Source organism: Vibrio sp. Vb2880 (genome assembly GCF_033337975.1).
GTDB classification, from domain to species: Bacteria; Pseudomonadota; Gammaproteobacteria; order Enterobacterales; family Vibrionaceae; genus Vibrio; species Vibrio alginolyticus.
Map to the genome: position 1 here is coordinate 1 of NZ_JAWORT010000024.1, position 57,671 is coordinate 57,671.

General features: G+C 45.9%; 53 protein-coding genes (1 of these 53 running past the window's edge). 15 read left to right on the forward strand and 38 right to left on the reverse strand.

Annotated features, from left to right (window positions below; translation table 11 throughout):
- Positions 1-706 precede the first annotated feature (706 nt).
- On the reverse strand, positions 707-1,324 hold the full coding sequence (locus tag R7M92_RS20320; protein ID WP_005379248.1) for a c-type cytochrome: 618 nt from the start codon (positions 1,322-1,324) through the stop codon (positions 707-709).
- 159 nt (positions 1,325-1,483) lie between these two features.
- Between R7M92_RS20320 and yihA the strand changes: the two genes are divergently transcribed.
- Positions 1,484-2,143 (forward strand): ribosome biogenesis GTP-binding protein YihA/YsxC, encoded by a 660-nt coding sequence (gene yihA, locus R7M92_RS20325; protein WP_064353516.1) that lies wholly within the window; start codon positions 1,484-1,486, stop codon positions 2,141-2,143.
- 748 nt (positions 2,144-2,891) lie between these two features.
- On the opposite strand, the gene polA is transcribed toward yihA, so the two are convergent.
- From polA to hemB, 3 genes are all read right to left on the reverse strand, one after another.
- Positions 2,892-5,678, reverse strand: a complete 2,787-nt coding sequence (gene polA, locus R7M92_RS20330; RefSeq protein WP_005379246.1) for a DNA polymerase I — start codon at positions 5,676-5,678, stop codon at positions 2,892-2,894.
- A gap of 619 nt (positions 5,679-6,297) precedes the next feature.
- A complete protein-coding gene (locus tag R7M92_RS20335; protein WP_005379245.1) occupies positions 6,298-6,732 on the reverse strand; it encodes a GNAT family N-acetyltransferase in 435 nt (144 codons plus the stop codon).
- A 127-nt stretch (positions 6,733-6,859) separates the two neighbouring features.
- Positions 6,860-7,921, reverse strand: coding sequence for a porphobilinogen synthase (gene hemB / locus R7M92_RS20340; RefSeq protein ID WP_031777176.1), 1,062 nt, complete (start codon positions 7,919-7,921; stop codon positions 6,860-6,862).
- A 184-nt stretch (positions 7,922-8,105) separates the two neighbouring features.
- On the opposite strand from hemB, the gene R7M92_RS20345 reads away from it, so the two are divergent.
- Positions 8,106-8,867, forward strand: a complete 762-nt coding sequence (locus tag R7M92_RS20345; RefSeq protein WP_137281629.1) for a TatD family hydrolase — start codon at positions 8,106-8,108, stop codon at positions 8,865-8,867.
- A gap of 461 nt (positions 8,868-9,328) precedes the next feature.
- On the opposite strand, the gene tatC is transcribed toward R7M92_RS20345, so the two are convergent.
- The 7 genes from tatC to rmuC form a co-directional block, all read right to left on the reverse strand.
- Complete coding sequence (gene tatC, locus R7M92_RS20350) at positions 9,329-10,081, reverse strand: twin-arginine translocase subunit TatC (protein ID WP_005379234.1); 753 nt, start codon at positions 10,079-10,081, stop codon at positions 9,329-9,331.
- Positions 10,082-10,149: 68 nt separating this feature from the next.
- The gene (tatB, locus tag R7M92_RS20355) at positions 10,150-10,548 is read right to left on the reverse strand and encodes a Sec-independent protein translocase protein TatB (RefSeq protein ID WP_017635021.1); all 399 of its coding nucleotides are present in this window, start codon (positions 10,546-10,548) and stop codon (positions 10,150-10,152) included.
- Positions 10,549-10,551: 3 nt separating this feature from the next.
- Positions 10,552-10,797: a Sec-independent protein translocase subunit TatA gene (gene tatA / locus R7M92_RS20360; protein WP_005382958.1), complete on the reverse strand. Its 246-nt coding sequence runs from the start codon at positions 10,795-10,797 to the stop codon at positions 10,552-10,554.
- 52 nt (positions 10,798-10,849) lie between these two features.
- Entirely contained in the window at positions 10,850-12,484 is a 1,635-nt protein-coding gene (gene ubiB / locus R7M92_RS20365; protein ID WP_005379226.1) for a ubiquinone biosynthesis regulatory protein kinase UbiB, read from the reverse strand.
- Complete coding sequence (locus tag R7M92_RS20370) at positions 12,481-13,116, reverse strand: SCP2 domain-containing protein (protein ID WP_005379213.1); 636 nt, start codon at positions 13,114-13,116, stop codon at positions 12,481-12,483. The genes ubiB and R7M92_RS20370 overlap by 4 nt, the downstream gene beginning before the upstream one ends.
- An 11-nt stretch (positions 13,117-13,127) precedes the next feature.
- Complete coding sequence (ubiE, locus tag R7M92_RS20375) at positions 13,128-13,907, reverse strand: bifunctional demethylmenaquinone methyltransferase/2-methoxy-6-polyprenyl-1,4-benzoquinol methylase UbiE (RefSeq protein ID WP_005379210.1); 780 nt, start codon at positions 13,905-13,907, stop codon at positions 13,128-13,130.
- 77 nt (positions 13,908-13,984) lie between these two features.
- Complete coding sequence (gene rmuC / locus R7M92_RS20380) at positions 13,985-15,517, reverse strand: DNA recombination protein RmuC (protein ID WP_033905890.1); 1,533 nt, start codon at positions 15,515-15,517, stop codon at positions 13,985-13,987.
- 168 nt (positions 15,518-15,685) lie between these two features.
- Between rmuC and R7M92_RS20385 the strand changes: the two genes are divergently transcribed.
- Positions 15,686-16,591 carry a DMT family transporter gene (locus R7M92_RS20385; RefSeq protein WP_017635023.1) on the forward strand — a complete coding sequence of 302 codons (906 nt, stop codon included), beginning with the start codon at positions 15,686-15,688 and terminating at the stop codon, positions 16,589-16,591.
- A 194-nt stretch (positions 16,592-16,785) separates the two neighbouring features.
- The gene (locus R7M92_RS20390; protein ID WP_318134106.1) at positions 16,786-19,233 is read left to right on the forward strand and encodes an EAL domain-containing protein; all 2,448 of its coding nucleotides are present in this window, start codon (positions 16,786-16,788) and stop codon (positions 19,231-19,233) included.
- Between the two features lie 18 nt (positions 19,234-19,251).
- On the opposite strand, the gene R7M92_RS20395 is transcribed toward R7M92_RS20390, so the two are convergent.
- The 4 genes from R7M92_RS20395 to R7M92_RS20410 are packed head-to-tail and all read right to left on the reverse strand — an operon-like array spanning position 19,252 to position 21,487.
- On the reverse strand, positions 19,252-20,316 hold the full coding sequence (locus R7M92_RS20395; RefSeq protein WP_318134107.1) for an AI-2E family transporter: 1,065 nt from the start codon (positions 20,314-20,316) through the stop codon (positions 19,252-19,254).
- A 45-nt stretch (positions 20,317-20,361) separates the two neighbouring features.
- Positions 20,362-20,688, reverse strand: coding sequence for a hypothetical protein (locus tag R7M92_RS20400; RefSeq protein ID WP_005379200.1), 327 nt, complete (start codon positions 20,686-20,688; stop codon positions 20,362-20,364).
- On the reverse strand, positions 20,678-21,190 hold the full coding sequence (locus tag R7M92_RS20405) for a phage holin family protein (protein WP_318134109.1): 513 nt from the start codon (positions 21,188-21,190) through the stop codon (positions 20,678-20,680). The genes R7M92_RS20400 and R7M92_RS20405 overlap by 11 nt, the downstream gene beginning before the upstream one ends.
- Before the next feature lie 48 nt (positions 21,191-21,238).
- Complete coding sequence (locus R7M92_RS20410; protein WP_005379196.1) at positions 21,239-21,487, reverse strand: hypothetical protein; 249 nt, start codon at positions 21,485-21,487, stop codon at positions 21,239-21,241.
- Between the two features lie 362 nt (positions 21,488-21,849).
- Here R7M92_RS20410 and R7M92_RS20415 point away from each other — a divergent pair, with 362 nt between their 5' ends.
- Positions 21,850-22,287, forward strand: a complete 438-nt coding sequence (locus R7M92_RS20415; protein WP_005379194.1) for a DUF2383 domain-containing protein — start codon at positions 21,850-21,852, stop codon at positions 22,285-22,287.
- Between the two features lie 148 nt (positions 22,288-22,435).
- Complete coding sequence (locus tag R7M92_RS20420) at positions 22,436-22,834, forward strand: hypothetical protein (RefSeq protein ID WP_005379193.1); 399 nt, start codon at positions 22,436-22,438, stop codon at positions 22,832-22,834.
- Between the two features lie 201 nt (positions 22,835-23,035).
- On the opposite strand, the gene R7M92_RS20425 is transcribed toward R7M92_RS20420, so the two are convergent.
- The 5 genes from R7M92_RS20425 to R7M92_RS20445 all read right to left on the reverse strand — a co-directional run bounded on the left by R7M92_RS20425 (position 23,036) and on the right by R7M92_RS20445 (position 26,389).
- Positions 23,036-24,700, reverse strand: coding sequence for a diacylglycerol kinase family protein (locus R7M92_RS20425; protein WP_033905882.1), 1,665 nt, complete (start codon positions 24,698-24,700; stop codon positions 23,036-23,038).
- A 144-nt stretch (positions 24,701-24,844) separates the two neighbouring features.
- Positions 24,845-25,276, reverse strand: a complete 432-nt coding sequence (locus R7M92_RS20430; protein ID WP_213968524.1) for a hemerythrin domain-containing protein — start codon at positions 25,274-25,276, stop codon at positions 24,845-24,847.
- 103 nt (positions 25,277-25,379) lie between these two features.
- The gene (locus R7M92_RS20435) at positions 25,380-25,577 is read right to left on the reverse strand and encodes a hypothetical protein (RefSeq protein WP_005379178.1); all 198 of its coding nucleotides are present in this window, start codon (positions 25,575-25,577) and stop codon (positions 25,380-25,382) included.
- Positions 25,578-25,585: 8 nt separating this feature from the next.
- Entirely contained in the window at positions 25,586-25,762 is a 177-nt protein-coding gene (locus R7M92_RS20440; protein WP_005379177.1) for a DUF1328 family protein, read from the reverse strand.
- 75 nt (positions 25,763-25,837) lie between these two features.
- Complete coding sequence (locus R7M92_RS20445; protein ID WP_005379174.1) at positions 25,838-26,389, reverse strand: BON domain-containing protein; 552 nt, start codon at positions 26,387-26,389, stop codon at positions 25,838-25,840.
- A 436-nt stretch (positions 26,390-26,825) separates the two neighbouring features.
- On the opposite strand from R7M92_RS20445, the gene R7M92_RS20450 reads away from it, so the two are divergent.
- Positions 26,826-28,169: a sigma-54 dependent transcriptional regulator gene (locus R7M92_RS20450; RefSeq protein WP_318134111.1), complete on the forward strand. Its 1,344-nt coding sequence runs from the start codon at positions 26,826-26,828 to the stop codon at positions 28,167-28,169.
- 93 nt (positions 28,170-28,262) lie between these two features.
- Here R7M92_RS20450 and R7M92_RS20455 read toward each other — a convergent pair whose 3' ends face one another.
- The 3 genes from R7M92_RS20455 to ftnA form a co-directional block, all read right to left on the reverse strand.
- Positions 28,263-29,456 (reverse strand): NAD(P)/FAD-dependent oxidoreductase, encoded by a 1,194-nt coding sequence (locus tag R7M92_RS20455; RefSeq protein WP_005382944.1) that lies wholly within the window; start codon positions 29,454-29,456, stop codon positions 28,263-28,265.
- A 180-nt stretch (positions 29,457-29,636) separates the two neighbouring features.
- Positions 29,637-29,960 carry a universal stress protein UspB gene (uspB, locus tag R7M92_RS20460; protein WP_005379169.1) on the reverse strand — a complete coding sequence of 108 codons (324 nt, stop codon included), beginning with the start codon at positions 29,958-29,960 and terminating at the stop codon, positions 29,637-29,639.
- Between the two features lie 91 nt (positions 29,961-30,051).
- Positions 30,052-30,579, reverse strand: coding sequence for a non-heme ferritin (ftnA, locus tag R7M92_RS20465; protein WP_005379167.1), 528 nt, complete (start codon positions 30,577-30,579; stop codon positions 30,052-30,054).
- Between the two features lie 282 nt (positions 30,580-30,861).
- On the opposite strand from ftnA, the gene uspA reads away from it, so the two are divergent.
- Together uspA and R7M92_RS20475 are read left to right on the forward strand one after the other, a co-directional pair.
- Positions 30,862-31,287 (forward strand): universal stress protein UspA, encoded by a 426-nt coding sequence (uspA, locus tag R7M92_RS20470; RefSeq protein ID WP_005379165.1) that lies wholly within the window; start codon positions 30,862-30,864, stop codon positions 31,285-31,287.
- A 64-nt stretch (positions 31,288-31,351) separates the two neighbouring features.
- On the forward strand, positions 31,352-32,230 hold the full coding sequence (locus R7M92_RS20475) for a carboxylate/amino acid/amine transporter (protein ID WP_017635030.1): 879 nt from the start codon (positions 31,352-31,354) through the stop codon (positions 32,228-32,230).
- A gap of 68 nt (positions 32,231-32,298) precedes the next feature.
- On the opposite strand, the gene R7M92_RS20480 is transcribed toward R7M92_RS20475, so the two are convergent.
- The 3 genes from R7M92_RS20480 to R7M92_RS20490 all read right to left on the reverse strand — a co-directional run bounded on the left by R7M92_RS20480 (position 32,299) and on the right by R7M92_RS20490 (position 37,052).
- Positions 32,299-32,871, reverse strand: coding sequence for a hypothetical protein (locus R7M92_RS20480; RefSeq protein ID WP_104975734.1), 573 nt, complete (start codon positions 32,869-32,871; stop codon positions 32,299-32,301).
- Between the two features lie 186 nt (positions 32,872-33,057).
- A complete protein-coding gene (locus R7M92_RS20485; RefSeq protein WP_053349765.1) occupies positions 33,058-33,837 on the reverse strand; it encodes a class I SAM-dependent methyltransferase in 780 nt (259 codons plus the stop codon).
- Between the two features lie 89 nt (positions 33,838-33,926).
- Positions 33,927-37,052: an EAL domain-containing protein gene (locus R7M92_RS20490; RefSeq protein ID WP_213872484.1), complete on the reverse strand. Its 3,126-nt coding sequence runs from the start codon at positions 37,050-37,052 to the stop codon at positions 33,927-33,929.
- A gap of 113 nt (positions 37,053-37,165) precedes the next feature.
- Between R7M92_RS20490 and asnC the strand changes: the two genes are divergently transcribed.
- Entirely contained in the window at positions 37,166-37,630 is a 465-nt protein-coding gene (gene asnC, locus R7M92_RS20495; RefSeq protein ID WP_005389595.1) for a transcriptional regulator AsnC, read from the forward strand.
- Positions 37,631-37,696: 66 nt separating this feature from the next.
- Here asnC and prlC read toward each other — a convergent pair whose 3' ends face one another.
- Complete coding sequence (gene prlC, locus R7M92_RS20500; RefSeq protein ID WP_262638796.1) at positions 37,697-39,739, reverse strand: oligopeptidase A; 2,043 nt, start codon at positions 39,737-39,739, stop codon at positions 37,697-37,699.
- Between the two features lie 399 nt (positions 39,740-40,138).
- On the opposite strand from prlC, the gene R7M92_RS20505 reads away from it, so the two are divergent.
- Positions 40,139-40,978, forward strand: coding sequence for a 23S rRNA (adenine(2030)-N(6))-methyltransferase RlmJ (locus tag R7M92_RS20505; protein ID WP_318134114.1), 840 nt, complete (start codon positions 40,139-40,141; stop codon positions 40,976-40,978).
- 259 nt (positions 40,979-41,237) lie between these two features.
- Positions 41,238-42,593: a glutathione-disulfide reductase gene (gorA, locus tag R7M92_RS20510; RefSeq protein WP_005379157.1), complete on the forward strand. Its 1,356-nt coding sequence runs from the start codon at positions 41,238-41,240 to the stop codon at positions 42,591-42,593.
- An 81-nt stretch (positions 42,594-42,674) separates the two neighbouring features.
- Here gorA and R7M92_RS20515 read toward each other — a convergent pair whose 3' ends face one another.
- Positions 42,675-43,580, reverse strand: a complete 906-nt coding sequence (locus R7M92_RS20515; RefSeq protein WP_258645023.1) for a LysR family transcriptional regulator — start codon at positions 43,578-43,580, stop codon at positions 42,675-42,677.
- Between the two features lie 121 nt (positions 43,581-43,701).
- On the opposite strand from R7M92_RS20515, the gene xapA reads away from it, so the two are divergent.
- Entirely contained in the window at positions 43,702-44,526 is an 825-nt protein-coding gene (xapA, locus tag R7M92_RS20520) for a xanthosine phosphorylase (protein ID WP_005379149.1), read from the forward strand.
- Positions 44,527-44,631: 105 nt separating this feature from the next.
- Here xapA and R7M92_RS20525 read toward each other — a convergent pair whose 3' ends face one another.
- A complete protein-coding gene (locus tag R7M92_RS20525) occupies positions 44,632-45,243 on the reverse strand; it encodes a bifunctional 4-hydroxy-2-oxoglutarate aldolase/2-dehydro-3-deoxy-phosphogluconate aldolase (RefSeq protein ID WP_005379148.1) in 612 nt (203 codons plus the stop codon).
- A gap of 9 nt (positions 45,244-45,252) precedes the next feature.
- Entirely contained in the window at positions 45,253-46,629 is a 1,377-nt protein-coding gene (locus tag R7M92_RS20530; protein ID WP_318134117.1) for a GntP family permease, read from the reverse strand.
- A 153-nt stretch (positions 46,630-46,782) separates the two neighbouring features.
- Between R7M92_RS20530 and R7M92_RS20535 the strand changes: the two genes are divergently transcribed.
- On the forward strand, positions 46,783-47,307 hold the full coding sequence (locus R7M92_RS20535; protein WP_213904112.1) for a gluconokinase: 525 nt from the start codon (positions 46,783-46,785) through the stop codon (positions 47,305-47,307).
- Positions 47,307-49,103, forward strand: a complete 1,797-nt coding sequence (gene edd, locus R7M92_RS20540; protein WP_065274992.1) for a phosphogluconate dehydratase — start codon at positions 47,307-47,309, stop codon at positions 49,101-49,103. The genes R7M92_RS20535 and edd overlap by 1 nt, the downstream gene beginning before the upstream one ends.
- A gap of 1,421 nt (positions 49,104-50,524) precedes the next feature.
- Here the strand turns inward: edd and R7M92_RS20545 are convergent.
- The 8 genes from R7M92_RS20545 to R7M92_RS20580 all read right to left on the reverse strand — a co-directional run.
- Positions 50,525-50,854 (reverse strand): SMR family transporter, encoded by a 330-nt coding sequence (locus R7M92_RS20545; RefSeq protein WP_005478614.1) that lies wholly within the window; start codon positions 50,852-50,854, stop codon positions 50,525-50,527.
- Positions 50,851-51,255, reverse strand: coding sequence for an SMR family transporter (locus R7M92_RS20550; RefSeq protein WP_005384225.1), 405 nt, complete (start codon positions 51,253-51,255; stop codon positions 50,851-50,853). Before R7M92_RS20550 ends, R7M92_RS20545 begins: the two co-directional genes overlap by 4 nt.
- Before the next feature lie 267 nt (positions 51,256-51,522).
- A complete protein-coding gene (locus tag R7M92_RS20555; RefSeq protein ID WP_318134119.1) occupies positions 51,523-52,458 on the reverse strand; it encodes a LysR family transcriptional regulator in 936 nt (311 codons plus the stop codon).
- Positions 52,459-52,513: 55 nt separating this feature from the next.
- A complete protein-coding gene (locus tag R7M92_RS20560) occupies positions 52,514-53,521 on the reverse strand; it encodes a substrate-binding domain-containing protein (protein ID WP_017636149.1) in 1,008 nt (335 codons plus the stop codon).
- Between the two features lie 226 nt (positions 53,522-53,747).
- A complete protein-coding gene (locus R7M92_RS20565) occupies positions 53,748-54,767 on the reverse strand; it encodes an SPOR domain-containing protein (RefSeq protein ID WP_318134121.1) in 1,020 nt (339 codons plus the stop codon).
- A 157-nt stretch (positions 54,768-54,924) separates the two neighbouring features.
- Positions 54,925-55,875 (reverse strand): ABC transporter permease, encoded by a 951-nt coding sequence (locus R7M92_RS20570; protein WP_005384239.1) that lies wholly within the window; start codon positions 55,873-55,875, stop codon positions 54,925-54,927.
- Positions 55,876-55,877: 2 nt separating this feature from the next.
- Complete coding sequence (locus tag R7M92_RS20575; RefSeq protein ID WP_005379110.1) at positions 55,878-56,855, reverse strand: ABC transporter permease; 978 nt, start codon at positions 56,853-56,855, stop codon at positions 55,878-55,880.
- A 147-nt stretch (positions 56,856-57,002) separates the two neighbouring features.
- On the reverse strand, positions 57,003-57,671 hold the 3' end of the coding sequence (locus tag R7M92_RS20580) for an ABC transporter substrate-binding protein (protein ID WP_186584564.1). Its footprint extends 885 nt past the window's final position; 669 of the gene's 1,554 nt are visible here — the last part of the coding sequence; its start codon lies beyond the right edge, outside the window; the stop codon is at positions 57,003-57,005.

Consider the following 57,671-nt stretch of genomic DNA (forward strand, 5'->3'; position numbering starts at 1 on the left):
TTTAAAATACAAAACGCCCGATGAAGTACATCGAGCGTTTTAGTTAAAAAGTGTCAACCCATATCAGGACGGGTCAATCAATTGGCGAAACTGTGTTGCACACATTTGGTGCACCAATGATCCCTTTGTTTTTAGAGCTTTCCCTGCCAAAAAGAGTTGTTTTTCATCTTCCTGATGAGTTTTGGCTATCCGTTTACTTCCTGTCTACTGAGCAACTTCCTGTGCCTGATCCGTTTCACTGTCTTAACCGTCAGACGAGATGACCATCCTTATCTGATAGGCTCCCTACCTATCTAAATCCCTTTCTAAATCACCAAGCATCCGAGCTACATCCTTGGAGACCTAAACCGTGGTCTTAAATCCTTACATTCACTCCCTGTGAACGACTTCTACTTTACGTCATCCCGTTATGCTCACAAGTAATGGGTTGAAAAAATAATCCGCCTATTTTTCTAAAAAATCAAAATTATCATTTAATCAAAAACTTAAAAACACTAACAAGAAAAAGCCAACATCAAGTATGGCAAATGTCTCACAAACTGCCGAGCCAACTATCGCTTTCGTATCCAAACTCGACTGTGATATCTGTCACGAACAAAAATGCCCTAGTGGATTCACTAGGGCATTTTTGTACAAGTTGCTCGAACGATGTAGGGACATCTACCCAACCAGCTCAAGATGCAGGATCTTGAGCGATTTAGGTATATTAGTGCAGACCGCCAACGTATTTAGACAGCACTTCGATATCTTCGTCTGTCATTTTCTTCGCGATGTCGCGCATCATGGCATTCATATCATTACCACGGTCACCATCACGGAATTTTTCTAGCTGAGCTTTGATGTAGTCAGCATGCTGACCAGAAATTTTCGGGAAACCTGAAAGCTCAGTACCATTGCCACGAGGACCATGACATGCAATACATGCGGTTAGGCCACGCTCGGCATCACCAGCGGTATAAAGCGTTTTGCCTTTTGCTACTACATCTTCAGGTGTTGAGTTTTCTGAAACTGGTAGCGAAGCGTAGTAAGCAGATAGGTCTGCGATATCTTCATCGCTCAGTGGCATTGCCATACCACTCATTACAGGATCGTAACGACCTTGTTTACCACCACTTGTCATGCCTAGCTTAAGTTCTTTTAACTGCTTCTCAAGATACTTAGCGTGTTGGCCTGCGAGTTTCGGGTACGTTGTTATTGCACTGTTGCCATCTGCTCCGTGACAGGCGACACAGGTTTGTGATTTTGCTTTACCAGCCTCAATATTACCTTGGGCCCATACTGAGCAACTGGCTAAAAGACTCAAAATTAGCGCTAATTTCTTCATGACATTCCATTATAATTATCAAGCTTCCAGTACCACGGAATGTGAACATACCGCGTACACTCATGGTACAATAGGCGACCTTATGCCGAGCACGGTTATTTTACACATTTTCACAAAAAAGTAATCAATCGACTACACAAAGTCGAGATGGAGTTAACAGTGAGCGTAAAAATTCATTACCAAAATACGCATTTCATCACCAGCGCACCCGATATTCGTCACCTGCCGGAAGACGAAGGTGTCGAAATTGCGTTTGCAGGACGCTCAAACGCTGGTAAATCGAGTGCACTTAACCGTCTAACTAATCAAAAAAGCTTAGCCAAGACATCAAAGACACCTGGTCGTACGCAATTAATCAACCTTTTCAAAGTAGAAGAAGGTTGTCACATTGTCGATCTACCTGGATACGGTTTTGCTCAAGTACCGGTAGAAATGAAAAACAAATGGCAGAAATCTTTGGGTGAATACCTACAGAAACGCGAGTGCCTAAAAGGCTTAGTGGTTCTAATGGACATTCGTCATCCAATGAAAGATCTCGACCAACAAATGATTTTCTGGGCCATCGATAGCCACATTCCTGTGCAAGTTTTGCTAACCAAAGCAGATAAACTAAAAAGTGGTGCACGCAAACAAACTCTACTGAAAGTTCGTAAGCAAGTAGAAACTTTCGGTGGTGACGTTTCTGTTGATGTGTTCTCCTCACTTAAAGGATTAGGTGTCGATCAGCTACGTGCAAAACTGGATACCTGGTTTGCACCAGCACTAGCGCACCTGATAGAAGAAGACGAACAAGAGACACCAGCGAGCGATGAAGAATAATTAACAATATTTGTTAAATTTCTTCGACACGGCCCTGCCATTTGGTGGGGCTTTTGTTTATCTGAACTAAATAACAGGCAATAAAAATCCCCGCCTTCCTGGCAGGGATAACGGGAGAGAAAAATTGGTAATTATTGTTATGTGACGAAGCATTGCTGAACTGAGATTCGATTTCAATAGGTTAAAAAGCGCTCTTGTTTCCTGTTTATCACCAAACATTCACTCCAAAAACACCCAATAGCATTACAATTCAGACAGTTAAGCCAAGCAAAGCTTCAAAAAGATGTAACTTAGTTTCCTTCAAGAAAAAATAATAGTGTGACTGGCGTAAATTTACAGGATGAATAACGCAATAAATTTGAAGGAAAAATCGAGATTTTGCAGTGACTTAGAAAGGTCAAAAAAGAAGGTTTTTGAAGGCTTACTTTAAGCTACTGATCCAAAAGAATAATTTTCTTTCGCCCAATAAAAAACGCCCCAGTCAAAAACTGACTGGGGCGGCTGAATCAGCCTAATCCAATAACGTGAAACAAAAGGTCTGAAAGATAGAACATCTTACCTCTGTACCCTACGAGTATTAATGTACAACAATTGGTCAGAATTGCAAAGAATTTTTGTAGTTTTTTTTCATGAAACTTTTATTAAGCAACATCAAAGTTAACTTTGCGCTAGCTTTTTTAATCTCAAAAAAAAGCCAGCGTTTGTGCGCTGGCTCATAATTAATTGGTTATTTTGGTCTAAAAAATGACTAATGAGCTTGATCCCAGTTATCACCATGACCTGCTTCTGCAACCAACGGTACTTTTAGCTCTGCTGCAGATTCCATCAATTTCTGTACTTTACTTTCAATTTCGGACAATGATGACTCTTCAACTTCAAAGACCAATTCATCGTGTACTTGCATTAATAACTTCACACGACCATTGCCTTCTTCCTGAATCCACTGATCAACCAACAGCATCGCTTTCTTAATGATGTCCGCAGCCGTACCTTGCATTGGTGCGTTGATTGCCGCACGTTCAGCAGCTTTACGACGCATCCCGTTGCGCGATTTGATTTCTGGTAAATGCAAACGTCGACCAAAAATCGTTTCAACATACCCTTTATCTGCTGCCGTGCTGCGTGTGTCTTCCATGTACTGCATCACGCCTGGGTAACGTTCAAAGTATGTATCCATGTACGCTTGAGCCTCACCACGAGGAATGCCTAATTGCTTCGCCAAACCAAACGCACTCATGCCGTAAATAAGACCGAAATTAACCGCTTTCGCACGACGACGTTGCTCACTTGAAACGTCCTCAATAGAAACACCCATGATTTCTGCTGCGGTTGCCGCGTGGATATCTTTGCCATCACGGAATGCATCCAATAAAGCTTGGTCGCCAGAAAGGTGCGCCATGATGCGAAGTTCGATTTGCGAGTAGTCGACCGCTAAGATTTTATGCCCTGATGGCGCGACAAACGCTTGACGAATACGACGGCCGGCTTCGTTACGAATTGGAATATTCTGTAAGTTCGGATCAGTAGAAGATAGACGACCCGTTGCGGTCACTGCTTGGTGGTAAGAAGTATGCACGCGACCCGTTGATGGGTTGATCATCTTCGGCAGTTTGTCGGTGTAAGTTGATTTTAGCTTCGCCAGACCACGGTATTCCAAAATCAGTTTTGGTAGTGGGTAGTCTAGCGCGAGTTCTTGCAGAACTTCTTCATTCGTCGATGGTGTGCCTGATGGCGTTTTCTTCACAACCGGTAAACCCATTTTTTCAAATAGGATGGCTTGTAATTGCTTTGGAGAGTTCATATTAAACTCTTGCTCAGCAATTTCGTACGCTTTCTTTTCAAGCTCATCAAGGCGAGCGGTAATCTCGACCGACTGCGCACTTAGCTTCATTTCATCAATAAAGACCCCAGTGCGTTCAATGCGCGAAAGAACTGGCACTAACGGCATTTCAATCTCTTCGTAAACTGTCTTCAGGCTTTCATCCTGCTCGATATTAGCAAACAAGCGATTGTGCAGACGAAGGGTCACATCCGCATCTTCTGCCGCGTATGGCGATGCTTGTTCCAGTTCGATTTGGTTAAACGTAAGCTGATTTTTGCCTTTACCTGCAATTTGCTCAAAAGAAATGCAGCTGTGCTGTAGGAAGCGAAGCGCCAAGCTGTCCATATCGTGTTTACCGCCGACACTGTTGTAGATATACGATTCCAACATCGTGTCGTGCTTGATACCTTTTAGCTCAATGTCGTAACGAGCGAGTACAGACGCATCATACTTTAAGTTTTGACCGACTTTTGCTTTCGCTGCATCTTCAAGAATTGGCTTCAGCTGTTCTAGTACCCAATCACGATCAAGCTGTTCAGGCGCATCTAAATAGTCATGTGCAACTGGCACATAAGCCGCAATACCTTCATCGACAGCGAATGACAAACCAACTAGATTCGCTAGCATGTAATCTAGGTTATCGGTCTCCGTATCAAATGCAAACAGCTCAGCCGTTTGAAGTTTATCTAGCCAAGCATTGAAGGTTTCTTTATCCAGAATTGTTTCATATTGGCTGCGATCGATTGTTACCGCAGAAGTTTCCATCTCGGCTTGAGAAGAAGAAGCTTGTGAAGATCCTGCAAGCTCTACGGCCTCCACAGATCCAGAACCGCCTTCAAGTAGTTCATTCAACCAAGATTTAAACGTCAGTTGGCCATATAGCTTCACTAATTCGTCTTTATTTGGTTCCGCTTTCAGCAATGATTCTGGCGTTTCCTCAAGCTCAACATCCAATTTTATGGTCGCTAGCTCATACGAAAGCATGGCATTTTCTTTGTTGTCGATGAGCTTTTTCGCCATGGTTTTAGAACCACGGAAACCAAGCCCTGCAATATCATCGAGGTTTTCATACAACTTCGTCAGACCACCAATGCCTTGCAGTAGTGCGGTCGCTGTTTTATCACCGACACCCGGTACACCAGGAATGTTATCTACTTTATCGCCCATCAGTGCTAAGTAGTCGATGATCAACTCAGGTGGAATGCCAAACTTTTCAACCACACCTTCACGATCCATTACGACGTTCGTCATGGTGTTGATCAAGGTAATGTTATCATCCACTAGCTGCGCCATGTCTTTATCACCAGTACTGATCAATACAGGCATGCCCTTTTGTGATGCTTGGTATGCTAACGTACCGATGACGTCATCCGCCTCGACGCCAGGAACACAGATCAGCGGCAAACCCATTGCACGAATAACATTGTGTAATGGTTCAATTTGACAACGCAGGTCATCCGGCATTGGCGGACGATTCGCTTTGTATTCTGCATACATATCATCACGAAAGGTTTTTCCCTTTGCATCGAAAACCACCGCGATGCGCTCAGACGCAAACTGACGCATCATGCTGCGTAACATGTTCACGACGCCGTAAACGGCATTAGTTGGAATTTCACCATTGCTCATGGTGCCCGGGTAGGCGTGAAAAGCGCGATATAGGTAAGAAGAGCCGTCGATAAGGATCAACGGATTTTCAGGAATACTTGCCATAATTGTCTGTATCCAATTCAGTACTTGAGAGATCTGCCTAGGATGCCATGACTGCTGATCTGAATCTATCTTGTTCGCTCGATCTAGGTCGCGTAAATTTTTCCGACTTTATTCACGAAAACACCACCTCCTGTGGATAACTCTGTTTATAGAAATTATCCACTGGTTATCCAATAACAAAAAACACAAGAAAACACCAACTCAAACCATTGATTTATAACAATAAATTCGCATAACGGCGAGAAGATCAACGATCCTAAAATGATCATCGCATGTGGAAAAGATATTAATAGTGACGTCAAATAGAAATCGTAGAAAAGAAAAAAGCGACCCGAATGGGGTCGCCTAGCAGAAGTGGTAAAGCAAATTCTGTAAATAGAGCAGCTTAACCAAGAAGCTATAAATTACACTGGAAGCAATGTGAGCAATGTCGTGTCAAAAAGAATTCGTGCAAGTTCTCGGAAAAATGTTTCATCACTTCTCAACTTTCAGTTAATTAACTTCTGTTAATAAGTCACTCAACGTCCTTGTGAACTTTCCTCATTCCCTAAGACAGGTTTAATAATAATGATTCTCATTTCGTAGTCAACAGTTAAATGAGAAAAAATCTCATTTATTTTCACATTGCTTTAATGAAATGCACTCTAGATTCTCGAAGATTTACTTTTTCTTCAAACTTTTCAATAATATAGCCATTTCTCAATAACAAGCGAAGCATAGCCGGAAACTGGTTTCGAGATTTCACTTTTAATGTGTTGTAGCCTTGTTCTGCCACCCAATCCTCTTGAGCTTCCAAAAGCAGTTGTGCCACGCCTTCATTTCGAGCTTCAGGGACAACACCACCTAACCAGCTATAGAAAACACCATCCTCTAATTCGTAACCTATTTTGAAGCCGACAATCGTGCCATTTTTTTCTGCAACGAGGATTAAACTGTTTTTCTCTTCTAAACGTTGAGTCATGGAGTCTACCGTTTCTCCTTTCGAAAACTCGGTAACACGCGCCACAACTTGAAGTGCTTCTTCCAATGTGCCTTCACGAATCAGCATTGTCATTGTTCTCTTCTCCAAAATAAAAATACCCAAGCACCTTGGATTGTTACTGTTGTAATCCGCCTGAGGTTACTTGGGTATATACAGACGAACAACTCTTGTTGGTCTGGTATTTCTCACTGAGCGATAATTACTCTTCTGTCGCTTCCGGAGTACGATTTAGGTGTTGAGCAGTTTGTGCATTCTCTTCTGCCAACCACTCAGCAACGTCTTTCGCAAAGTACGTTAAGATGCCATCTGCACCTGCACGTTTGAAGCACAATAGTGATTCCATCACAATTTCACGCTCTTTGAGCCAGCCATTCATGATCGCCGCTTTATGCATCGCGTACTCGCCAGAGACTTGATAAGCAAATGTCGGTACTTGAAGTTCAGTTTTTACTCGGCGAACTACATCTAAGTATGGCATACCAGGTTTAACCATCACCATGTCCGCACCTTCATTGATGTCTAGCGCCACTTCGTGAATCGCTTCATCAATGTTTGCTGGGTCCATTTGGTAGTTTTTCTTGTTGCCGCCTTTTAGATTTGAAGAAGAGCCAACCGCATCACGGAATGGTCCGTAGTAGTTCGATGCGTACTTAGCCGAGTAAGCCATGATTTGAGTATGAATGTAGCCCGCGTTTTCTAATGCTTCGCGGATCTTACCAATTCGGCCATCCATCATGTCTGAAGGCGCGACTACGTCAGCACCCGCTTCTGCATGAGACAAAGCCTGCTTAACCAATACTTCTGTGGTTTCATCATTCATTACGTAGCCATCTTCATCGATGATGCCGTCTTGGCCATGTGTCGTGAATGGGTCAAGTGCCACGTCTGTGATTACACCAATTTGAGGAATGTGTTCTTTAAGCGCTCGTACTGCTCGCTGAACCAAACCTTCTGGGTTGTAGGCTTCAGTAGCACATAAGCTTTTAGCGTCTTGGTTTACGACAGGGAAAAGCGCGATTGCTGGAACGCCTAGATTTGCAAGGTATTGTGCTTCTTCTAGCATTAAATCAATCGACAAACGCTCTACACCCGGCATGGACTCCACGCTCTCACGACGATCTTTACCCATAAGAATGAACATTGGGTAAATCAGATCATTAACAGAAAGTTGGTTCTCAGCCATCAAACGACGACTAAAATCGTGCTTACGTAAACGACGCATACGGCGTGCAGGGAATGGACCTTGAATTGATACAGACACCATTTTCTCCTTGTCTGGACGGTTATGATGATCAAATCATCTGGTGAACAAAATCATATCACTCTTGATGCATGTTGCGAGTGACAATCTGGAAAAAGGTAATGAAAAAAACTGAAAATGACCCAGCACTCACACTCAAGTATACTTCGAATACGAAACCAACCATGAAGCACAGAGAGTAACGATGATCGATACCCACGCGCACATCTATGCTAGCGAATTTGATAACGACCGCGATGAAGTAGTACAACGCGCCTTAACGCAAGGCATTAATAAAATCCTGTTGCCAAACATCGATCTGGACTCTATTGAGCCCATGCTACAAACCGAAGCGGCATATCCTGACGTATGCCACTCAATGATGGGGCTGCACCCTTGCTATGTGGACAGCAATGTTGAACAAACGTTGGAGATCATCCGCGGTTGGTTTGAGAAACACAAGTTTATTGCGGTGGGCGAAATCGGTATCGACCTATATTGGGATAAAACCTATCGTGCTGAGCAAGAAATGGCGTTCGTAGCTCAACTTAACTGGGCAAAAGAGATGGATTTACCGGTCGTTATCCACACTCGTGATTCGATTGAAGAAACACTCACTTTGCTGCGACAAGAGCAAGATGGTCGTCTGCGTGGTGTATTCCACTGTTTTGGAGGCAGCTTAGAAGAAGCACAAGCAATCAATGAGCTAGGCTTCCACTTAGGCTTAGGTGGCGTATCAACCTTTAAGAATGGCGGGATGGATAAAGTCATTCCACATTTGGATATGCAGTGGGTCATTTTAGAAACCGACTGTCCATATTTAGCGCCGGTGCCACACCGTGGTAAACGTAATGAACCAGCCTACACTTCTCTCGTTGCACAACGTGTTGCCGACTTGCGTGATGTCGACATCGCAACCATCGATGCCATAACGACTGAGAATGCCAAAACGCTGTTTAATATTTAATTCACGAGAATTGAAAAAAGCGACGAAATCAACGTCGCTTTTTTATCACCTAAACTATTGAATGAACGATTCAACCCGTTGAAATAGTAGAACAATCCATACAAAATTATTGATAAACATAATAATTAACTAGCAACTCTACTTACTTCTCATATCGTCACTTTACTTCGTCCGCTTTGCAAAACTGTCGACAACTCGACACATTATTTTTCTATACTGATTTACGCCCATTAATTAGCACAAATGTAAAACAGCATGAATATGGAAGTTGAAGTGTGTACACATGGTGCTTACTTACAACGCGTACCGCGCAGTTTTTTTCAAAAGCTGCTGGGCATCAAGGAAGTATACGTATGCACAAAATGTGGTTACGTCATGAAAGTTAAGTAATTAGCCCAAGAAAAAACCAACCGCAAAAAAAAAGCGGCTCAATTGAGCCGCTTTTCACATCTAGATTAGCCTTATTCTTCGGTTTCCGCTTCTACTTCTTCGCTTCGACGAGTATAAAAACGCGCGAAGAACAAACCGACTTCAAACAGTAAACACATCGGAATAGCGAGTAAGGTTTGCGAGATCATGTCTGGTGGCGTTAACACCATACCTACGACAAACGCAGCCACTATAATATAAGGACGTTTCTGTCTTAAATCTTCTGGTGTAGTGGCCCCAGTCCAACACAACAAAATAATCGCAACAGGCACCTCGAATGCGATACCAAACGCCATAAATAGCGCCAGCACAAAGTCGAGATAACTCGAGATATCAGTTGCAAACTCTACTCCACCAAGAGAGATGGCGGTAAAGAAGCCAAACACCAATGGAAATACCACGAAGTAGGCAAATGCCACTCCACAGTAGAACAATAGCGAACTAGAGAACAGCAATGGCATGATCAATCGACGTTCATGCTTGTACAAACCTGGCGCTACAAATGCCCACACTTGATACAAGATAAACGGCACCGCAATAAATACCGAAGCAATTAACGTCAGCTTAAGTGGCGTAAAAAAAGGTGACGCTACATCCGTAGCAATCATGGTCGCGCCTTCAGGTAGACGTTCTACTAAAGGTGCGGAAACAAACTCGTAAATGTGGTTAGAGAAATAAATTAGTCCGACAAACACGACCAACACTGCGAGGATTGAGCGCAGTAGTCGGTTGCGAAGCTCCAACAAATGACTAATTAAAGGTTGTGTCTGCTCGACGGTAGACATGGCAAACCTCTTATTAAAAACCAGATCAAAAAGGAGCTACCAATCACTAGTAGCTCCTCCTAATGAGACTATTCGGCTTTCTTATCTGCCGCTGTAACCTTGCTCTCTTGCGCTTTCACGGCCTCTTCGACTGCTGGCTCTGTTTTTACAGGCTCAGCCTCTGAATCGGTGTTCTTTGCGTAAGGACGATTTACAGATTGCGCTGCCTTCTTCAACTCTTCAACTGAAGATTTCAACTCAGGGGACAAATCATCCATCCCCATTTGTTCTGCTTTGCGCAAGTTTTCTTGCAGCTCTTGGACTTTCAGCTCGTGTGACAATTCGTCTTTGACGCTATTTGCCATACTCTTAGCGGCACCGATAAAGCGAGACACGCTGCGAATAGCATGAGGCAAACGCTCCGGCCCAAGAACGACCAGACCAACAACAGATATTAATACCAGTTCCCAAAAACCGATATCAAACACGTTTTACGCCTGCTCTTTGTCTTTTTTCGTTTCAGGAGCAGCTTCTTTTTTCTGCTGCTCTTCTAGACTTTTTGGTTCGAAGTCTGCGTCTTTGTCATTTTTCGCAGGTTCATCTTCGCTCATCGCTTTTTTGAAGCCCTTAACGGCACCACCCAGATCGCCACCGATACCGCGTAGTTTCTTTGTTCCGAATAGCAATACAACAATTACAGCAATGATTAGAAGTTGCCAAACACTGATACCACCCATTCTCTTTACCTCGGGTCTTTAAACAAACAAAAATATTTCAAGAGTTTAACGTCTATTGACGATAAGCTCGCCAACTAAGCAGCCAAAATGTGACACCTGCGATACCGCAGGCCAACGAAAGCTGCTCAAAAGCATCGTTCACCAATATTGCCGAGCATACGACTAAAGTCGCGCCAACGCCAAACAAAAACTTTCCTGTCGCCTGCTGGCGCTTGCTCTGGCGATACCCTTGATAAAGCTGATCCATACGTTGATTCATCGCTTTACCTTGTTTCAGGCTATCGTAAAGTAGCTCTGGCAGTTCAGGTAATTTCTCTGCCCAAAATGGTGCGCGGTCTTTAATCGCATTCACTAGAGCTTGCGGCCCAACTTGATTCATCATCCATTCCTCCAAGAATGGTTTTGCGGTCTCCCACAAATCAAGTTGAGGATATAGCTGCCTACCAAGCCCTTCCACGTACAACAGCGTTTTTTGCAACAGTACAAGCTGTGGCTGAACCTCCATATTGAATCGACGTGCCGTGTTGAACAAATTCAACAACACATGACCAAAGGAGATTTCGCACAATGGCTTAGCAAAAATAGGCTCACACACAATGCGAATCGCGAACTCAAACTCATCGACATTGGTATCCGCAGGCACCCACCCTGAATCCACATGTAACTCCGCCACTCGGCGGTAGTCACGATTGAAAAACGCCAGGAAGTTTTCCGCCAGATAACGCTTGTCTTCGCTATTAAGTGTACCAACGATTCCGCAATCTAGCCCTATCCACATTGGGTTCTCTGGATGTTCGGGTTTGACGAACACATTACCCGGATGCATATCGGCATGGAAAAAGCTGTCTCGGAACACCTGAGTGAAGAACACACTCACACCGCGTTCCGCGAGCAATTTCATATTGGTGCCATTTGCTTTCAAGCCTTCAATATCAGAGACTTGAATGCCATATATTCGCTCAGAAACCATGACAGTTTCATTACTGAAGTCGGGAAAAACTTCAGGAACATACAATTCTTCGCTGCCCTCAAAGTTGCGGCGCAACTGAATGGCATTCGCCGCCTCACGTCGCAAGTCGAGTTCATCAAGCAGGGTTTTCTCGTACTCACGCACGACTTCAACTGGTTTTAAACGACGTGCTTCAGGCATCGCTCCGGCGACTATACGCGCCATTCGGTGCATCAGTTTTAGATCTGAATCAATGACTGGGCGAATATCTGGGCGGATAACCTTTAATACCACTTCTTGGTTAGTGTCTTTTATGCGCGCAGTATGTACCTGAGCAATCGACGCAGACGCCAGTGGTTTGATATCAAACTCGGTAAACCATTTTTCTAACGGACCACCTAATGCTTGCTCCATCTGCTTTTTTGCCAACTCGCCATCAAAAGGCGCGACTTGGTCTTGAAGTAAAGCTAGGGGATCAGCGATATGCGGAGGAAATAAGTCACGGCGCGTCGACATCATCTGACCGAACTTAATCCAAACCGGCCCCAGCTCTTGCAGTGCTAAACGCAGACGTTCACCGAGTGGTTTTTCTGGGTGCTTGTTCTTAATCCAAAACAAGCTTTTGCGCAGTAAAAGCGGAGCTTTGGTCAGTTGGTGATCGGGAAGCAGCTCATCTAAGCCGTATTCCAGTTGTACTTTGGCGATGTGGTATAAGCGCTTTAGTTCTGCTGGCGTCATGGTTTCTCCAATGCAGGCTTATCTGCATCCAGCTTATTCAGCAAAGCCGTTAAACGAGCTTCAATGCGAGAAGCCTGGCTGCGAACCTCATCAACTTGGTCGCAGAAATAGGCCACTTCTAACGGAGCGGGAGCCAGTTTCCATTCTTCAGTCACTACTTGCGCAAGATGACGCTGGTGTTTTTCTGCTTGAGACGCAAGAAAGTTGCCGATGTTTTTTGAACCTTGCACAAAGGTATGTGCGGCGACATCGCCAGTCACGCGAGACAACCACTCTTCAACATCTGGTTTGCAATCCACCATCAACTGAGAGAATTTCTGCGCCAATTGAATATCGCCTTCGAGTTCAAGTTTATCTTGTTTAATAAGACGAGTGATGTTGGCCTGATCGCGCAGCTCTGGTAACACACTCAAGTTGAGCGATAGATAGCAGTTAGGCTGCCCTTCGTAATGACCGAGCACATCAATTTGCTGACTAAAAACGAATGTCAGTGTTTTATTGATCTCTTTCAGGTGAACTTGAATAACTTGACCTTTTAGACGCGCTAAACGACGGCCCAATGCAGGGTCGTCTTTGATCAGTGTATTCAGTGACGTTTCAATCACAGCGGTGATAAGTGGTTCAAATGGCATGCCGTTAACCCTTAGAATTTATAACCGCGATGCAAAGCCACAATACCACCAGTTAAGTTGTAGTATTTGGTGTTTTCAAAACCTGCGTCTTGCATCATGCCTTCCAGCGTTTCTTGGTCTGGATGCATACGGATTGACTCCGCTAGGTAGCGGTAACTCTCTGAGTCATTCGCAACTAGCTCACCGATTCTCGGCAACAAGTGGAATGAATATGCATCGTATACTTTCGATAACGGCTCTAGCACTGGTTTTGAAAATTCCAACACCAATAGGCGGCCGCCTGGCTTCAGTACGCGGAACATTGAACGAAGCGCTTTGTCTTTGTCAGTCACATTACGCAAACAAAAACTGATGGTGATGACATCAAAATAATCATCTGGGAACGGCAGTTCTTCTGCGTTGGCTTGAACGTAATGCACGTTACCCACAATACCGTTGTCACGCAGTTTATCGCGACCAACGTTAAGCATTGAGTTATTGATATCGGCAAGGATGACATGGCCTTCATCGCCAACAATGCGCGAGAATTTCGCCGTCAAATCACCCGTACCACCACCTAGGTCAAGAATACGTTGGCCAGGGCGAGCGCCACTACAATCGATAGTGAAGCGCTTCCAAAGGCGGTGAATACCACCTGACATCAGGTCATTCATGATGTCGTATTTTGTTGCCACGGAGTGGAATACTTCGGCAACCTTAGTCACTTTTTCGTCTTTTGCCACTGTAGAGAAACCAAAGTGAGTGGTTTCATTCTCTAACGCTGTATTGGATTGCAAACTTGTGTCCGTCATTCTAATTCCTCTTAGGCAGCGCTTTCCTCTACGGGGCGTTTGTTGACAGATAAAATCGCCCACTGCACTGCGGGCGATTAGTTTACTTTATCCTCAGCCGGATGTCTTTCTACTAACGGGTCATTTTCTGAAAATGCATCACTCTGCGCTAACTGCGCGAGGTCGGAAGAAATCGGTCGTTTAATTTCAACTCCCAAGTGTTTAAAGCTTTCGGCTTGGCGAATCACATTTCCGCGCCCTGTGGCAAGCTTGTTCATCGCACCTTGATAGCTTTGATTCGCCTTATCCAGCGCACCGCCGAGCCCCTCCATGTCGTCTACAAACAATCGTAATTTGTCGTAGAGTTTTGTCGCACGCTGCGCAATCATTTTGGCGTTTTCATTTTGGCGTTCATTGCGCCATAGATTATCAATGGTGCGCAGTGCCACCAGCAACGTTGTTGGGCTCACCAAAATGATGTTTTGCTCCATCGCGTCTTTAATCAAGCTCGGATCGGCTTGAATCGCGACTTGGAACGCCGGCTCAACCGGAATAAACATCAGTACATAGTCCAAACTCTGAATACCTTTGAGTTTGTGGTAGTCCTTCATGCTTAACCCTTTGATATGTGCACGTAGAGCAGCTAAGTGCGCATTCAAAGCCTGATCGCGCTCAGCATCAGTTTCGGCGTTGAAGTAGCGCTCATAGGCAACCAACGCCATTTTGGAATCCACAACCACTTGTTTGTTCTGTGGGAGATGAACAATGACATCAGGTTGGTAACGCTTACCTGCTTCATTTTGTAAGTTCACCTGAGTCTGATATTCGTGCCCTTCACGCAAGCCAGATTCGGCAAGTACCCTAGCGAGCACCACTTCGCCCCAGTTACCTTGCTGTTTGTTGTCCCCTTTCAACGCTTGGGTCAAATTAACCGCTTCGCGCGTCATTTGCTCGTTCAAACGTTGCAGGTTTTTCAGCTCATGCACTAAGGTATGGCGCTCTTTAGCTTCTTGGCTAAAGCTGTCATTAACGTGCTTTTTGAACCCTTCTAACTGTTCTCTAAGCGGTGACAACAAGCCTTCTAAACTCTGACGGTTTTGCAAATCGACCTTCGCGGTTTTTTCTTCAAACAATTGGTTGGCCAAGTGCTCAAATTGTTGTTTCAAGCGTGCTTCCGCTTGTTCTAAAATTTGCAGTTTTTCGGCATTAGCTTGGTTAATTTGCTCATGGCGAGCTTGCTGTTCACGCAGCTGCGTTTCTAGACGTGATTTGTGTTCACGCATTTGACCAAGCTCATCAAAGTATTGCTGGCGCTCTTGCTTTACAGCCTCGAAGTAACGCAGTTTTTCCATAGCTGCCATCAGCTTTCCGTGCGTTTGACGTACTTCAAACGCGGCTTTATCGCGCTCATCATCTAATTCATCCAACTCTTGCTGAGCATCGGCAAGGCTTTGCTTGACCTGTTCAAGTTGCTGTTGATGTAGCTGTTTTTCTGAAAAAAGTTGTTGCTCGAGAAGCTGAGTTTGGGTGATAAAACGCTGTTTCACCCACCAACCGGCAGCGACACCACTAAGCGTGGCAGCACAAAGAGAAGAGAGAATGAGAGATTGGTACTCAAGAATCCATTGCATAATAGCGAGTTAGCCTGTGTTTTGTATCTATAACAATGGTATTTAGACACTGGATAAATGTCCAGTTTGTTGGATGAAAAATCCTCGCATACACTAGGCCTTCCTATAATATTCTTTCTTCCGCTCAAATTATCCAAACCGAGCGGCACATCATCACGCAGAGGCATCATGAACGAGCGTCGCGCCCTAGGATTTGGGCTCTCAGCAGTATTACTTTGGTCTACCGTTGCAACCGCATTTAAACTCACGCTGGCAGAATTTACGCCGATTCAAATGCTATGCATTGCCAGCATCGTCTCTGCGATTGCACTAACAGTAATCTGTGGTGTGCAAGGTAAACTGGGCCAGTTAAGCGCTACATTTTTCTCAAACCCTTGGTATTACCTACTGCTTGGGTTGATTAACCCTTTGGCGTATTACGTTATTCTGTTCAAAGCATATGACTTGCTGCCCGCATCTCAGGCTCAAGCGATCAACTACAGCTGGGCCATCACCTTAACGCTAATGGCCGCTGTTTTCTTAGGACAAAAGATCCGTGGTAAGGACTGGCTGGCTTGCGGTTTTAGTTATGTCGGCGTGATAGTGATTGCCACACAAGGCAATCTTTTAGGCATGGAATTTGAGAGCCCGTTGGGTGTTGGTCTTGCGCTGCTATCAACACTGCTGTGGGCCGGTTACTGGATTTTAAATACCAAAAATAAGGCGGACCCTGTGGTTGGCGTTCTGCTCGGCTTTTTGGTCGCTATTCCATTCGCCATTGGTTTAAGTCTTTATGAAGGTGCGAACTGGCAGATGATCTCAGCTAAAGGCTGGGCAGCGGTGACGTATGTCGGACTGTTTGAAATGGGGATCACTTTCGTTTTGTGGCTGAGCGCACTCAAATCAACGCAAAACACCGCGCGTATCAGTAATCTGATCTTTGCTTCTCCATTTATCTCACTCATGTTGTTAGCTACCATCATCGGCGAAGAAATTCACCCTTCAACCTTGATTGGCCTGGTATTGATCATCAGTGGCTTAGTCATTCAGCAAGTCTCATGGGGCAAGAAAACCAAAGCGGTAAACGCTTCTTAATCACCTATCAAAAGCCCTAAAAAACGATGCAACAAGTTGGATAAAAAAGAGATATAGATAACATTTTAATGATAGAAAGCACTTTACGCTGCTAGGATTTAGCTACGCGTTGGATACGATACTCACAGAGCCCAATAGCTTACGCTAGATTCTAATATAATTACCTTTGGGCGATTTAGGACTCGTTATTAATTATGTTTCGCTTCGCTATTCCTTCGCCTTTGATGGCAGACTGGCAACACGTTCTGCGACAATGCTGTAATGTAACTCAAGCTCAGGGACAGCTTTATATTCTGAGCGATACTCAGCAGTGGCTATCGACTGAGGTGTCCACCTCAACCCAAAATCATCGTGCTATCGTCGATGTGATAACGCAAGTTGTCGATCACTTTACGCCGACAGATTTTACAGTTAGCCATACCCCCTTTGAAGAGCAAACCTTGAGCATAGGACCGATTTGGCTACCAAATGGCGAATTGCTTGCCGTACTGACACTGACTCACCCTAATGATCAATCAACGGTTGTTTCGGCATGGCTAAGCGCAATGGCGGGGCGGATCAGCTTTGATATCAACTTGCACTGTCCGCAAGAACAAACGCGACATCAAAGCGCGGAAATAAAGCCAACACCAACACTACAAGAGTTTATCGACTGCCTTGAAGACCACGTATGGATAAAAGGCATGGATGGTCTTTATTCGATGACCAACCGAAGCGTAGAAAATGCGTGGCAAAAAACCAACAGTGAAATCATTGGAAAAGACGATTTTGCTCTGTTTAGCCATGAACGTGCGGAAAAATTCATTGATGCCGATAAATTGGTGGTAGCCACGGGCACGCAAAATATTGTTGAAGAATGCCGTCAAATTGATGAAAACAATAACCCCACTTGGCTAGAAACCATTAAGTCTCCTGTCCGTGATCATGCGGGAAACTTAATCGGCATTCTGGGGATGACACGTAACATCACCCGCCGAAAAATGGTAGAAACGCAGCTCTCCTTAGCGTCCCAAATTTTCAACAATTCGCAAGAAGGCATGGTCATTACAGACCGCAATGCCAACATCATTGATGTAAACACGGCTTTTACCCAAATTACAGGTTACCGCTCTGAAGAGGTGATAGGAAAAAACCCACGAATTCTGCGCTCAGGCCATCATGATCAAGGTTTCTATCAACAGTTGTGGCATCAACTCGAAAACAAAGGCCAATGGAAAGGCGAATTCATCAACAGAAAGAAAGATGGCAGCATTTATCCGCAATTAGCGACCATTAGCGCCGTAATGGACGATAAAAACCACCTTATTAACTACATTTGTGTGTTTGAAGATATCTCTGTGCGTAAGGCACACGAAGAAAAGCTGCAGCGCATGGCTTTTTACGATCCATTAACCAATCTACCTAATCGCACCCATTTACTCAGCTTACTCGAACAACACATCGAAAGCGGACACAAAAACCAGCAGACGTTTGCCACCCTATTCTTAGATATCGACCATTTCAAACACATCAACGATAGTATGGGCCACTTCTGTGGTGACCAATTGCTGTCTAAGTTAGCGATTCGTCTGCAAGATGTGCTTCACCTCAATGCGCATGTGGCTCGCATTGGCGGCGATGAATTTGTGATTATTTTGCCAGACATCCATAGTGATGTTGCCTTATTGGAAACCGTCGGCGATATTCTAAGCGTATTCCAGCAACCATTCGACTTGGCAAATCACGACTCACTTCGTGTCTCGACCAGTATTGGTATTGCCTTGTACCCAAGAGACGGTCAAGACAGTGAAACCTTACTGAAAAACGCAGACACCGCGATGTACTTAGCGAAGAAAAATGGACGCAACGGCTACGCGTTTTACTCACCGGATTTGACCGATAAATCCGTATCCCATGTACGCATTCAATCCGCTTTGCATCAAGCAATAGAAAAACAACAACTCCGGTTAGAATTCCAACCGCAATACAACTTGGAACAAAATACGATTGTCGGCGTGGAAACTTTATTACGCTGGCAGCATCCAGAATTTGGCCTTGTACCACCAGCAGACTTTATTCCAATTGCAGAAAAAACAGGGCTGATTCAAAGCATTGGTGAGTGGGTGTTACAACAAGCTTGTTTGCAAGGTAATGCTTGGCTGGACCAGGGCATCGAGTTTGGCAAAATCGCCGTCAATGTTTCTGCGTTGCAGCTTCAGCAGTCAAATTTCATTCAGCGATTAAGTACTATCCTCGATAACACCGGATACCCTGCCCAACGGTTAGATTTAGAGATCACAGAGAGCTTTTTACTGATCGACCCTCAACAAGCCATTGCATCGTTAAATCAATTACGAGAGCTGGGTATTGAGATTTCTCTGGATGACTTTGGAACTGGCTATTCGTCTTTGTCTTACTTGAAAGGTTTGCCAATCAACAAACTGAAAATTGACCGCTCATTTGTCAGTGATGTCCCAAGTAATAGCGACAGCAACGCGATTGTGAATGCCATTATTGCCATGGGAAAAACGCTGTCGTTGAAAGTCGTCGCGGAAGGGATAGAAACTCGGGAACAAGCCGATTACTTATTCGAAAAAGGCTGTATTTATGGTCAGGGATATTTATTTAGTCAGCCAGTGAGCGCTGGAAAACTGTTTCGTTGAACCAGCTTGACCCTCAAGTCACTCTCGCGGTGCCACGTCCGCGGAGGTGATTTGCTTTGCTTGATTTTGGGTTGATTGGCATAGCTCTAGACGATCAACCAAAATATTGATACAAACCAGCAACGGCACACCGATCAATAGTCCCATTCCGCCCCAAAGCCAGCCCCAAAAAACAAGCCAAACAAAAATCACTAACGGGTTTAAGTTAAACCTTTTCCCCAATAGTGTTGGTGTAACAAACTGACTTTCAATCAAATTGAGCAGTAAATAGATAGACACCACCGTCAGCATAAAACTGACCGACTCCAACTGAAGATAAGCAACAAAGCCAAAGCTCACCATGGATATGACAGGGCCGAGGTACGGCGCAAAATTCATCACGCCTGCAAATGCGCCCCATAGAAATGGATCTTCAAGGCCTAGAACAAAAAACACGGCCCCAACACTCAACCCCGCATTCACTAAAGTGATGGTGCCAATGTATCGAGATAGGTCTTTCTGTAGCGCTTTGACCAACTCAATCGCTTGGCGCTGTTTGGCGAACCCATGTAAGTAAGACACTGACTTTCGAAATAAGCTTCGTCCATGATTGAGCATAAAGTAAACCATAAACAGCACGATCATCGCTTGTGTCAAAATCGTCGGCGTAGTGGTCGCGAGCGTTTTTACCAAAGAAAATACGGTGTTGTTCCCGACCTCATCCATACTCATATCGTTGGCGATATTCAATGGAGTATTAAGGTGATCAGCCGAAGCTTTAGTAACTTCGCTTACTTCTTGCGACACATTTTTCACGATACTGGGCAGCTCAGACCACCATTGCTTGGCGGGCTCCGACATGGCGGCAAGACCAATAATTGAGGCGCCAACGAGGAATGACAGCGTCAACACGACGGTAATAGCACGTGGTAAGCCTTTGTCTTCAAGATAATTAATGAAAGGACTGCACAGCAGAGAAATAAAGGTGCTAAGCACAATAGGTAACAATATTGGCTTGGCAAAATACAGCCCTGGGACGAGTAACAGGACGAGAAGCGTTGCACCAATCGCAGTGTTGGCAGGAATGTTCAATTTCGCTGTCATAATAAGCTCAGAATCGGTAAGAAAATTTTGCGTTGAAATCCGCTATTAGAGTGGCTCGCCCTCTGTCGTCGCAGCGTTGCTTACTTGTGTTGCTGCATTTCCATTTTGCTCCGCATCTGACTCATCCAGAGAAGCTGCCGCGACCGGCTTTGTGAGCGAATCGGTAATATCAGACACGCTGCTAACCAATAGCCCCATTGACGAAATAGAAGAAGTCAGTCGAGACAATCGACCTGCTTTTGCTGCGGTAACGGCAACGACAGCACTAATGCCTAATGTCGTCCAAGGGTTTTCTCTCACAAACTTCTTGGTGGTAAACGTGAACATTTCCATCGACAAACAACATTGCTCTAGAGATGCTTTACCTTCCATCCGCTTGATCCGCATGGCTCGATTGAGCTTTTGTAGCGAGCGCATCCCACCCCTCCTGTAATTGTTCTGTCGTATTTTTGAATCCAAGAAATCCAACTAAACGCTTCTGCCACCAGGCTAAAGCAAATAATGCCAAGCCTAATGATGTGATAAATACACCCACGGCAACATATACGTTGGCAGTTAACTGATAAGCCACCACCCCAGAGGCAAGGCCCAAACTGAATACGAACAATACCGACAATAGGGTAAAAACAACGGTACACAGCAAAATCTGACGCACTGCGGACACGTTAACTTTCATCTCCAAGAGGAACAAATCCAACGTTGAACCTGACCATGCTTTTAGCGATTTCGTCAGTTGGTCCAATTGCGCAAGAATGTTGCTCAAACCATTAATGGTTTGTTGGATATCCTGTTCTTCTGCCCCATCAGGGGCTCGGCCGCTGTCTGAAGCCGCCGAGCCTGATTGCTGATTGGTAACTTGCCCTGAGTTATTCATGTGAAGCCTCGCCTTTCTGTTGTGTGGCTTAATCCTTGGTGACCACTATTATTTGATCAGCTTCGAAACCGCCCAACCAGCAAGGAAGGCACAGCCTATGCTCAGCAATGGGCGCTCCTTGATTACATTTTCTGCCGACTTAGTCGCCTGCTGAACTTGCTGTGCACCGACATCCAGCTTCTCTTTGGCTTGGTCTTTCATCGCGCCAACGGCTTCCGTCGTGGCTTGTTCCGCTAAGTGATATGCTTCTTCTAACTGCTCTTGAGGTTTTACTGTGCTTTCTTTTGTAGTAGCCATAACTAGCCTCCATTAATGAGTTGAATAGTGAATCAAGTGAAACAATGTTTGACCTCACTTACTCCCTACAAAGCCATATCCATGCCAGAATTTTAAGTTATTGTTTTTTATTAATTTTATTTTCATTTCGATAAAAAGCCGTATCTGTACGTGTAATTCTTTCCAAGCTTTCCCCGCCATTCTTGTAATTTTTTCTTAGCGCCTTACCGACTGTTAGCAAGTTATTGCAAAAAAAAGACATTAAGCCACTGATTAATAAGACTTAAAATTCATTGGCATACAACCTGCAATTAAAGATGAAACATCGTGTTTGTATTCCATACGCTCAAACACCCCTATCACCAGTAAATAAGGAGTGGCATATGAAAAATGAAAACATCGCCTCAATCATTGAGCTTATCGAAAGCGGAAATGAAATTTACAACAAGGCCATCGAGAACATTGACAACACTTCTTTGAATAATGTGTTGGTAGAACTGCTCAGAGTACGTGAGCGTGCAGTCATTGAGCTCACTCCCTACTCTCTAGCAAGTAACAATGAAGAATCTGCCGACGACACTCCGGTTTCCTACACCATCAAGGCGCGTGAGGTCTACAGCGACGTGATGAAGGAAGTGTCCTCTGACAAAGAGTCTATGTATTTAGAACAGCTTGAAGGTGTCGAAAGCAAGGTACTCAAAGAGATTGAGAATTTGATTACTTCCCACCCAGAGCAGGCGGATAACTCGGTTCTGCTGAAAGTTCGTAGCGATATAAAAAGCTGCAAAGAAAAACTCAGCAGCATCAGCCTTATTAGCTAAAACTTGGTGGTCGCCTTTGCAATAAAGCTCGGTATTGATCAAAGAAATGGCCAACTTGCTTTGGCCATTTCTGACAAGCCCACAGGCGCATTAACATAACCATCACGAGAAATGTCCCACGACAATAGTCATAAATAAAGAGGTCACTATGACATTGGATAACAATCGAGTAAGGGAGCTACTCGTAAAAATGACACACCATCGCCAAACGTGTTTGCCTCTCGTTAACCCGCAATCACATATGACACTCGCAAGAGCGGCATATCGATTCGTGAAAATAGAAAAAGTGATGATCAAAAAGATGGCGAAGCTGTTTTTCGACCAAGATGGTGAACAATTCATTGCAGAAAATGCCACCGAATACGGCGTTGCCGAGCTAGGTAATTACAAAGAAATGCATTTTATGAATAAATTACTGTTAGATGATTTAAAAGCCCTGCTTAGAGCCATTGACGACACCAACTTAACCGCACTTGTTTCTTATTGGTTAGCTGCTTTACAAGTTGAAAACGATGAAATTGAAAAGCACTTACCTCAGGGTGAGTAATTATACTCGCCCTTCTTTCTTCACTTTGTTTAACCCTCATCCCCAATCAACCTAATAAAAAGGTGCAGATAGACAAAAGCCGCTGCATCTACGCAGCGACCTTAATAGCCTTTTTACGACGCACACCAAATCATCAAACAGCACAGAAAAAGCGCCATGTAGAATACGAAGCAAATGGCGCGTTATCCGCGGATTACAGTGTTAAAGCGAAGCTGATTTACGTCTCTGGCTTGGAACAAATACGTTCAATGACTTTGGACGCAGCTTGATTGCCAGTTGCTCATCAGAATACAGTTCACCATCAATCACATACTCAATCGGCTTATTCGCAGAAATAGTGACACTCTGAGCCGTCGCGTATTGAAAATGTGTCGATTCTTCCTGTGCGCCTACGCTCGTTAATGTCAGATCCGACAAGGCGATAAGACGTCCGCCTAAAGACTCGGTGTTATCTAAATATGTGATATGCAGCTTGCCATCATCAGGCTGCGGCGCATCACCACCTTGGGCAAGCAACGTACTAAATGGAGCGATATTCGCAACGACAAAACTATGGACTTCAAGCGTTTGTGTATTCTTGTCGTGGTTTCCATCTTCAGTGGGAGCGTCTAACGATACGGTTAAAGCTTGCGTTTCTTCCGCCACTACAGCATTAAAAAAGCCGGTGAGGTAAGCGAGTTGTCCAAAAACATTTTTCTCTTCTCGCTGAGCGTGCTCGATCATCTTCTGTTCTAGCCCAATACCTAAGACCAACAAAATAAGCCGCTGATTACAGTCCGCAGTATCAATACGTTGGTAGTGTCCGCCAAGCAACGCTTCACACGCTTTTTCGACCGGTGAGAATTTTGCGCCAACGCCATAGAGCACATGACATAACGCATTGGCAGTTCCGAGCGGAACAATACCGAGTTTGAGGTCGGTATCCACCAATTGGCTCGCCACCTCTGTTACTGTGCCATCGCCACCAGCTACGATGATTTGCTTAGCTCCACTTTCTTTTGCCTGTTGTGTTAGCTGCTCGGCGCTGAGGTTTGTGGTGGTTTGATGAATACTCAAGCGATATTTTTTGGTTAGCTCACGAATCAAGTGCTGTTCGTTTTCCTCCCATTTGCCGCCACCTGCAACAGGGTTAACCACCATCCAAGTGGATTGATCCAGCCCCAGTACGCCTTTTTCACTGATCGCTCGTAACGTCCTAATCTGTAATTTATTCAATCTCGCGGTACTGCGTACGTCATTGATTTTTTTCATCACGGATTCAACCGTCAGTGACGGGTCTTTGCTCAGTAAATACGCCGCCACAACAAACACTGAACGACCACGCCCTAACGCACAATGCACAACCACGGCCCGCGAGCACGAGATTTGAGTATCAATCCAGTTAATCGCATGGCGAAGACGCTCTAGCGTTGGGGCTTTGTGGTCGAGTACCGGAATCGAAAGGTAATGAAACTGCTTGTCGGTCATCGCGCTTTCAAGGCCTGCAAATTCTGCGGTGACATCGACAATACAAGAGATCTCATTGGATTCGAGAAAATCTAAGTCACTCTGAAACAAACGGCGAGATAGGTATAAATTGTCGCTGACTTTTTGGATTGGAGGTACAGTATCACGCCGTCTTTCCCAGGCGTTATACGCTCTAGCCCCCAATAAAAATGGGATGAATGCCCAGCGAATCCACCTGACAATCTTGCCATCTTGGTTTTTTCTAAAAATAGAGGGAATGTCGAATACGTAGGCTACGCTGACCAACGCTAAAGAAAGAGATATCCACAAGAACAGCAGACTAACGATAATTTGAGGCGTATAGATAGCGGCCAATAAACTGATCAGAGCGCCAAGAATATAATATTTGATGATAAACATTCGCTCTCCTTGCCTTCAGCGAGTGCACTTTTTAGTGGAAGTTAGAATACGCGGGGGATGGAGCTTGGATACATGAACTTGAGTAAACGCCTTGATTGAGTGCCTTCCCGTGCCGAAATGGCACGAAAAGGTCCAACACTCTACCTAGCTTGCCATCTCTTCAACATAACCATCCGCTAGTTTCATTTTCTGCTTATCGGTCATTACCTTGCCGGCTAACTGGAAGAAACGCTGCTCTTCTTCCTCAAGATGGTGCAACACTTTGTGACGTAAGGTTTTCATTAGGTTGAGCCACGCTGGCGAGCTCATATCGGTTGCATCAAGCTGTGCAATCACTTTATCAATTTCATGATGCTCTGCGATGCCATGGCGAGTGAGATCAATGGTCTTATCGCTATCTATTAAAGGCGCGTAGAAAAATCGCTCTTCTGCCGCTGCGTGCTGTTCGAGTTCCTCTTTAAGGTTGTGGTAAAACTCTTCACGAACGGGGGAATCTCCAGACGTTTCCATCAGAGCATCGAGTAAAAGGCGCTGCTTTTCATGACTCTCTTTCAGTACATCAAATATGTTTTTCATCTTTGACTCCTTATCTGATTGTAAACAATTGGGACAAAAGGAAGGGCGGTGATTGACCGCCCCTCTCTTACATAGCTATGCGTAAAAACCTAACCTGATTCGGCTAACAATCTTGGTCTTCAGCGTTTAGGTTTTCTTTAATGTTTTCACATTCATCTTCAATCGCATTTTGGGTTTCTTCGGCGGCTTCATCTATCTTTTTGCCGGCCTGTTCCATTGGCCCTTCTTCACTACAAGCTGCCAACGCAAACACCAAACCGAATACTGCGGCGATACGGTAAATAAATGACGTAAGTCGCATGGAATCTCCTATCTATTTACGTTTTTTCTTCCCAGCAGAACAATCACTATTGATACAATTAATGACAATAGGAATAGGTAAAATATCACTTGCGCGATAGAGGCAGCAGCTCCTGCAATACCGGTAAAGCCTAATAGTGCAGAAATTAGTGCCAGTGCCAGAAAAATAAACATCCAACGAACCATAGTGTTACCTCCTAATAAAAGTGGGTTAAAAGTGTTACCTCCTAATAAAAGTGGGTTAAATCACTCGGCTCGCTATTATTGAACCACTTCTAGCTTATCAATCACCTTATTTACGTCATTGGTGTTATTTGCAATTGAAATTGCAAGATCATGCTCCGCATCTGAATTAACTTTACCTGCCAACGTTACCGTTTTGCGTTCTGTCGTTACATCAATATCCGTACCACTCACATTGGTATCCATTAGTAGGCGCGTTTTAACTATAGTCGTGATTTTAGAATCGGTCAGTGTAGCTAAAGCTTCTGAATCAGTTTCTTTCTTGCCTTCATTCACTACTGACAATTCGTTGTTTACTTTTTTCACACCATCAAGACCAGTAACAAGCTCTTCGGCAAGTGATTTTTCAAGATCATTGTTTACCGAACCAGAAAGGGTAACGACCTGATTCTCTACATCGGTATTGATATCAAAAGAGTTGAGATTGCTGTTTAGCAGTAGTGTGGTTTCAGCTTTACCATCTAGCCAAGCGTCCATGGATTCTTTTTCCCATTTATCACTCGCTAAGACTGCTGTAGATGAAGTAGCAAGAACTGACGTAAGTACAATTTTAGCTGCGATGTTATTCATGGTAATTCTCCTTTATTGACGTTGCACTTCCCTAGGAGCAAACCATGTGCCAACTTTATAACTCATTGTTTTTAAGTAACTAATAAAGGAAAGAGGTAAAAATGAGATGAGCAATAAAGTATAAGCATGAATTATTTACACGTAAAAAATGTAATTTTTAATCGGTGATAAAGCCTCCGTCACTTGTGCCTAAATAACCTGATAAAACAGAAAGGCTATTTCTCCAGAATCAATTAATAGCAAAATTATTATTTTAAAAATAAAAATCTGAACAAAAGGAAATATCTACTGATGGCTCTCACCGATATATATCAAAAAGGGGCTAACAACATAAAAATACCGAACAAATCCTTAAATCTATGCTGACAATATTTTGTCTTGTGAAGTGAGAATAATCCACGTACATTGTTTCTGTCATAGTAAAGAGGACATTTCTATGTCGATGCCAAGCCTGTTTCTAAGAATACAAGATCCATCACTTAAAAATGCCATCGCTTCTTGCCAGGAACTGAACAAATTTCGTCTGCATGACATCGATGCCGCAGACCAATGGATTGAAGATTTCCTACAACTCAAACCGGAAGTTGCGATTGTTGAAGTCGCCCACTTTACTAGTGCAGATTATCAACGTCTTTCTAATATCGAAGACATCTACGATATGGACTTGATCATCATTAGCTCTGGCGCTCCAAATGAGAACTTGGATAAGCTGATGAACTTGGGTGCTATTTTTCACTACAGAAAGCCCGTTGATATTGCCATTCTGACGGACACCCTGAGCGAAGTCAGCCAGTACTATCAACACAAACAAGATCAAGGGCGTAAAGTGTCCACCAGCGATCTTGACCAATTTGGTCTTTTGGTCGGATCTTCCTCTCCGATGCATCAGCTCTATCGTATGATCAGGCGCGTTGCTAAAACAGAAGCCAACGTCCTTATTGTCGGTGAAAGTGGATCAGGCAAAGAACTGGTGGCGCAGACCATCCACTTAGCGAGTGAGCGTAAACAACAGCCCTTTATAGCGATTAACTGTGGTGCCATTAGCCCTGAATTGGTTGATAGTGAACTGTTTGGCCATGAGAAAGGCGCTTTTACCGGAGCAAATAAAACTCACCAAGGTGTATTTAAGCAGGCAGAGGGCGGCACACTATTTTTAGATGAAATCACCGAGATGCCTATCGAGCATCAAGTGAAGCTATTGCGGGTGCTAGAAACCGGAGAGTATCGCCCAGTTGGCAGTAATACAGTTCATATCGCTAATACTCGCATCATTGCTGCTACAAACCGTGATCCTAAAATCGCCATTGAGGAGCAGTTCCTGCGTGAAGATCTGTTTTTCCGGTTATCGCATTTCCCATTAACGATACCGCCACTGCGAGAGCGAAGCGGTGATATCGTCGGTCTGGCCAAGCACTTTATTGCGCACCGCAACGCCAATGAGGCAAAAACCAAAACGATTCTTGACTCTGCGATCCAAAAAATCGCTGCACACGACTGGCCAGGTAATGTCCGTGAGCTCAAACACACGATCGAGCGTGCATTCATTTTGGCTGATGACACCATCCGAGATGAACATCTTATCTTCGACACACCACCATTGGAAACAGGCACCAGTATCGAAGACCTTGTTCCGGCGGGCGTTTCGCTAGAAGAGCTAGAAAAAGCCGCCATTCTCAATACCCTTGAAGAGAATCAAGGTAATAAAACGGAATCAGCGCAGGAGTTAGGCATTAGCGTGAAAACGCTCTATAACAAACTCGAAAAGTATCAAGACGAGTAACTCGCTATGGGAATACAAAAAGAGCACTGACTTTTATTCAGTGCTCTTTTTGTATCTTATCTTTTATGCAGTTAGGCTGCGTTTGGTGTTTGATTAAACCCACTGCCCCGCAACAAAGCCGCTCGACCAGCACCACTGAAAATTGTAGCCCCCTAGCCAACCAGTCACATCCATCACTTCACCAATAAAATAAAGCCCTTTAATGTCTTTGCATTCCATGGTTTTCGAGGATAAGTGATCAGTATCGACACCGCCGAGTGTCACTTCCGCAGTTCGGTAGCCTTCAGTGCCATTCGGGGCGATATCCCAATGCTCTAGACGCTCCACAATCGCCGCAAGCTCCTTTTGATTGAACTGTTTTAGCGGTTTATCGACTAGCTCTTTACGTTCAATTAAGACTTCAACCAGACGCTTAGGCAGCACTTTGGCAAGCGTATTCTTGAGTGACTGATTTGGATGCTTCTCACGACTGCGTTCTAATAACTCAGCAACATCATCGTTTGGCACAAGATTGATCAACACCTTTTGTCCGGCCCGCCAGAATGAAGAAATCTGTAACACTGCTGGACCAGATAACCCACGATGTGTGAACAACAGGGCTTCTTTGAACATGGTGCCATCTTCAGCCGTAATTTCCGCAGGTACCGCGATACCAGATAACTCAGCAAAGTCTTCTTTGTCTTCTTTATGCAGAGTAAATGGTACAAGCCCTGCCGTGGTTGGGATAACTCGAAGACCAAATTGTTCCGCGACTTTATAACCAAATGGTGTCGCTCCCAGTTTTGGCATCGACAAGCCACCTGTTGCGATAACTAAAGACTCACATTCGACAATCTCAGTACCAGCATGCAAACGAAAGCCTTCATCAATTTTTTCAATCGAATGAACATCGCATTGGTAACGCTGCTCGATGTTCGGCATGTCACACTCAGCTAACAACATCTTCACGATATCTTTGGCCGTAAATGCATCGACACAAAACAACTGGCCGTGATCACGCTCTTCGAACTCAATGCCATGTTTACACACCATCGAGATGAAATCCCAGTTAGTGTATTGGGAGAGCGCCGACTTAACAAAGTGCGGGTTTTGACACAAATAGTGATTAGCTGAAACGTCGTAGTTAGTGAAGTTACAACGACCACCGCCCGAGATAAGGATTTTACGTCCTGGCTTTTTAGCATGATCGAGCACCAAAACACGGCGGCCTCGCTTGCCTGCTTCTGCAGCACACATTAAACCTGCTGCGCCTGCGCCAATTACAACAACATCAAATTTCTTACTCATCGGTAGCTCTTAGACTGATTGGTATCGAATCAAAATAAAAAAGGATGTGCACATTGCACATCCTTGCTTTCTAGGCGCGACATTCTACCGACAAATACCGAAAGGGAAAAGCGCTTAAACTCTAAGCGCTCTGTATGTACGTAAAATCTCAGACAGAACAACTATCTAGATCATCGACTCTTAGAGAATGAAGGCAGCAAGTAGCGTCACGCCGAGCAACGCAGTCGATAGAACAAACAATTCACGCACTCTTTCACACTTACCAGTAAAAATTTCATCGTGGTGATGATGATATTCTTTACTTTTAATGTAGTGATACAACCTCACCTGCTTGGTGACATTTCCATGAGTGGTAAAAAAACCATTACCATCAACTTGCTGATATAACAGCGGATGCGCTTCACGCATGATATAAATTAGAGAACGAAGAGCGGTGAGATACCGGACCATATTAACTCCAGTTACCACCATTAGCGCAAATAAGATTGTGTCTCCACTGATCATCTTTTCCTCCCTACATCTTCAACAATGCTCAAGAGAAAAAGACGACCAACACTTCGTCTTTACCCGCTACTTACAACGTCCCAAAACGCGTTTACGCAGCTGGAGCATCCATGATTGAAGATGAACCTTCTTTCGCCATTTGTGCTAGATCTTTGTCGATGAAGAACAACGCTTTACCGTCTTCACCTACCAGTTCGATCTTATCTAAAATCCCTTTAAACAACTTCTCTTCTTCGTGCTGTTCTGACACGTACCACTGTAGGAAGTTAAACGTTGAGTAGTCTTGGCTAGTAAATGCAACGTGCGCCAGTTTGTTGATTTTTTCCGTGATCATTTGCTCATGTTCAAATGTCTCGCGGAAAACGTCACCTAGGCTAGCAAAGTCATGCTTTGGCGCATCAATAGCGCCTAAGATTGGCATTGAGCCAGTTTCACTCACGTAAGTGAATAGGCGTTGCATGTGCTCCATTTCTTCTACGGCGTGAGCGCGTAAAAATTCAGCCGCACCTTCAAAACCTTTGTCTTCACACCAAGCACTCATTTGTAAGTATAGATTGGATGAGAAAAATTCTAGGTTAATTTGCTCATTCAATTGTTCGACCATAGTTTGAGACAGCATGTTAACTCCTATTATTGTGCATGCAATATACCCAAGTAACCTCGAAATAAGTGACGCTGCGAGAATAGCTTGGTCTGGCAGACACGGCGAAGTTTCACTTCAACTCTAGTCAGTAACACTACGCTTATTTCAGCATATCAAAGTCACTTGGGTATAACGCCACTATAACATGATTACTGAGACAAGACTTTGTACCTACGGCACCGATATGAGATCACTTCAGCAATTTTTTTTTGGGGTTGGTGCTAATCTAAAACTATGACCTTACAAGGAGATAGCAATATGAGTTACAAACACATACTTGTGGCAGTCGACCTTTCAGACGACAGTAAAGTGTTGATTAAGAAAGCCGTATCACTGGCTAAACCTCTGGATGCGAAAGTCTCTTTTATTCACATCGACGTGAACTACGCAGAACTCTACACCGGGCTTATCGATATCAATATGGCAGAAGCGCAACATCAAGCAATGGAAGCATCGCGCACACAATTGGCAAACTTCGCAGAATATGCGCAATACCCAATTGCCCATACTTTAGTCGGTAGTGGCGATTTGAGTAATGAGCTGTGCGATACTATTCAAGACTACAGTATCGATTTGGTGGTTTGTGGTCATCACCAAGATTTCTGGAGCAAGATTCTATCTTCGACTCGACAGCTGATTAACTGCTCACCAGTCGATATGCTGGTCGTACCGCTAAAAGACTGATTGGCGCAGCGATAAAACTTGGTTAGACTGCGGGCACATTTGTTGTTGATAAAGATTCTCATCCATGGCTTATCTATCCGCAGTTACCCTACTTTGGGCATTCTCATTTAGCCTGATCGGCGTTTACCTCGCCGGTCAGGTTGATTCTTGGTTCTCGGTGTTCATGCGCGTGGCACTGGCGAGCCTGGTTTTCATTCCCTTTTTGAAATTCCGTGGCGTTAGCAAACCCCTGATCGCGAAACTGATGACCGTCGGTGGCTTCCAGCTCGGTTTGATGTATTGCTTCTACTACCAATCTTTTTTGCTCCTTTCCGTGCCAGAAGTATTGCTGTTCACCGTATTCACACCCATTTACGTCACGCTAATCTATGACTTCTTGAAAGGTCGCTTTTCACCTTGGTACTTAGTTACCGCAGCAATAGCCGTATTTGGTGCCGCCTGGATTAAATTTGCAGGCATTAATGAAGATTTCCTACTGGGCTTTTTGGTCGTACAAGGGGCAAACCTCTGCTTTGCCATCGGTCAGGTGGGCTACAAATATATCATGGAGAGTGAACCCGTCGATTTGCCACAACACACCGTGTTTGGCTACTTCTACTTAGGTGCACTTTGTGTAGCAACCGTGGCTTTCGCGCTCATGGGTAACCTCGACAAACTACCTACCACTGCAACACAATGGGGCATTCTGACATACCTTGGGTTGATTGCTTCTGGTTTTGGTTACTTTGCTTGGAACAAAGGCGCGACTATGGTGAACGCAGGTGCACTGGCAGTAATGAACAATGCATTGGTTCCGGCGGGCTTGATTGTAAACATTGTGATTTGGAACCGCGATGTTGATGTCATGCGACTCGCCATTGGCGGTGCGATCATCATGCTATCCCTATGGATTAACGAAACCTGGGTGAAAAAGCGCGTAGAGATGAGTTACGCCAATAAGTAACGCAGCTAATCCTATAAACATTTCGACAATAAAAAACGCTCTCCGACTGGAGAGCGTTTTTTGTTTGATTAATGCACTTTGGCTTGTGAGATTGCGTTCATCAAAGCATTAGGTGGCGTTGGCAGCAACACTTCTAGTTTCGCATTGCGCGCTTCAAGCTTGCGCTGACGCTTAAGTAACTTTTGTTGTTTTTTCGCCACTTTTAGCAACTTCTTTTGCTGCTTATAGTGCTTTTTCAGTGTTTTTTTCGCTTTCTTGAGCGATTTTTTATCCGCTAAATCAAACCATACTGGTGCGTCGGCTCTTACTGGCTCCGGAGATTTTTCGGCTTGTTTTTTCTCTTTCACACGCTCAACAACACGCCTCACAATCGCGGCTTTTTCGTTGCTTTGTTTAGTGGTCACTGGAATCGCTTGTGCTGGCAGAGCTTCAACCAATAAGCCACATGCTTGTTGCTCACTCAATGGCTTGTCTTGGCATTTTTGTGGAGGAATTGCGGCTGGCTTACAAAGGGTATCTTTGGCCGATGAAGAGCGTGCGCAAGAACGACAAACGAATTTTGGTGCGACAACTAAACGATGGATATCACCAAGTTCTGCCGCGATCTGTTTGCGACTCATTTTACATAAACGTTTAGCCATTCTACTACTCCAGCTTCCCAGTTATCGACCGCATCACAACAAGTGAAATAATAATAATTCTTAGTTAGATATACAGTCAGGGAAGGGAATTAGCAAGAGAAAACTATCAATAGAGACGAGGAAAGAGAGGCTGAGTCACAGCACGACACACCGTACTGTGACAAGAAAAGTTGAGCCGTCAGGAAGTTATGCCATCGATGCTTTAACGTAGACATCGAAGCGATTTTTTTTCGTTTCAATCGCCATGGTCGGTTTTTTCTCGTTCAGCCAGTTAGCATAGTCTGGGCGTTTAACTACTACACGCTTTGTGGCTAACGCCATGGCTGGTTCTAGTAGGCCATCGGCGTCCAAATCGGCGCCAACCAACGATTGGAAAACGCGCATTTCTTTTTTTACGAGCGCCGACTTCTTTTTATTTTCTGGGTGCGGATACATCGGGTCAAGATACACCACATCTGGCTGGACAAAGTCTTTATCTTGCGCCAATTGCTCTAGCGCATCATGGCTAGAAGCATGGATTAGCGACATGCGCTCAGATACCCAGGTGCCGATTTCGGAGTCTTGTTTCGCTCGAGCCAAGCCATCATCTAACAAAGCGGCTACGACTGGATGGCGCTCGACCATCTGCACTTTACAACCTAGCGAGGCGAGCACAAACGCATCACGACCAAGACCTGCCGTGCCGTCTAACACGGTTGGCGTTGCCCCTTTGTTCAAACCCGCCGCTTTCGCAATTGCCTGGCCTTTACCACCACCGAACTTGCGACGATGACCGACCGCACCACCAATCAAATCCACAAAGATTGCACCCAGCTTTGGCTCATCCACTTTACGTAGCTCCAAACGCTCGGTGGTTAGCACCAAAGCAAAATCGCTATCGTCAGTGTGAGAAAGCTGCCAACGCGCAGCGAGTTCATCAAGATGAGATTGTTGAGACGGGTTTTCACAGATCAATTGCAGTTGCAAAAGGAGGCTCCAATAAAAATCGAGGTAACTGGCGCTGAGTGTATACCTAAGTTACCTATTAATGCTAGGTTGAGCTTGCTACGCAGAGGTTATACAACCGTCAGTTGCTCCACTAGCTCAGAAAGCGGCTTAGGATGGCCAATACCGTAGCCTTGGCCGTAGTCCACACCGAGGTCTATCAAATGCTGCATAACCTGGTCATTTTCGACAAACTCCGCCACCGTCACTTTACCGAGCTGTTTCGCCAAGTCATTGATTGAACGAACCATCACGCGGTCCATTTCATTTACGTTGATATCTTGCACGAAAAGACCATCAATTTTCACAATATCGACAGGAAGTTTCTTTAAGTAACCAAATGAAGATAATCCAGATCCGAAATCATCCAATGCAATCATGCAACCCAAAGCCTTTAGCTTGGTAAACAGCTCAATGGCTTGATCCAGATTACTCATCGCCGCTGTCTCGGTGATTTCTAAGCAGATTTTTTCACACGGCAGAGTCGAACTTTCCAATCGATCCAATAAGAAGTCAATAAACTCTTGATTCCCCATAGATTGACCTGAAAGGTTTATCGAACAGCGACCAAGCTGTTCAACCACCTCAGGACGCTGTTCAAACCACTCTAGTGTTTGAGTAATAACCTGCTTATCAATCCAATGGGCAATGTTGTAACGCTCGGAAGCAGGGATAAACAGCGCAGGAGAAACATAATCACCGTACCCATTGCGAATACGCACCAAAATCTCAAAATACATTTGAGTCTCGTGCTTTTGTAAGCTTTTTATCGGTTGAGCAAACAGTTCTAAACGTTGATTCGACAATGCCTCATGCACCAAATTGACGCTCTGCATTTCCATCTGACGACGCTGCAACTCTTCGTTATCTAAGCTGAATAGATTATAGCGGTTACGGCCTTGCTCTTTAGCGGCGTGACAAGCAGAGTCTGCTTGAGCGTGCACCATTTGTGGCGTATCAGCGGTATGATCGATGATACGGATACCAATTGAGCAACTGATGAACAGGCGTGTGTCTTCCCAAATAAAGAGGTGTTCGCTTAGTGTCGAGATGATCAGTTTGGCAATATTGATGGCGCCATATTCGTCACAGTCTTTGAGTAACACCGCAAACTCATCGCCTCCCATTCGAGCCAAGATGGAATTGTACGGCAGAACGCCTTCCAGCATACTTGCGCAGAATTGAATCGCCGCATCACCTGCATCATGCCCAACCGTATCATTGAGGACTTTTAGTTGATCTAAGTCGAGGTACAACATGGCGTGGACTCGACGATGGCTGTCCACTTCGCACAGTGCGGTCTTAAGCTCTAGTTCAAAGTGGTTTCTGTTGTAAGTCCCCGTCAGTAAGTCATAGCGAGCTTGGTATTCCAATTTCTCGGAAAGCAGTTTGGTTTCGGTAATATCTTCGCCCACAATCAGCAGTTGCTCAGATTCACTCAGCGGACGAATATTCTCGCGCACCCAAACACGATGACCATTTGCATGACGATACTCGACTTCACGTCGCCAAACACCATGCACTTGCTGGTTGGGTTGCAATAACACTTGGCGAGGGAACAGCACTTTGTCATCAAAATAGAACTCCCTCAGGCGATGTCCGAGCATGTCCATCGGTTTGTAGCCAAGAAGTAGTTGAGCAAATCGATTCACTTCTTGAATTCGGTTATTACTATCAAGCGTCACCATCATCACGGGCTGCTGCTCATAATAGTTGCGTAGGGTTGACTCACGTTGGTAGAGCTTGTCCTCCATCAATTTACGACTGGTAATATCGCGCGCTTCAAACAAGTATTGCTTATGATTCCCTACTTGCTGAGAAAAAGGCTTGAGCGAAACTTCTAACACCAATGCGCCGTGTTCTTTACTCCAAATTTCAGCTTCAAACGTCGACACTTGATGGTGAGGCGCGTGGAAATACTCCTCAAGCAACGCTTGTGCTTTTTCACTCCAGTTGGGGTGAAACCAAAGTGGTCGGTCTAAACGCAGTCCTTGGTGATAAAGTAAGGATTGAAGGTGATCGTTGCCCGATTTAAGCACACCGTTGGCATCCAAAATGCCCATATACTGCATGCTCTGATCGAAAATCGATTCTAGAATAGCCTGGCTTTCTCGCGCAGCGCTCTCACTTCGACGCATCCGCTGTAAATAATAACCCATCAGCAAAATGACCACCGACATCACCACAAACAGGCTACCAAACAGGCGAATTTCCTTGGCAAAACGTTCAGAAAGCTTCATTGGCTTATTAAAAAATACCGCAGAAACCTCTTGTTCAGCCCCCAATCCCCAACGCGCTACCGCTTGGTAATCGAGCTTTATTTCAGAATCACTTTTTTTCACGGCAGGCAGAGGCTGATCAGGGTTATCCAAAACGAATTCAAGCATCTCTGCACTCTCAATACCATGCCGATAACCACTTTGAATAACCCCTCCAACTGCGCCATGACCCAAACCAATGTCATGCACCATAAACAGCGGCGCGTTTGAGACTTTGTTGACACCAACCCAGTCACGCTCGCTGCCAACCATACCTTGTTTATCTCGGTAATAGGTCCAGAACAAGACGACTTTATCGGAACTCAGTTTTGCGACTTGTTGTTTTAGATCGATGATACTGTCTGGGACAACTTGTACGATTTTGTCTCGATATTGCGGGAACTTGAGGACAAAATTGTCGATTTGATAACGCAACACCTCACCGGTCACCGAGTGGTCACTGACGATGAGAACTTGTGTGTAGTTCGGATGTAAGCGCTCAATAAGAGCGAGATTCGCTTCCAAATCGACATCTTCCATGACTCCGGTTGCATTCAGAGAACGATGTAAAGAAGGATGGTAGTTATTAATGCCGTTAAATATAACTGGGGTGTCTTTGATGATTGGGGCTAAACGCTGCATGAGTTCAAGCGCATTGTTATCGCTCACTAAAATGGCATCGAATCGCTCTTTGCGTAATTTCGTAAGATATAAGGATTTTAGTTGTGCAAAAAACTGCTCACTCTGGTTACGTTTCGAGTCTAGATAGAGCACACGCATGTCCAGCGCTCGATCGCCCAGCTGTTGCTCGATGCCTCGCTGTATGGAGTCCGTCCAGAAAAAACCCTGATGATAGGAGTGCACGACCAACACCTTCGGATCTGAGGCCGTAGCAAACGCGCTCCAACATAGCGCGGCAATAACCAGAAAACGCTGCACATTATCTCCATAGCTCGGAGTTAACCCGCAGTTACTCCTGCCAAACCTTGTGAATCCTATCCGCTATGAGTATAAAAGGGAGGTAAAACTCTATCCCTAACGGAAATCATAGTATGAATGCGAGCCTGCCGAAACTCGACGACCTTGACCGCGCAATATTAAAAACACTGATGGCTGACGCCAGAACGCCCTACGCAGAAATGGCAAAGCAGTTCGATGTCAGCCCTGCCACTATCCATGTGCGTATCGAGAAGATGAAGTCGGCGGACATCATCGAAGGAACGGAGGTGATCATCAATACTAAAAAGCTTGGCTACGATGTGTGCTGCTTTATTGGTATTAACCTCAATGCAGCTCGTGATTACCACTCCGCGTTAGAAAAACTCAACGCGCTCGACGAAGTCGTTGAAGCTTACTACACCACGGGCGCGTATAACATATTCGTCAAATTGATGTGCAAATCGATTGAAGAGCTGCAATTTGTACTGATCGACAAGCTGCAAGCCATTGATGAGGTTCAGTCCACGGAGACATTAATATCGTTGCAGAACCCGATCAACCGCAACGTAAATCCGTAAAATTTTTTATAAAAAATGTACAAAAAAGGCCAACCGAACGGTTGGCCTTGATGTTTTTTGCTCAATTTACGCCGCAATACCCGAATGGCGCAACAGTGCATCGATTTGTGGCTCGCGGCCACGGAAGCGCTTAAACAGCTCCATTGGCTCTTCACTGCCCCCCATTTCTAGGATGTTGTTCAGGAAGCTTAGACCCGTCTCTTTGTTGAAGATGCCTTCTTCTTCAAAGCGAGAATACGCGTCTGACGACAGCACTTCAGCCCACAGGTAGCTGTAGTAACCCGCACTGTAGCCACCAGCAAAAATATGACCAAAGCTGTGTGAGAAACGCGCCCACTCAACCGCAGGAACTACCGCGACTTTCTCTTTCACTTTCGCCAGAGTTTCCAGTACACGCGCACCCACTTCTGGGTCATATTCAGTGTGAAGCGTGAAATCGAACAAGCCGAATTCTAGCTGACGCAAAATACCCATCGCAGATTGGAAGTTTTTCGCCGCGAGCATTTTGTCTAGCATCACTTTTGGTAGCGGCTCGCCCGTTTCGTAGTGACCAGAAATGAACGCCAGCGCGTCTTCTTCCCAACACCAGTTTTCTAGGAACTGACTTGGTAGCTCAACCGCATCCCAAGGTACGCCATTAATGCCTGATACCGCGCCAGTTTCTACCTGCGTCAGCATGTGGTGGATGCCGTGACCAAATTCATGGAAAAGTGTCACAACTTCATCGTGCGTAAACAGTGCTGGCTTGTCGCCTACTGGACGGTTGAAGTTACAGGTTAGGTACGCAACCGGCGTTTGCAGTTCGCCAGATAGCGTAATACGACGACCACGACAGTCATCCATCCACGCGCCGCCACGTTTGTGTTCACGAGCGTAGAGATCTAGGTAGAAGCTGCCACGTAGTGTGCCTTCAGCGTCAAAGATGTCGAAGAAACGCACAGATTCGTGCCAAGTGTCTACGCCTTCACGCTCAGTAACGGTCATGCCAAACACGCGGTTTAGCACTTCAAACAGACCGCTCACGACTTTTGACTCTGGGAAGTATGGGCGCAGCTCTTCGTCCGAGATTTGGAACAAGTGCTGTTTTTGCTTCTCGCTATAGTAAGCGATATCCCACACGTTCAGCTCTTCAACGCCAAATTCGCTCTTAGTAAACTGACGCAACTCTTCAATTTCGCGCTCACCCTGCGGTTTCGCACGTGTCGCTAAGTCATTTAGGAAGCCAAGCACTTGAGCCGGAGTTTCTGCCATTTTGGTCGCCAACGACTTCTCACTGAAGGTGTTGAAGCCCAGCATACGTGCGATTTCATGACGCAGTTTTAGCTGCTCAGTAATGATTTCTGAGTTGTCCCATTTGCCTGCGTTTGGACCTCGATCAGAAGCGCGCGTCACGTACGCTTCGTACACTTCTTTACGCAACTCTTGGTTATCGCAGTACGTCATGACAGGTAAGTAAGATGGGATATCTAGCGTAATGAGGTAACCATCTAACTCTTTTGCTTCTGCGGCAGCTTTCGCTGCTGCCAGCGCCGATTCTGGCATACCTGCTAGGTCTTTCTCGTCTGTGATGTGCTTGGTCCAACCCATGGTGGCATCCAGCACATTGTTAGAGAATTTAGAGCTCAGCTCAGACATACGTTTGCTGATCTCGCCGTAACGGTGCTGCTCATCGGATGGCAAACCAATGCCTGATAACTCGAAATCACGCAGTGCATCAGTGATGGTTTTCTGCTGGGCACGAGTTAACGTTGCAAATTCTTCGCTCGCTTTGATGGTTTTGTACGCTTCGTACAACCCTTTGTGCTGACCAACCCAAGTGCCGTACTCTGACAAAATTGGTAGGCAACTTTCGTAAGCTTCACGTAGCTCTTCGCTGTTCACTACCGAGTTCATGTGACCCACTGGCGACCAGATGCGGCTTAAGCGATCATCCGCTTCTTCAATTGGCGCAATCACACTGTCCCAAGTTGGGTGAGCGTTGTCTTGTAGAACTTCATCGATTTTTGCTCGGCAGTCAGCAATCGCTTGCTCAACGGCAGGCTTGATGTGTTCTGGTTTAATTTGAGAAAACGGAGGTAGGTCCGTAAACGTCAGAAGAGGATTAGACATGAATAATTCCTTTTGTGTTTTGACTCTGTGATTGCCTGTCTATTTTGTGTAGATAGGCCAACTCAATGTACAGACGAGCCAGCAACATGGATTGGGGGAGCTCCGTTCCCTTTCTCTATGCCGCGATGACCATCTTATAGTCAACCAGCGCTACTCTGTCCTTGAGTCTTGTTATACCTAAATGAGATTTCACACCCTTTTGAGTGCGAGAAACTCACCTAGTTCAATTCGATTACCAATAGTAAGTGTGGGTGACTTAAAGAAATTTCAATAGCGTCCCCTTATCAGAGGAACAGATTTGATTGGAAGTTCTACATCTTTAAGTTACTTGAGTATAATACCGCCATAGAGTGAAAATCACAGACCACACTCAGACAAAGAGTGTTTCGAGAGTTTAATTTGTTAAGTTACCGCCACAGCTTCCACGCTGGCAACCATGCCGACGTGGTCAAACACATCGTTCAAAGCCTCATTCTTGATGCGCTGAAACAAAAAGATAAGCCATTCGTTTATCACGATACCCACTCGGGTGTGGGCCGTTACGATCTGACTCACGAATGGTCTGAAAAAACGGGCGAATACAAACAAGGCATCGCACGTATTTGGGATAACCCAAGCATTCCTGAAGACATCAAAAGCTACATCGATGCCATTAAAGTGCTCAACAACGGCGAGAAGCTGCGTTACTACCCAGGCTCACCACGTGTGGCGCGCGCGCAAATCCGCCCACAAGATCGCATGGTGCTGACCGAGTTGCACCCGGCCGATCACCCATTGTTAGAGCAAGAATTCCATCGTGATCGCCAAGTGAGCATCTTCAAAGAAGACGGATTCCAACGCCTCAAAGCAAGCCTACCGCCACAAGAGCGTCGTGGTTTGGTGCTGATTGACCCACCATACGAACTCGCGAAAGAGTACCGCGATGTGGTACGAGCGATTCATCAGAGCCATAAACGTTGGGCAACCGGTATCTACGCGATTTGGTACCCAGTGGTAAACCGCCATGACATCGAAGATATGAGCGAAGGCTTGGAAGCACTGGGCATTCGTAAAATTCTGCAAATCGAGTTAGGTGTTGCACCAGATACCAACGAGCGCGGCATGACGGCATCCGGCATGATTGTGATTAACCCGCCATGGAAACTGGAAAGCCAGATGAAAGAGATTCTGCCATTCCTGCAAGACGCGATCGCACCAGCAACTGGCCACTGGAAAGTGGACTGGATTGTGCCAGAGTAAGCACTTCAGTACTGCTATCTTCAAGCGCAACGATATTCTCGTTGCGCTTTTTTATGCTCTCACCTTCTCCCTCCAATCGTGCTTATTCTTCTTTTTGTGCCTCTCATCGCTATTTGTCATAAGTATTGTCGCTTTTTCCCATTTAGGAATTAGTCGAATTCGATTTATGATAGTGGGATAACGGTGGCATTGAGTTCGGACAAGGTCATCCCAATCTATCTATGTACCAGATAAAATTTATAAGCTCTTGGAGAAAGTAATGGCGACTCATTTTGACTATATCTGTATCGGTGGCGGCAGTGGCGGCATCGCATCTGCAAACCGTGCGGCGATGTACGGCGCGAAAGTTGCGCTAATCGAAGCTCAAGACCTTGGCGGTACCTGTGTAAACGTAGGTTGTGTACCGAAAAAAGTGATGTGGCATGGCGCGCAAATCGCAGAAGCGATGAACCTGTACGCAGAAGATTACGGTTTTGATGTCGACGTGAAAGGTTTCGACTGGAGCAAACTGGTTGAGAGCCGTCAGGCATACATCGGTCGTATTCACCAATCTTACGATCGCGTTCTAGGCAACAATAAAGTAAACGTGATTAAAGGCTTTGCTAAGTTTGTTGACGAAAAAACTGTCGAAGTAAACGGTGAACACTACACAGCAGATCACATCCTGATCGCGGTTGGTGGTCGTCCTACTATTCCAAACATTCCAGGCGCTGAATACGGCATCGACTCAAACGGCTTCTTCGACCTAGCAGAGCAACCAAAACGCGTTGCGGTTGTGGGCGCTGGCTACATCGCAGTTGAAATTGCTGGCGTACTGCACGCGCTAGGTACAGAAACGCACCTGTTCGTACGTAAAGAGTCACCACTGCGTAGCTTCGATCCAATGATCATCGATACATTGGTTGAAGTGATGGACGCAGAAGGTCCAAAACTGCACACCCACTCTGTACCAAAAGAAGTGGTAAAAGAAGCCGATGGCAGCCTAACTCTGCACCTAGAAAACGGTGAAAGCCAAAACGTTGACCAACTGATTTGGGCAATCGGTCGTCACCCAGCGACAGACGCAATCAACCTAGCGTCAACCGGTGTGGCAACGAACGAAAAAGGCTACATCAAGGTAGACGAATACCAAGAAACTAACGTGAAAGGCATCTACTGTGTGGGTGACATCATGGAAGGCGGTATCGAACTAACACCAGTAGCAGTGAAAGCGGGTCGTCAACTTTCTGAGCGTTTGTTCAACAACAAACCAAACGCGAAGATGGACTACGATTTGGTACCAACTGTGGTATTTAGCCACCCACCAATCGGCACTATCGGTCTTACAACGCAAGAAGCAGAAGAGAAGTACGGCAAAGACAACATCAAAGTTTACACATCTGGCTTTACTGCGATGTACACCGCTGTTACTAAGCACCGTCAACCATGTAAGATGAAGCTTGTATGTGCGGGCGAAGAAGAAACGGTTGTTGGTCTGCACGGCATCGGTTTCACGGTAGATGAAATGATCCAAGGCTTCGGCGTAGCAATGAAGATGGGCGCAACCAAAGCAGACTTCGACTCTGTTGTGGCTATCCACCCAACGGGCTCAGAAGAGTTCGTAACGATGCGTTAATTACGCGCTAATCGCATTGCTGATTTCAGTGAATCATTTGAAAAGGTCATCTTAGGATGACCTTTTTTTGTTATCCCATGCTTAACTCGCATTTTCCAATAACGTGCGAATAAACTCGGCTTTAATAGCACTCTCCTGCTTACCATCATGAATCAGACACAAGTCTGCACGCAGTGACTCTTTCAGCTTGATAAAACGAATCCCACGCCAATGATGCTGAGAAAACGTCGACGGCACCAACGTCACGGTATTGCTGTTTGCCACATACGCCATCAAGGTGCTTGGCTCCACCACTTGTTTGCCAATATGGGGTGAAAAGCCTTCTTGCAGACAGGCATTGATGATGAAGTTTGCCGAGGCAGAATTCGCCAAACTCATAAACGCAAACTCACACGTCTTTAAATCTTGGAGCCGCAGCAAAGATTTGCTGGCTAACTCATGTTGCTCCGACACCGCCACCACAAACACATCTTTGCCCAAAGATACCGACTGATACGGATAAATGTTGAGTGCATCAGCAAAACGCACAATGCCCACATCGATTTTCTTCTCGCTAAGGTGCTTCTTTTGCGTCTCTGGGTTAAGGTCAAAAATGTCGGCGTGATAAGTGTCATGCTCAGCATGGAAGCGCTGTAACAGACGATCAAATCCGCCCCAAAATGCGCTACTTACCACACCAACTCGCAAGATATTTCTCTGGTTCAACCCCACTTGCTGAACTTGATTGAGCGAGACATCTAAGGTCTGAAAAATCAGTTGGCATTTGGACTCCAACAATCGTCCGGCCTCCGTCAGCATGACGTTTCTTGAATCACGCTCAAACAGTTTGACGTTAAGCACCTCTTCCAACTCTTTGATGCGATTGCTCAACGGCGAATTGGTGATATTGAGGTTCTCGGCCGCCTTAGTGAAATGCTTGGTTTGTGCGACCTCGTAAAAGTAACGCAGCATCTTCAGCGTCACGCGCTCAAATGGTTCTGACTTCATGCATTGAGTCCTAGCGAATTTCATCATCCTCTTTTTAAGGATGATAGTAGCGAATAAAGCAAAGATAACCAGCGCAGAAAGTCACACAATGGAATCAACACACAACCAGAAGGTGACTAACATGAATCACGATCCAGTAATCGGCGCGCTACAAACCATTCGCGAACGCAAACCAAACTTCCAACCTAAAGCGGCGTTTATTTTAGGCTCTGGCTTAGGCGTATTGGCAGACGAGCTACAAGACAAAGTGGTCATTCCATACGAAGAGCTCGAAGGCTTTCCGGTTAGCACCGTGCAAGGCCACTCTGGTGAGTTGGTACTTGGCACCATGGGCGGCGTAGACGTAGTGTGCATGAAAGGTCGCGGTCACTACTACGAACACGGCTCAATGAAGGTCATGACCACGCCCGTGCGCACCTTTAAAAAGCTGGGCTGTGAGTTTTTGCTCGTCACCAACGCAGCAGGCTCACTTCGCCCTGAACGCATTGATGTCGGTTCTCTGGTGGTATTTCATGATCACATTAATACCATGCCTGAATCGCCAATGATCGGTCCGAATGATGAAGAGTACGGCCCGAGGTTCTTCAGCCTCGCCAATGCGTACGACAAAGACCTACGTGCAGAAGCGTTTGAAGTCGGCAAAGCCAATGGTATTCACCTGAATGAAGGTGTGTTTGTCTCTTACACAGGCCCCAACTTTGAGACCGCAGCCGAAATCCGCATGATGCAAATCATCGGTGGTGATGTCGTGGGCATGTCGGTCGTGCCAGAAGTGATTTCTGCGGCGCATTGCGGCTTACCCGTATTGGCAGTATGTGCGATCACCAACATGGCAGAAGGCTTGGGAGATGTAGAATTGTCTCACGCCCAAACATTGAAGTGCGCGAAGCTAGCCGAAGCCGATTTCATTCGCTTTATTAAGCGCTTTATGAAGCATCACTTCTAAAGCCGTTTCATCCCAAAAAGAAAAAGGGTCATCAAGTTACTTGATGACCCTTTTTCGTATCACGTTTCCCAACGTTCGGGGGCATTTCGGAGCCGTTTGTGCGTTTTACTTAACTGCGCGAACCAATTCAGCAATGCCTTCCCAATCGCCGTTGTCCATCATTGCGGTTGGCACCATCCACGTACCGCCACAAGCTACAACCGATTTCAGCGCTAGGTAATCTTCCACGTTGGATGGGCTTACGCCACCTGTTGGCATGAATTCAACTGGGTAAACCGCCGTGAGTGCTTTCAGCATGCTTACGCCGCCTGATGGCTCAGCAGGGAAGAACTTCAACGTACGCAGACCCATTTCCATCGCTTGCTCAACCAAGCTTGGGTTGTTTACACCCGGTACGATAGTCACGCCACGTTGCTGACAGTATTTCACTGTGGTTGGGTTGAAGCCTGGGCTAACGATAAAGTCCACGCCCGCTTCGATCGCGATGTCCACTTGTTCTGTGGTCAGAACGGTGCCCGCGCCAATCAACAATTCTGGGTACGCTTCACGCATGATGCGAATCGACTCCGCCGCAGCTTCGGTGCGGAATGTCACTTCCGCACATGGTAAACCGTTTTCTACCAACACTTTTGCCAGTGGCAGAGCGTGTGCTACGTCGTTGATTGCGATAACTGGGACGATTTTGATTTCTCTTAATCGTTGTTCAAGTGTTGTCATGGGGAACCTCTAAAGAATAAAGCTTAATGTTGCGACGATAATAAACGCGATACCGCCAAGTAACGTTTCCATTACCGTCCAAGTTTTTAATGTGGTTTTCTCATCCATCTCAAGGAGACGAGATACCAACCAGAAACCAGAGTCATTGAAGTGAGACAGTACCGTTGCACCACCCGCAATCGCGATTACGATAAAGCAAAGGTCGAGTTCACTCAAACCTGTTGATGCTGCCACAACCGGCGCGATAAGAGCCGCCGTGGTGGTTAGCGCTACGGTTGCCGAGCCTTGAGCAACACGCAGACAGGTTGAAATCACAAACGCCGCCACAATCACAGGCATACCTGTGTCCGTAAGAACGTCAGCCAGTGCATCACCAATACCGCTTGAGCGCAGTACGCCGCCAAACATGCCACCTGCACCCGTTACTAGGATAACACCACAGATAGGAGCCAATGACTCACCACATAATTTTTCTAGTTTTGCCATGCCGTAGTCTTTGGCAAACACAGCCAGACAGACAATCAAAGTGATCAGCAACGCAACTGGGGTTTTACCTAGCATGCGTAGGAACTCAACCAGTGCCGTTTTGCCATCAATCACACCCGCAACCGCCAGTGTGTTCAATACCGTATCCAAACAGATTAGCAGGACTGGCAGCACAAGGATGGTCATAACCGTGCCAAATTTTGGTGCGTTGCGCTCATCCACCATCGCTTCGCCATTAAAGAAGGCTTTAGATAGTGGGATATCGAATTTTTTGCCCGCGTACAAACCAAATAGGTAAGCGCCAAGGTACCAAGTTGGAATAGCAACCAAAATACCCACCACCAATAGCAGACCGATGTTTGCGCCAAGGAATTCTGCCGCTGCAACCGGACCTGGGTGTGGTGGAACAAACGCGTGCATAACCGCAAAAGCACCGGCTGCTGGCAACGCGTATTTAATTGGTGAGCCACCAAAACGAGCCGCCACACTTAGGATGATTGGCATCATCACTACAAGGCCAGCATCGAAGAAGATTGGGAAGCCAAACAGTAATGAAGCGACGCCCAAAGCAAATGGTGCGCGCTCTTTACCAAAGCGACCAATCAAAGTGTCTGCCAGCACTTTCGCACCGCCAGTCACTTCAAGAGTTTTACCGATCATCGCACCAAGACCAACCAGCAATGCCACGGAAGCCAGTGTGCCGCCGAAGCCGCCCATCATGGTCGATACGACTTTCTCAGAAGGAACGCCAGTGGCGATTGCTGTGCCTAAACTCACCATAGTAAGGGAAGCAAAAGCATGGACTTTCAGTTTAATGATCAGAACGAGTAACGCTGCAATGGCAAGGCCTGCAATCGTCAGTAGGAACGTAGGATCTGGGGCTTGGGTTAATTGCTCCATAGGTTCACCTTTAAGAATTATTGTTTGTGTTATGGTTCACATTTATTTCAGTTACCGGTAACATGTTACCGATAACATGAATAAGATAAACCCATATTTTAAAGTGAATTCAAAAATTGAGATCACGCGCAAATTTGGTTATGAGGATAAGTTATGGCTGGTAGTAGTGTCATCGTTATGGGCGTTTGTGCTAGTGGTAAAAGCACAATTGGTGAGCATCTAGCGAAAAAGCTAGGGCGTAAATTCATTGATGGTGATGATCTTCATCCACGAGCGAACATTCAGAAAATGGCATCAGGCCAGCCTCTGAACGATGATGATCGCAAGCCATGGCTAGAACGCATTCGTGATGCGGCGTACAGCCTAGAAAGCAAAAACGAGCACGGCATTATTGTCTGTTCAGCACTGAAAAAGATTTACCGCGATCAGATCCGCGAAGGTAACGACAACGTGACCTTCCTGTTCCTTGATGGCGATAGGGAGTTGATCCTTAATCGCATGCGTATGCGCAAAGGCCACTTCATGAAAGAAAACATGGTGAAAAGCCAATTCGAGACGCTAGAGCGCCCAGACAACGAGCCTCAAACTCTGATCGTCAGTATCGACGGAGACATCAGCGACGTGGTGGAACGCTCTGCCGCTGAGCTAATCAAAATGCAAGCGTTCGAGGTGGCGTAATGACTCACTCTGTTGTTCTTGAGGTCACACAACGTTTGACCGAGCGCAGCCGTGAAGCGCGCGCTGCGTTTCTTGCTCGCACCGAAGTGCAAACCGAAGCTGGCAAAGGCCGTGTTGGTTTATCTTGTGGTAACTTAGCCCATGCAGTCGCCGCTTCTTGCTCTTCTGAAAAGAAAAATATTCTCGATTTTACTCATGCCAATGTCGCGCTGATCAGCGCCTACAACGACATGTTGAGCGCCCACCAGCCGTACCAAGACTACCCAACGCAAATCAAACAAGTGCTGGCGGACTACGGCCATACAGCGCAAGTCGCAGGTTGTGTGCCAGCGATGTGCGATGGGGTGACTCAAGGTCAAGCAGGCATGGATATGTCGCTGTTTTCGCGTGACTTAATTGCTCAATCAACGGCGTTGTCTTTGAGTCACAATGTCTTTGATGCCACATTACTGCTTGGCATCTGTGACAAAATCGCACCGGGGCAACTGATGGGCGCGCTGTCTTACGCTCACCTACCAACGGCGTTTGTGCCAGCGGGTCTGATGGCAACAGGCATCAGCAACGAAGAGAAAGTCGACGTGCGCCAAAAATACGCAGCGGGAGAAGTCGGCAAAGACGCTCTGCTGGATATGGAGTGTCGCGCTTACCACTCTGCGGGTACGTGTACGTTTTACGGCACCGCCAATACCAACCAGTTGGTGTTCGAAGCCATGGGCTTGATGCTGCCAGGTTCAGCATTCATTCATCCCCATACCCAACTGCGTAAAGCGTTAACCGATCACGCGGCTCTGAAAATCGCCTCAATGACGGCGGGTTCTGCACACTTCCGTCCGTTGGCAGAAGTGGTCACAGAAAAGAGCTTGGTCAACGGCATCATCGCTCTACTCGCATCTGGCGGCAGTACCAATCACACCATTCATATGATCGCCGTGGCGCGTGCTGCTGGCATCTTGCTCACGTGGCAAGACATCAGCGATCTGTCGGATGTGGTTCCTTTATTAGCGCGCGTTTACCCGAACGGCCCAGCCGATATGAACGCGTTCCAAGACGCGGGGGGCGTGCCAGCGTTATTGCACCGCTTGAACGAATCCGAGCTTTTGCATCGCGATGTGAAACCCGTGTTTGGTGAATTTGAAGACCAGATAACGCTACCGAGTCTTGTCGATGGACAACTGACTTGGACACCGTGCCAAGGCAGCCAAGACGGTGACGTGATCGCTAAACCGGATGCCACTTTCCAAAATACTGGCGGCACTCGCGTATTGACTGGCAACTTAGGCAAAGCCGTGGTGAAAGTGTCTGCGGTGAAAGAAGAGCAACGCGTGATTGTGGCACCAGCGATCGTATTCCAATGCCAACACGAAGTGGAAGCCGCATACAAACGTGGCGAGCTGAACAAAGACTGCATCGTTGTGGTCACACACAACGGCCCAGCGGCAAACGGCATGCCTGAACTGCATAAACTGATGCCAATCCTCGGCAACGTGCAGAAAGCGGGCTTTAAAGTCGCGCTAGTGACGGACGGTCGTTTATCTGGTGCATCCGGTAAAATTCCGTCTGCGATTCACGTTTCTCCAGAAGCCATTCGTGGTGGCGCGATTGGTTTAGTGCGCAACGGTGATTTGATTCGCCTTGATTGCCAAACGGGCGAACTGAACAACTTAAGCGACACCACTGGTCGCGAGTTGATTCATTTCGATACCGAATCGACCCAACAAACTTGGGGACGAGGCTTGTTTAGCGTGATCCGCCAAAACGTATCGAGCGCAGAAGAAGGCGCAAGCTTTATTGTTTAAGGCGAGAAGAAAGACCTCGTCGTTCCGACGAGCCCAAGCAAGATCAGGAATTTAATATCAACGTGCTGTGAAGACAGAGAAAACACCTCTGCCACTGCACTTTTTGTTGGTAGATTCTGAATCACGCTCGTCCCTCGCTGTTCAGAATGACGAGCTTTGAGATTGGCCACCGCTCTTTCTAAAAACGAATGAATCCGTCATTCCGACGAGCCTAGGCGAGATCAGGAATCTAATATCAACGTGCTGTGAAGCCAGAGAAAATCCCCTCTGCTACAGCACTTTTTGTTGGTAGATTCTGAATCTTGCTCGTCCTTCGCTGTTCAGAATGACAAGCTTTAGGATTGGTCACTGCTCTTTCTAAAAAAATGAATCCGTCGTTCCGACGAGCCTAGGCGAGATCAGGAATCCACTATCAACGCGCTGTGAAGCCAGAGAAACCCCCTCTCCCACAGCACTTTTTGTTGGTAGATTCTGAATCACGCTCGTCCCTCGCTGTTCTGAATGACGAGCGTTGGGATTGGCCTCAGTTCTTTCCAAAAACGAATGAATCCGTCGTTCCGAAGAGCCTAAGCGAGATCAGGAATTTAATATCAACGTGCTGTGAATCCAGAGAAAGCACCTCTGCTACAGTACTTTTTGTTGGTAGATTCTGAGTCTTGCTCGTCCTTCGCTGTTCAAAATGACAAACTTTGGCGGTTGATCACGGTTCTTTCTAAAAAATGAATCCGTCATTCCGACGAGCCTAGGCGAGATCAGGAATTTAATATCAACGTGCTGTGAAGCCAGAGAAAACCCCTCTCCCACAGCACTTTTTGTTGGTAAATTCTGAATCACGCTCGTCCCTCACTGTTCAGAATGACGAGCTTTGGGATTGGCCACTGCTCTTTCTAAAAAACGAATGAATCCGTCATTCCGACGAGCCCAGGCGAGATCAGGAATCTAATATCAAGGTGCTGTAAAGCCAAAGAAAACCCCTCTCCCACAGCACTTTTTGTTGGTAGATTCTGAATCATACTCGTCCCTCGCTGTTCAGAATGACGAGCTTTGAGATTGGCCACCGCTCTTTCTAAAAAACGAATGAATCCGTCGTTCCGACGAGCCTAGGCGAGATCAGGAATCTAATAGCAAAATGCTGTGAAGCCAGAGAAAACCCCTCTTCCACAGCACTTTTTGTTGGTAGATTCTGAATCACGCTCGTCTCTTGCTGTTCAAAATGACGAACTTTAGGATTGGCCTTTGTTCTTTTTAAAAATGAATGAGTCCGTCATTCCGACGAGCCTAGGCGAGATCAGGAATCTAATATCAAGGTGCTGTGAAGCCAGAGAAAACCCCTCTTCCACAGCACTTTTTGTTGGTAGATTCTGAATCACGCTCGTCTCTTGCTGCTCAGAATGACGATATCTAGCATTCATTAAATTACATCAAGCGGTCTTCATCACCACGACGGCAGCAATCACCACAAAGATACCAAACCAGCCGATTGGTTTGAGTTTCTGCTTAAACAGCAAGGCTCCACCTACTGCGGTACCCAAGATACCGATCGCGCCCCAAGAGGCATAAGCAATGGCTAAGTCGATCTCTTTCACCGCTTGTGCCAACAGCGTGAATGCTGTCAGTACCAACACAATCGCCGCAATGCCCCAGCCTTTATATTTAAAACCTTTTGAGCGTGTCAGCGCCATATTGGCCATGATATCGACCAAGGCAGCCATCACGACAAATCCAAATGACATCGTAAAAAATTGACTCATGATTCGCACCTTGTACTAGTAGAAAATGAACGTTCTTTTGCCGGTTTATCGGCATTTTTCTTGGCGTTAGGTTGACCATGTGATTCCCCTAAGGTCACACACACAATGCCAACCACAGCTAACATCAAACCAAACAACTCTTGATGGTTTAAGTGGGCATCAAAGGCGATGATCGACACCACGGTGATCAACGAGATACCCAACCCTTCCCAGACAGCGTATGCCACACCGATAGATATTTTCTTCGCGGCAAACGCGAGAAAGTAGTAAGAGATTGCGATCAGCACATACATTACGATGTAGCCCCACCACCCGTGCCCTTGTCCGATAAGAGACATAGTGCTGGTGCCAGCCACTTCGGCAACGATGGCGAGCAATAAAAATAGACGTGCAACTAGCATGATTAATCCTCCATCAGAAATTAAAAAAATGCATAACGGAGAATGGTGAATGCCGCGTACCTGTATCGACATTCAAAAAGTTAAAAAGATAAAAATGAGCCACTTCTCCTGACTATTTGAGATAAGGTTAGCGCTGGGTAGGAAAAAGAGACAGGTAATTGAGATATTCATTTTTGAATATCTTAAGAAGTAAGTTGTCTATGTAATCACACAACATTGATAAGGTTAAAGTATCTACTCTCATTCAGCCTATGCCATAAAGTGACATCACTGCGTAAAAATCAGCGGCGTATTGAGGGTTTGTCGCACCACTTTATGCAGGTGTCTGTGCAAAGGATGGTTGCGGTTGGTTTGAAGGAAACCGCCAGAGACAACAAACTGGCTAAACTCACGATTAACGGGTGGCATTGCGTAAGAGGCGAGTTCTGGCATCAACAATGCCGAGCTTTGACTGGCATACATAATCGCGTCGGTTTCTTGCAACATTTGGCAAGCCAAACGCAAATTATAGGACTTCAGTAACACTACTGGCTCATAACCCATGCGTCGATACTCGGACTCCACGGTACAAAGCGGTTTATATGACGCAGGCGCAGGCAAAGAGACAAGTGGTAGTTTGGACACCGTGTACCAATCATTGCTGACTTTCGACAACGTTGGGTGGTTTTTGCGCGCCAAAATCACTCGTTTTTCAACGAATAACGGGCGCATGTAAATGTCTTTCGACAGCTCGGTCTCTTGGTCAAGAATGCAGTAATCGTGCTCGCCTTCTAACATTTCATCGTGCGAGTAAGTATTCCAGCTGGAAAAAGCAAAGTGCGCTTTGGGAAAGGCTCGATGACAACCAGTGAGCAGTCGCTGCCCTTGTTCATCCATCAAATAAGGGTCAGTTACAATCGCAATCTGCCCTTGGTATTGCAGCGGGTCGAACACTTCAAATTCTTGCACCACTTTTTCCAGTGGTGCAACCATATTGTCGAACTCGGCGGCGAGACGAATCGCCATGGGTGATGGCTCTACCCCATGTGCTTTACGCACAAAAAGCGGGTCATCAAACACTTGTTTCAACTTCATCACGCCGCGGCTGGCGCTCGGTTGAGAAATGCCAAGCTGCATTGCGGCCAGCTTGATGCTGCGGTTTTCCACCACGGCTTTTAATAAACGCATTAAGTTGAGATCCAATGCATCCAGCTGATGTGCCATACCCTAACCTACCAATACCATTGATGAGCGAATACAAAGAGCAGTTAACAATTAGTTAAACACTCTCTCCCGACGTGATCTGATAACCCATATCGAAGACTTTTTCTTCTTGCGTTTCGCCTTTCAGGCGCGCAATTAATAGCTCTGCGCTCTTTACACCAATTTGGAAACGCGGCGTATCAACGCTGGTCAGTTTCGGGCTGATGGTTTGACCGATATCCAGCGCGTTATAGCCCGCCACTGCCAATTGCTGTGGAACTTGAATGCCACGTTGCTGCGCACTCAGCATGGTGCCAATTGCGATGTCATCGTTGGTACAGAACACCCCATCGAGCGTTGGGTGCGTTTCCAGTGCGCGTTCGAGCAAATCATGCGCTAAAGAAAAACTAGAATGATCACCAGTTAATACATGTTTGGGTTCTAGCCCTGCTTCTGTCATCGCGCGATCGTAACCTTGCATCCGCAATTTGGTTCGCGTATCCAGACGCGCGCCAAAATAGACGATTGTACGCTTCCCCGTATCTAGCATCTGCTTAACCACGGTGTACGACGCATCTTCATGATCGAGTCCAACCGCCATATCAATCGGCTCCGATGGCAGTTCCATGGTTTCGACCACCGGAATGCCCGCATTTTTGATCATCTGTAATGTACGCGGCGTGTGATGGCTTTCAGTTAGAATAAGTCCATCGACTTGATAAGAGAGTAATGACGCGATCTTGCGCTCTTCTTCAAGCTCATCGTAGCTAAAATGCGCTAAAAGCGTCTCATAGCCATTGGCTTTGGTCACCATCTCTATGCCCTGAACAAAGGAAGCAAAAATTTGGTTGGACAAAGACGGCAGTAAAATACCAATGGCTTTACTGGAGGACTTTGACAACATCGCCGGTGCACGGTTTTCGATGTAACCCATCTCTTCAATCGCAGTCGCAATCTTAGCCCGAGTCTTTTCTGCCACCGATTCAGGGTTACGCATATAGCGTGAAACGGTCATCTTCGTGACGCCAACCTGGTCTGCGACATCCTGCAATGTCGTACGAGTTTTCTTATTCTGTTGAGCCATAAATATGTGATTTATCAGTAATGTTACAAGTAACATTATGACGAATAGACTCTCTGCCGACAAGCTCAGTGAAAATAATTCGCAAAATGAGATGAATATCAGTGGGAGAGCGTGTTAGCAAACGCATCACAAAGAAACGCCACTCAAATAGCGATAATATTTGAGACCGCAAAAAAGCCCCGAACTCGGGGCTTTCTTCTATATTTTGACCGCAATATCTGAGTCGTTATTTCACGCACACCACGTTCAATAATGAGGTCCCGGTGAGCTGATTGGGCTCACGATCGGCGAACAAACCTTTCTTATCTTTGCCCCAATACGGCAGTTGCAGTGGCCATTGATTTTTTTCCATCACCCCAGACGCCCTCAGCGCTTTAAACTCTGCAGGGTTGGCTAAGCTCATACCCAGTTGCTGACATACTTTGTGCGAGTTTTCGTAGTTGAGGCGGTTCCACGGCTTACCATGTTCCATGTAAAACTGATTATGGTGATCGAGTAAATATGGGACCACGTACGTTTTGCCTTGTAAGGAGGTTCTCAACCGAACTTCAATGTCATCATTCCCGCTCACAACTGGCTTCGCTTTGGTCTTAGCAACAGGCTTGGACGAAGAATTATCACGTGTATTTTTTACCTTGGTCTTTGACTTCTCTTCCGGAGCTTTAAAGGTGTCGGTATCAGCTCGCACGGCAGGAACTGGCGCGGGTTTCGGGGTCACCGTCGGTGTTGGCTTAACCGAAGATGCGGCTGATTTCGACGATACAGTAGATTTAGGTGTAGGTGGTGTTACTGGTTGTTTCGTCCCTTTCCCAACCACTCGGATGAACGACTCTTTGTAATTCGACAAGGTTTTGACTCCTCGTAAGTCATCCCTCGCATCAGACAATGCCTTGTAAGGTCCAATCAAACAGCGATAGCCTTTGGATTCAGGCTTCATCCATACGTCAGTCGTGATTTTACTATAGAGAGGCTTAGCTTTCGCGAGAGACATAGGCTTGGGTAGCAATCCGCATTGAATCCAGTAAAGGTAGTTGCCCCCCTGCGGCACTTTCTTTCCCCATACTCCGTTACCAATTGGGCACGTTTTCTCAAGCATCGGTAATTCTTTCTCGCTGGCTTGAGTGGCTTGGCAAAGGAACTCCTCCGCCGACACTGGGCTAGAAAACTGGGCGCATACCAGCAACAAGCCGAAAGCTAGGCTTGCTTGGAAGATACGAGATGGGTGTTGTGCCTTCTTCATTTCCATACACTTCACTCTAAATTAGTGGGTAAGGTCATTATGGCGGCAAAGCGCCAAAAAAATGTGAACAAAGAATAACTAGCAAAAAAAGAGCCGGAATTTGCATCCGGCTCTCAGTTTAGGAAGGAATTAAGCGAATTTACAACGCTTGGCGGGAAAATTCTTAACCTTTGTACAGTTTCGGGTTGAATACATCTCGTAACCAGTCACCCAATAAGTTGATAACCAGAACCAGTGTAACCAACACGATGCCTGGGAAGGCAGTAATCCACCACGCACCTGAGAAGATGTAGTTAAAGCCGATGCTGATCAGCGCACCTAGTGACGGCTGATCAACAGGAAGACCCAAACCTAGGAATGACAGTGCCGCTTCCGACATGATCGCGTTCGCTACCTGTACCGTCGAGATAACCAAGATTGGCGATAGACAGTTCGGCAGAATGTGACGGAACATGATTCGCGGAGCTTTAAAGCCCATCACACGCGCCGCTTCGACGTATTCTTTCTTCTTCTCTGCCAATACCGAGGCACGAATAGTCCGTGCGTATTGCGGCCATTCAGCCACACCGATGATCACCACCAGCATCACCACTGCGTATTGGCTGTAAAAATCGCTGCCAAAGCTGGCTTTGAAAATGGCCGATACGATGATCGCCACCATCATGGTTGAGAACGATAGTTGAACATCCGCAAAGCGCATCAAGAAGCTATCGATACGACCACCGAAGTAACCCGCCGACAAACCAATGATGATACCCAGAATCAACTGAAGACCGACGGCTAAAAAGCCTATCGTCAAAGACAAACGAGAACCGTAAAGAATGGTCGATAAAATATCACGGCCTTGCTCATCAGTACCAAGAACAAAACGCTCATCGCCATCTTCCATCCACGAAGGTGGCAACTCAGAATCCATGATGTCGATAGACGTCAGATCGTACGGGTCTGTTGGCGCAAGAATCGGTGCAGCCAATGCCAATACTAAGAACATCATAAAGACGGTAAAACTCGCCATCGCCACTTTGTCGCGTTTGAAGTAATACAGAAAATCTGACTCTTTGAAACGCTGCCACGCTGATGGAGCAGGAGCTGGTGTTAAATTTGATTGGCTCATGATTAAGCTCCTTTTCCAGTTAGGTTCACAGTTGGGTTGATGATGCCGTACAGCAAGTCAACGATGGTATTGGTTACCACGAAGATCAGACCAACAAAGATAACGTAGGCAGTGATCAGCGGTGTATCTACACGGTTGATTGCCTCTAGGAAAAGGAAGCCAGTGCCCGGCCATTGGAACACGGTTTCAGTAAGAATGGTGTAGGCCACCATGGTACCAATCTGCACGCCACCTACCGTCAATACTGGTAGCATGGTGTTCTTAAGTGCATGTTGGTAATAAATCTTTTGTAAGTTCAAACCTTTTGCTTTGGCGAACTTAATGTATTCCGAACTCAGTACTTCCAGCATTTCTGAACGTACCAAACGGATGAACAACGGCAGCATGATAGACGCTAGCGCAATACAAGGTAGGATGAGGTGCTTGATACCATCAATGGTAAAGAAGCCAGATTCCCAACCGAGTACGTTAGCGGTTTCACCTCGCCCATAGGAAGGCAACCAACCGAGTTCTATTGAAAAGACATACATCAGCATGATTGCGGTTAAGAACACCGGAATCGAGATACCGACACTGCTCATCGCCATCACAAATTTGGTAAAAACACTCTTAGGATGAATCGCAGAGTACACCCCAAGCGGAATAGAGAAAACAATGATGATAAGCGTCGCGCCAAACACGAGCTCTAATGTAGCCACCAGCTTGTCGAGAATCACCTCAACCGCAGGTCGCTTGAAAAAATATGAGGTACCCAAATCACCTTGCAGTGCATTACCCACAAAGCGCGTGTACTTTGTGATAAAGGGATCGTTCAGGCCCAAGTCGTCGCGTAGCGCTTGACGCTCCGATTCCGAAACCGACTGACCTACAAGCTCACGCAGCGGATCACCCAGGTTGTCCTGAATGGCAAACGCCACCAAACTGATCACAAACATCACTATCAGTGCCTGAAACAGGCGCTTGACCAGAAACGAAAACATTCCTTGCCCCTTAACTATCCATAGATCTCTAAATTAGAGAGAAAATTCAGTCTAAATAACCAACTCAATCCGACTGAAACAAAATTGAGTCGAGTGCTTTAAGTTGAGGAGGGAAATCCATCCCTCCTCAAAGTCGACTAACCGTGATTATTCAACCACTAGGTCACCGAAGTAAGGCATTACCATTGGGTTAACGATATCTGCCGCTTTCACGTTAGACTTCGCGCCCCATGCTTCACTTTGCCAGTGTAGCGGTACGAATGCTGCGTCGTTGTATAGTGTCGCTTCTACGCCCTTCAGCATTTCTGCACGTTTCGCAGCGTCCGTCTCTACGTTCGCAGCTTCAACTACTTTGTCCATTTCTGGGTTTGAGTAGTAACCACAGTTGTACTGACCACGACCGGTTTCTTCGTTACGAGTCATCGTTAGGAACTCGTTGAAGTTCGCTGAGTCTTCTGTATCTGAGTGCCAACCGATCATCAGCATGTCTGCCGCACACTTGTCGAACTCAGGCCAGTACTGCGCTTTTGGCATGGTCTTCAGATCAACCTTGATACCGATCTTAGACAACATTGCCGCCGCCGCTTGTGCTACTTTCGCATCATTCACGTAACGGTTGTTTGGTGCGATCATCGTTAGCGTCAAGCCATTTTCGTAACCCGCTTCTTTCATCAGCTCTTTCGCTTTCTTCAGATCGTAGCGAGGAACCAGTTTGTCATCGTGACCCACGTAACCTGCCGGGCTTTGCTGACCAGCGGCCGTTGCGAAGCCTTTCATGATTTTCTTCACGATACCTTCGTTATTGATTGCGTGAAC

Excerpts from the sequence above, each read along its gene's own strand:
- R7M92_RS20320 (WP_005379248.1), bottom strand. The coding sequence starts at position 1,324 with ATGAAGAAATTAGCGCTAATTTTGAGTCTTTTAGCCAGTTGCTCAGTA.
- polA (WP_005379246.1), bottom strand. The coding sequence starts at position 5,678 with ATGGCAAGTATTCCTGAAAATCCGTTGATCCTTATCGACGGCTCTTCT.
- R7M92_RS20335 (WP_005379245.1), bottom strand. The coding sequence starts at position 6,732 with ATGACAATGCTGATTCGTGAAGGCACATTGGAAGAAGCACTTCAAGTT.
- R7M92_RS20345 (WP_137281629.1), top strand. The coding sequence starts at position 8,106 with ATGATCGATACCCACGCGCACATCTATGCTAGCGAATTTGATAACGAC.
- tatC (WP_005379234.1), bottom strand. The coding sequence starts at position 10,081 with ATGTCTACCGTCGAGCAGACACAACCTTTAATTAGTCATTTGTTGGAG.
- tatA (WP_005382958.1), bottom strand. The coding sequence starts at position 10,797 with ATGGGTGGTATCAGTGTTTGGCAACTTCTAATCATTGCTGTAATTGTT.
- ubiB (WP_005379226.1), bottom strand. The coding sequence starts at position 12,484 with ATGACGCCAGCAGAACTAAAGCGCTTATACCACATCGCCAAAGTACAA.
- R7M92_RS20370 (WP_005379213.1), bottom strand. The coding sequence starts at position 13,116 with ATGCCATTTGAACCACTTATCACCGCTGTGATTGAAACGTCACTGAAT.
- ubiE (WP_005379210.1), bottom strand. The coding sequence starts at position 13,907 with ATGACGGACACAAGTTTGCAATCCAATACAGCGTTAGAGAATGAAACC.
- rmuC (WP_033905890.1), bottom strand. The coding sequence starts at position 15,517 with ATGCAATGGATTCTTGAGTACCAATCTCTCATTCTCTCTTCTCTTTGT.
- R7M92_RS20385 (WP_017635023.1), top strand. The coding sequence starts at position 15,686 with ATGAACGAGCGTCGCGCCCTAGGATTTGGGCTCTCAGCAGTATTACTT.
- R7M92_RS20390 (WP_318134106.1), top strand. The coding sequence starts at position 16,786 with ATGTTTCGCTTCGCTATTCCTTCGCCTTTGATGGCAGACTGGCAACAC.
- R7M92_RS20395 (WP_318134107.1), bottom strand. The coding sequence starts at position 20,316 with ATGACAGCGAAATTGAACATTCCTGCCAACACTGCGATTGGTGCAACG.
- R7M92_RS20400 (WP_005379200.1), bottom strand. The coding sequence starts at position 20,688 with ATGGAAGGTAAAGCATCTCTAGAGCAATGTTGTTTGTCGATGGAAATG.
- R7M92_RS20405 (WP_318134109.1), bottom strand. The coding sequence starts at position 21,190 with ATGAATAACTCAGGGCAAGTTACCAATCAGCAATCAGGCTCGGCGGCT.
- R7M92_RS20410 (WP_005379196.1), bottom strand. The coding sequence starts at position 21,487 with ATGGCTACTACAAAAGAAAGCACAGTAAAACCTCAAGAGCAGTTAGAA.
- R7M92_RS20415 (WP_005379194.1), top strand. The coding sequence starts at position 21,850 with ATGAAAAATGAAAACATCGCCTCAATCATTGAGCTTATCGAAAGCGGA.
- R7M92_RS20420 (WP_005379193.1), top strand. The coding sequence starts at position 22,436 with ATGACATTGGATAACAATCGAGTAAGGGAGCTACTCGTAAAAATGACA.
- R7M92_RS20425 (WP_033905882.1), bottom strand. The coding sequence starts at position 24,700 with ATGTTTATCATCAAATATTATATTCTTGGCGCTCTGATCAGTTTATTG.
- R7M92_RS20430 (WP_213968524.1), bottom strand. The coding sequence starts at position 25,276 with ATGAAAAACATATTTGATGTACTGAAAGAGAGTCATGAAAAGCAGCGC.
- R7M92_RS20435 (WP_005379178.1), bottom strand. The coding sequence starts at position 25,577 with ATGCGACTTACGTCATTTATTTACCGTATCGCCGCAGTATTCGGTTTG.
- R7M92_RS20440 (WP_005379177.1), bottom strand. The coding sequence starts at position 25,762 with ATGGTTCGTTGGATGTTTATTTTTCTGGCACTGGCACTAATTTCTGCA.
- R7M92_RS20445 (WP_005379174.1), bottom strand. The coding sequence starts at position 26,389 with ATGAATAACATCGCAGCTAAAATTGTACTTACGTCAGTTCTTGCTACT.
- R7M92_RS20450 (WP_318134111.1), top strand. The coding sequence starts at position 26,826 with ATGTCGATGCCAAGCCTGTTTCTAAGAATACAAGATCCATCACTTAAA.
- R7M92_RS20455 (WP_005382944.1), bottom strand. The coding sequence starts at position 29,456 with ATGAGTAAGAAATTTGATGTTGTTGTAATTGGCGCAGGCGCAGCAGGT.
- uspB (WP_005379169.1), bottom strand. The coding sequence starts at position 29,960 with ATGATCAGTGGAGACACAATCTTATTTGCGCTAATGGTGGTAACTGGA.
- ftnA (WP_005379167.1), bottom strand. The coding sequence starts at position 30,579 with ATGCTGTCTCAAACTATGGTCGAACAATTGAATGAGCAAATTAACCTA.
- uspA (WP_005379165.1), top strand. The coding sequence starts at position 30,862 with ATGAGTTACAAACACATACTTGTGGCAGTCGACCTTTCAGACGACAGT.
- R7M92_RS20475 (WP_017635030.1), top strand. The coding sequence starts at position 31,352 with ATGGCTTATCTATCCGCAGTTACCCTACTTTGGGCATTCTCATTTAGC.
- R7M92_RS20480 (WP_104975734.1), bottom strand. The coding sequence starts at position 32,871 with ATGGCTAAACGTTTATGTAAAATGAGTCGCAAACAGATCGCGGCAGAA.
- asnC (WP_005389595.1), top strand. The coding sequence starts at position 37,166 with ATGAATGCGAGCCTGCCGAAACTCGACGACCTTGACCGCGCAATATTA.
- prlC (WP_262638796.1), bottom strand. The coding sequence starts at position 39,739 with ATGTCTAATCCTCTTCTGACGTTTACGGACCTACCTCCGTTTTCTCAA.
- gorA (WP_005379157.1), top strand. The coding sequence starts at position 41,238 with ATGGCGACTCATTTTGACTATATCTGTATCGGTGGCGGCAGTGGCGGC.
- R7M92_RS20515 (WP_258645023.1), bottom strand. The coding sequence starts at position 43,580 with ATGAAGTCAGAACCATTTGAGCGCGTGACGCTGAAGATGCTGCGTTAC.
- xapA (WP_005379149.1), top strand. The coding sequence starts at position 43,702 with ATGAATCACGATCCAGTAATCGGCGCGCTACAAACCATTCGCGAACGC.
- R7M92_RS20525 (WP_005379148.1), bottom strand. The coding sequence starts at position 45,243 with ATGACAACACTTGAACAACGATTAAGAGAAATCAAAATCGTCCCAGTT.
- R7M92_RS20530 (WP_318134117.1), bottom strand. The coding sequence starts at position 46,629 with ATGGAGCAATTAACCCAAGCCCCAGATCCTACGTTCCTACTGACGATT.
- R7M92_RS20535 (WP_213904112.1), top strand. The coding sequence starts at position 46,783 with ATGGCTGGTAGTAGTGTCATCGTTATGGGCGTTTGTGCTAGTGGTAAA.
- edd (WP_065274992.1), top strand. The coding sequence starts at position 47,307 with ATGACTCACTCTGTTGTTCTTGAGGTCACACAACGTTTGACCGAGCGC.
- R7M92_RS20545 (WP_005478614.1), bottom strand. The coding sequence starts at position 50,854 with ATGAGTCAATTTTTTACGATGTCATTTGGATTTGTCGTGATGGCTGCC.
- R7M92_RS20550 (WP_005384225.1), bottom strand. The coding sequence starts at position 51,255 with ATGCTAGTTGCACGTCTATTTTTATTGCTCGCCATCGTTGCCGAAGTG.
- R7M92_RS20555 (WP_318134119.1), bottom strand. The coding sequence starts at position 52,458 with ATGGCACATCAGCTGGATGCATTGGATCTCAACTTAATGCGTTTATTA.
- R7M92_RS20560 (WP_017636149.1), bottom strand. The coding sequence starts at position 53,521 with ATGGCTCAACAGAATAAGAAAACTCGTACGACATTGCAGGATGTCGCA.
- R7M92_RS20565 (WP_318134121.1), bottom strand. The coding sequence starts at position 54,767 with ATGGAAATGAAGAAGGCACAACACCCATCTCGTATCTTCCAAGCAAGC.
- R7M92_RS20570 (WP_005384239.1), bottom strand. The coding sequence starts at position 55,875 with ATGAGCCAATCAAATTTAACACCAGCTCCTGCTCCATCAGCGTGGCAG.
- R7M92_RS20575 (WP_005379110.1), bottom strand. The coding sequence starts at position 56,855 with ATGTTTTCGTTTCTGGTCAAGCGCCTGTTTCAGGCACTGATAGTGATG.